At 67.2% G+C, this 55,637-nt stretch carries 53 protein-coding genes (1 of these 53 running past the window's edge); 35 read left to right on the plus strand and 18 right to left on the minus strand.

The genetic code is table 11. From position 1 onward, the window contains the following. Window positions 1-93: 93 nt before the first annotated feature. Window positions 94-2,652: a 6-hydroxymethylpterin diphosphokinase MptE-like protein gene (locus ACPP3B_RS09975; protein WP_424858887.1), complete on the minus strand. Its 2,559-nt coding sequence runs from the start codon at window positions 2,650-2,652 to the stop codon at window positions 94-96. 76 nt (window positions 2,653-2,728) lie between these two features. On the opposite strand from ACPP3B_RS09975, the gene ACPP3B_RS09980 reads away from it, so the two are divergent. Genes ACPP3B_RS09980 through ACPP3B_RS10010 form a run of 7 tightly spaced genes read left to right on the plus strand, consistent with a single transcriptional unit; the run spans window position 2,729 to window position 9,560 of the window. Beyond that, complete coding sequence (locus ACPP3B_RS09980; protein WP_424858888.1) at window positions 2,729-3,742, plus strand: NAD-dependent 4,6-dehydratase LegB; 1,014 nt, start codon at window positions 2,729-2,731, stop codon at window positions 3,740-3,742. Continuing rightward, the gene (locus tag ACPP3B_RS09985; RefSeq protein ID WP_424858889.1) at window positions 3,735-4,895 is read left to right on the plus strand and encodes a LegC family aminotransferase; all 1,161 of its coding nucleotides are present in this window, start codon (window positions 3,735-3,737) and stop codon (window positions 4,893-4,895) included. The genes ACPP3B_RS09980 and ACPP3B_RS09985 overlap by 8 nt, the downstream gene beginning before the upstream one ends. Window position 4,896: 1 nt before the next feature. Then, window positions 4,897-6,075 carry a UDP-N-acetylglucosamine 2-epimerase gene (neuC, locus tag ACPP3B_RS09990; protein WP_424858890.1) on the plus strand — a complete coding sequence of 393 codons (1,179 nt, stop codon included), beginning with the start codon at window positions 4,897-4,899 and terminating at the stop codon, window positions 6,073-6,075. Then, window positions 6,068-7,165, plus strand: coding sequence for an N-acetylneuraminate synthase (gene neuB / locus ACPP3B_RS09995; protein WP_424858891.1), 1,098 nt, complete (start codon window positions 6,068-6,070; stop codon window positions 7,163-7,165). The genes neuC and neuB overlap by 8 nt, the downstream gene beginning before the upstream one ends. Further along, window positions 7,158-7,805 (plus strand): NeuD/PglB/VioB family sugar acetyltransferase, encoded by a 648-nt coding sequence (locus tag ACPP3B_RS10000; RefSeq protein ID WP_424858892.1) that lies wholly within the window; start codon window positions 7,158-7,160, stop codon window positions 7,803-7,805. Before neuB ends, ACPP3B_RS10000 begins: the two co-directional genes overlap by 8 nt. Further along, window positions 7,802-8,863 (plus strand): nucleotidyltransferase family protein, encoded by a 1,062-nt coding sequence (locus ACPP3B_RS10005; RefSeq protein WP_424858893.1) that lies wholly within the window; start codon window positions 7,802-7,804, stop codon window positions 8,861-8,863. The genes ACPP3B_RS10000 and ACPP3B_RS10005 overlap by 4 nt, the downstream gene beginning before the upstream one ends. Further along, complete coding sequence (locus ACPP3B_RS10010; protein ID WP_424858894.1) at window positions 8,856-9,560, plus strand: cytidylyltransferase domain-containing protein; 705 nt, start codon at window positions 8,856-8,858, stop codon at window positions 9,558-9,560. The genes ACPP3B_RS10005 and ACPP3B_RS10010 overlap by 8 nt, the downstream gene beginning before the upstream one ends. Before the next feature lie 33 nt (window positions 9,561-9,593). Here the strand turns inward: ACPP3B_RS10010 and ACPP3B_RS10015 are convergent, their stop codons facing one another. The 3 genes from ACPP3B_RS10015 to ACPP3B_RS10025 form a co-directional block, all read right to left on the minus strand. After that, complete coding sequence (locus tag ACPP3B_RS10015) at window positions 9,594-10,415, minus strand: flagellin (RefSeq protein WP_424858895.1); 822 nt, start codon at window positions 10,413-10,415, stop codon at window positions 9,594-9,596. A 156-nt stretch (window positions 10,416-10,571) separates the two neighbouring features. Then, a complete protein-coding gene (gene fliD / locus ACPP3B_RS10020; RefSeq protein WP_424858896.1) occupies window positions 10,572-11,984 on the minus strand; it encodes a flagellar filament capping protein FliD in 1,413 nt (470 codons plus the stop codon). Window positions 11,985-12,129: 145 nt separating this feature from the next. Continuing rightward, complete coding sequence (locus ACPP3B_RS10025) at window positions 12,130-12,948, minus strand: flagellin (protein WP_424858897.1); 819 nt, start codon at window positions 12,946-12,948, stop codon at window positions 12,130-12,132. A gap of 253 nt (window positions 12,949-13,201) precedes the next feature. Between ACPP3B_RS10025 and ACPP3B_RS10030 the strand changes: the two genes are divergently transcribed. The 6 genes from ACPP3B_RS10030 to ACPP3B_RS10055 are packed head-to-tail and all read left to right on the plus strand — an operon-like array spanning window position 13,202 to window position 18,715. After that, on the plus strand, window positions 13,202-14,482 hold the full coding sequence (locus ACPP3B_RS10030; RefSeq protein ID WP_424858898.1) for an HD-GYP domain-containing protein: 1,281 nt from the start codon (window positions 13,202-13,204) through the stop codon (window positions 14,480-14,482). Between the two features lie 48 nt (window positions 14,483-14,530). After that, complete coding sequence (locus ACPP3B_RS10035; protein ID WP_424858899.1) at window positions 14,531-15,316, plus strand: endonuclease/exonuclease/phosphatase family protein; 786 nt, start codon at window positions 14,531-14,533, stop codon at window positions 15,314-15,316. Then, window positions 15,313-16,566 (plus strand): cardiolipin synthase ClsB, encoded by a 1,254-nt coding sequence (clsB, locus tag ACPP3B_RS10040; RefSeq protein ID WP_424858900.1) that lies wholly within the window; start codon window positions 15,313-15,315, stop codon window positions 16,564-16,566. Before ACPP3B_RS10035 ends, clsB begins: the two co-directional genes overlap by 4 nt. A gap of 41 nt (window positions 16,567-16,607) precedes the next feature. Next, window positions 16,608-17,339, plus strand: a complete 732-nt coding sequence (gene folE / locus ACPP3B_RS10045; RefSeq protein WP_424860179.1) for a GTP cyclohydrolase I — start codon at window positions 16,608-16,610, stop codon at window positions 17,337-17,339. Window positions 17,340-17,351: 12 nt separating this feature from the next. Continuing rightward, window positions 17,352-17,777, plus strand: a complete 426-nt coding sequence (locus ACPP3B_RS10050) for a BLUF domain-containing protein (RefSeq protein WP_424858901.1) — start codon at window positions 17,352-17,354, stop codon at window positions 17,775-17,777. Further along, entirely contained in the window at window positions 17,774-18,715 is a 942-nt protein-coding gene (locus tag ACPP3B_RS10055; RefSeq protein WP_424858902.1) for a DUF429 domain-containing protein, read from the plus strand. Before ACPP3B_RS10050 ends, ACPP3B_RS10055 begins: the two co-directional genes overlap by 4 nt. Here ACPP3B_RS10055 and ACPP3B_RS10060 read toward each other — a convergent pair. The 3 genes from ACPP3B_RS10060 to gpmA form a co-directional block, all read right to left on the minus strand. Further along, window positions 18,660-19,409 carry a HesA/MoeB/ThiF family protein gene (locus tag ACPP3B_RS10060; protein WP_424858903.1) on the minus strand — a complete coding sequence of 250 codons (750 nt, stop codon included), beginning with the start codon at window positions 19,407-19,409 and terminating at the stop codon, window positions 18,660-18,662. The genes ACPP3B_RS10055 and ACPP3B_RS10060 overlap by 56 nt on opposite strands. A 23-nt stretch (window positions 19,410-19,432) precedes the next feature. Continuing rightward, window positions 19,433-20,905, minus strand: a complete 1,473-nt coding sequence (locus tag ACPP3B_RS10065; protein ID WP_424858904.1) for a S41 family peptidase — start codon at window positions 20,903-20,905, stop codon at window positions 19,433-19,435. Between the two features lie 97 nt (window positions 20,906-21,002). Further along, a complete protein-coding gene (gene gpmA, locus ACPP3B_RS10070) occupies window positions 21,003-21,746 on the minus strand; it encodes a 2,3-diphosphoglycerate-dependent phosphoglycerate mutase (protein ID WP_424858905.1) in 744 nt (247 codons plus the stop codon). Window positions 21,747-21,852: 106 nt separating this feature from the next. On the opposite strand from gpmA, the gene ACPP3B_RS10075 reads away from it, so the two are divergent. The 4 genes from ACPP3B_RS10075 (at window position 21,853) to ACPP3B_RS10090 (ending at window position 24,217) form a co-directional block, all read left to right on the plus strand. Continuing rightward, a complete protein-coding gene (locus ACPP3B_RS10075; RefSeq protein WP_299020479.1) occupies window positions 21,853-22,257 on the plus strand; it encodes a rhodanese-like domain-containing protein in 405 nt (134 codons plus the stop codon). A gap of 22 nt (window positions 22,258-22,279) precedes the next feature. Further along, the gene (grxC, locus tag ACPP3B_RS10080; protein ID WP_424858906.1) at window positions 22,280-22,540 is read left to right on the plus strand and encodes a glutaredoxin 3; all 261 of its coding nucleotides are present in this window, start codon (window positions 22,280-22,282) and stop codon (window positions 22,538-22,540) included. Window positions 22,541-22,696: 156 nt separating this feature from the next. Beyond that, window positions 22,697-23,149, plus strand: a complete 453-nt coding sequence (secB, locus tag ACPP3B_RS10085; RefSeq protein ID WP_299020484.1) for a protein-export chaperone SecB — start codon at window positions 22,697-22,699, stop codon at window positions 23,147-23,149. A 45-nt stretch (window positions 23,150-23,194) separates the two neighbouring features. Then, window positions 23,195-24,217, plus strand: a complete 1,023-nt coding sequence (locus ACPP3B_RS10090) for an NAD(P)H-dependent glycerol-3-phosphate dehydrogenase (protein ID WP_299020487.1) — start codon at window positions 23,195-23,197, stop codon at window positions 24,215-24,217. Between the two features lie 21 nt (window positions 24,218-24,238). On the opposite strand, the gene panC is transcribed toward ACPP3B_RS10090, so the two are convergent. Then, window positions 24,239-25,090 carry a pantoate--beta-alanine ligase gene (gene panC, locus ACPP3B_RS10095; protein WP_424858907.1) on the minus strand — a complete coding sequence of 284 codons (852 nt, stop codon included), beginning with the start codon at window positions 25,088-25,090 and terminating at the stop codon, window positions 24,239-24,241. 13 nt (window positions 25,091-25,103) lie between these two features. Further along, a complete protein-coding gene (panB, locus tag ACPP3B_RS10100) occupies window positions 25,104-25,979 on the minus strand; it encodes a 3-methyl-2-oxobutanoate hydroxymethyltransferase (RefSeq protein WP_299020493.1) in 876 nt (291 codons plus the stop codon). Between the two features lie 94 nt (window positions 25,980-26,073). Between panB and nadC the strand changes: the two genes are divergently transcribed. From nadC to aceA, 4 genes are all read left to right on the plus strand, one after another. Continuing rightward, a complete protein-coding gene (gene nadC / locus ACPP3B_RS10105; protein ID WP_424858908.1) occupies window positions 26,074-26,970 on the plus strand; it encodes a carboxylating nicotinate-nucleotide diphosphorylase in 897 nt (298 codons plus the stop codon). Window positions 26,971-26,977: 7 nt separating this feature from the next. Next, complete coding sequence (gene nadA / locus ACPP3B_RS10110; RefSeq protein ID WP_299020498.1) at window positions 26,978-28,075, plus strand: quinolinate synthase NadA; 1,098 nt, start codon at window positions 26,978-26,980, stop codon at window positions 28,073-28,075. A gap of 160 nt (window positions 28,076-28,235) precedes the next feature. Further along, window positions 28,236-28,850, plus strand: coding sequence for a hypothetical protein (locus tag ACPP3B_RS10115; protein ID WP_299020501.1), 615 nt, complete (start codon window positions 28,236-28,238; stop codon window positions 28,848-28,850). 332 nt (window positions 28,851-29,182) lie between these two features. Continuing rightward, window positions 29,183-30,502, plus strand: a complete 1,320-nt coding sequence (gene aceA / locus ACPP3B_RS10120) for an isocitrate lyase (RefSeq protein WP_424858909.1) — start codon at window positions 29,183-29,185, stop codon at window positions 30,500-30,502. A gap of 28 nt (window positions 30,503-30,530) precedes the next feature. Here aceA and ACPP3B_RS10125 read toward each other — a convergent pair whose 3' ends face one another. After that, window positions 30,531-31,109, minus strand: coding sequence for a malonic semialdehyde reductase (locus ACPP3B_RS10125; protein ID WP_299020507.1), 579 nt, complete (start codon window positions 31,107-31,109; stop codon window positions 30,531-30,533). 217 nt (window positions 31,110-31,326) lie between these two features. Here ACPP3B_RS10125 and thrS point away from each other — a divergent pair, with 217 nt between their 5' ends. The 7 genes from thrS (at window position 31,327) to ACPP3B_RS10160 (ending at window position 38,779) form a co-directional block, all read left to right on the plus strand. Continuing rightward, window positions 31,327-33,252 carry a threonine--tRNA ligase gene (gene thrS, locus ACPP3B_RS10130; protein ID WP_299020510.1) on the plus strand — a complete coding sequence of 642 codons (1,926 nt, stop codon included), beginning with the start codon at window positions 31,327-31,329 and terminating at the stop codon, window positions 33,250-33,252. A 15-nt stretch (window positions 33,253-33,267) separates the two neighbouring features. Continuing rightward, window positions 33,268-33,873, plus strand: a complete 606-nt coding sequence (gene infC, locus ACPP3B_RS10135) for a translation initiation factor IF-3 (protein ID WP_299020554.1) — start codon at window positions 33,268-33,270, stop codon at window positions 33,871-33,873. A 223-nt stretch (window positions 33,874-34,096) separates the two neighbouring features. Beyond that, window positions 34,097-34,300: a 50S ribosomal protein L35 gene (rpmI, locus tag ACPP3B_RS10140; protein ID WP_299020512.1), complete on the plus strand. Its 204-nt coding sequence runs from the start codon at window positions 34,097-34,099 to the stop codon at window positions 34,298-34,300. A 35-nt stretch (window positions 34,301-34,335) separates the two neighbouring features. After that, the gene (rplT, locus tag ACPP3B_RS10145) at window positions 34,336-34,716 is read left to right on the plus strand and encodes a 50S ribosomal protein L20 (protein WP_299020516.1); all 381 of its coding nucleotides are present in this window, start codon (window positions 34,336-34,338) and stop codon (window positions 34,714-34,716) included. A gap of 125 nt (window positions 34,717-34,841) precedes the next feature. Continuing rightward, a complete protein-coding gene (gene pheS / locus ACPP3B_RS10150; RefSeq protein ID WP_299020519.1) occupies window positions 34,842-35,912 on the plus strand; it encodes a phenylalanine--tRNA ligase subunit alpha in 1,071 nt (356 codons plus the stop codon). Between the two features lie 21 nt (window positions 35,913-35,933). Continuing rightward, window positions 35,934-38,357, plus strand: a complete 2,424-nt coding sequence (gene pheT, locus ACPP3B_RS10155; RefSeq protein ID WP_424858910.1) for a phenylalanine--tRNA ligase subunit beta — start codon at window positions 35,934-35,936, stop codon at window positions 38,355-38,357. Between the two features lie 62 nt (window positions 38,358-38,419). Then, entirely contained in the window at window positions 38,420-38,779 is a 360-nt protein-coding gene (locus ACPP3B_RS10160) for an integration host factor subunit alpha (RefSeq protein WP_424858911.1), read from the plus strand. Here ACPP3B_RS10160 and ACPP3B_RS10165 read toward each other — a convergent pair. Beyond that, window positions 38,727-39,629 carry a DMT family transporter gene (locus ACPP3B_RS10165; protein ID WP_299020529.1) on the minus strand — a complete coding sequence of 301 codons (903 nt, stop codon included), beginning with the start codon at window positions 39,627-39,629 and terminating at the stop codon, window positions 38,727-38,729. The genes ACPP3B_RS10160 and ACPP3B_RS10165 overlap by 53 nt on opposite strands. 68 nt (window positions 39,630-39,697) lie before the next feature. Between ACPP3B_RS10165 and ACPP3B_RS10170 the strand changes: the two genes are divergently transcribed. From ACPP3B_RS10170 to ACPP3B_RS10180, 3 genes are read left to right on the plus strand one after another with little or no spacing between them, the layout of a single operon-like run. Then, window positions 39,698-41,110, plus strand: coding sequence for a phosphomannomutase/phosphoglucomutase (locus ACPP3B_RS10170; RefSeq protein ID WP_299020531.1), 1,413 nt, complete (start codon window positions 39,698-39,700; stop codon window positions 41,108-41,110). Between the two features lie 14 nt (window positions 41,111-41,124). Next, window positions 41,125-42,213, plus strand: coding sequence for a glycosyltransferase family 4 protein (locus ACPP3B_RS10175; protein WP_424858912.1), 1,089 nt, complete (start codon window positions 41,125-41,127; stop codon window positions 42,211-42,213). 55 nt (window positions 42,214-42,268) lie between these two features. Next, window positions 42,269-43,600 carry a 3-deoxy-D-manno-octulosonic acid transferase gene (locus ACPP3B_RS10180; RefSeq protein ID WP_424858913.1) on the plus strand — a complete coding sequence of 444 codons (1,332 nt, stop codon included), beginning with the start codon at window positions 42,269-42,271 and terminating at the stop codon, window positions 43,598-43,600. Here ACPP3B_RS10180 and ACPP3B_RS10185 read toward each other — a convergent pair. The 5 genes from ACPP3B_RS10185 to ACPP3B_RS10205 all read right to left on the minus strand — a co-directional run bounded on the left by ACPP3B_RS10185 (window position 43,575) and on the right by ACPP3B_RS10205 (window position 49,705). Further along, entirely contained in the window at window positions 43,575-44,942 is a 1,368-nt protein-coding gene (locus ACPP3B_RS10185; RefSeq protein WP_424858914.1) for a TolC family outer membrane protein, read from the minus strand. The two genes, ACPP3B_RS10180 and ACPP3B_RS10185, sit on opposite strands and share 26 nt — an antisense overlap. 71 nt (window positions 44,943-45,013) lie before the next feature. Continuing rightward, entirely contained in the window at window positions 45,014-45,364 is a 351-nt protein-coding gene (locus ACPP3B_RS10190) for a rhodanese-like domain-containing protein (protein WP_299020539.1), read from the minus strand. 15 nt (window positions 45,365-45,379) lie between these two features. After that, complete coding sequence (locus tag ACPP3B_RS10195; protein WP_299020541.1) at window positions 45,380-46,072, minus strand: protein-L-isoaspartate O-methyltransferase family protein; 693 nt, start codon at window positions 46,070-46,072, stop codon at window positions 45,380-45,382. A gap of 91 nt (window positions 46,073-46,163) precedes the next feature. After that, window positions 46,164-48,848, minus strand: a complete 2,685-nt coding sequence (gene mutS, locus ACPP3B_RS10200; RefSeq protein ID WP_424860180.1) for a DNA mismatch repair protein MutS — start codon at window positions 48,846-48,848, stop codon at window positions 46,164-46,166. Window positions 48,849-48,850: 2 nt separating this feature from the next. Beyond that, entirely contained in the window at window positions 48,851-49,705 is an 855-nt protein-coding gene (locus ACPP3B_RS10205; protein WP_299020543.1) for an inositol monophosphatase family protein, read from the minus strand. 98 nt (window positions 49,706-49,803) lie between these two features. Between ACPP3B_RS10205 and ACPP3B_RS10210 the strand changes: the two genes are divergently transcribed. Next, window positions 49,804-50,562 carry an RNA methyltransferase gene (locus ACPP3B_RS10210; RefSeq protein ID WP_424860181.1) on the plus strand — a complete coding sequence of 253 codons (759 nt, stop codon included), beginning with the start codon at window positions 49,804-49,806 and terminating at the stop codon, window positions 50,560-50,562. A gap of 53 nt (window positions 50,563-50,615) precedes the next feature. Continuing rightward, a complete protein-coding gene (cysE, locus tag ACPP3B_RS10215) occupies window positions 50,616-51,386 on the plus strand; it encodes a serine O-acetyltransferase (protein WP_299020573.1) in 771 nt (256 codons plus the stop codon). A 42-nt stretch (window positions 51,387-51,428) separates the two neighbouring features. On the opposite strand, the gene mog is transcribed toward cysE, so the two are convergent. Then, window positions 51,429-52,025, minus strand: coding sequence for a molybdopterin adenylyltransferase (mog, locus tag ACPP3B_RS10220; protein WP_424858915.1), 597 nt, complete (start codon window positions 52,023-52,025; stop codon window positions 51,429-51,431). Then, window positions 52,022-52,660, minus strand: coding sequence for a ribosome biogenesis factor YjgA (yjgA, locus tag ACPP3B_RS10225; RefSeq protein WP_424858916.1), 639 nt, complete (start codon window positions 52,658-52,660; stop codon window positions 52,022-52,024). The genes mog and yjgA overlap by 4 nt, the downstream gene beginning before the upstream one ends. A gap of 22 nt (window positions 52,661-52,682) precedes the next feature. Here yjgA and pmbA point away from each other — a divergent pair, with 22 nt between their 5' ends. Continuing rightward, window positions 52,683-54,104, plus strand: a complete 1,422-nt coding sequence (gene pmbA, locus ACPP3B_RS10230; RefSeq protein WP_299020575.1) for a metalloprotease PmbA — start codon at window positions 52,683-52,685, stop codon at window positions 54,102-54,104. 62 nt (window positions 54,105-54,166) lie between these two features. After that, window positions 54,167-55,637, plus strand: partial view of an AAA family ATPase gene (locus tag ACPP3B_RS10235; protein ID WP_424858917.1) — the 5' portion only. The gene runs 86 nt beyond the window's last position; the window shows 1,471 of its 1,557 coding nt (coding positions 1-1,471); it begins with the start codon at window positions 54,167-54,169; its stop codon lies beyond the right edge, outside the window.

The following is a 55,637-nucleotide window of genomic DNA, read 5'->3' on the forward strand; positions in this document are numbered from 1 at the left end:
GATGTTCGATGACTTTTGTATCGTCCACGCCGAGTGCTTCTTGAGACCGACGATGCCCGCCGCAAGCCCCGATATACCCCCGCCCGATGGACGCTATTCGGGGTTAATTGCGGACTTTGGACTGTCGATCAAGTCGTGAAGGTTTCGCCGTCCCACCACCCCAGGCGCCACGCGTTCGATGTGCTCGATCATCACGCGAGCGGCGTCACTGTGACCGGCGTGGGCCATCGAGCGCGCCAAGCGCGCCATCGCGTGGATGTCGTCTGGGTGATCGGTGAGGTATTTTTCGTACTCTCCGATGGCCCCTGACAAATCCCCGATGGCTGCGAGCACGTCGGCATATGGCAAAAGGTACCGGGGCGTCAGACTGGCCAAGCACTCCAGTGCCTGGCGCGCGTGTTCGGTGTGTTGGTGGCGCAACGCCCAGTTGGCCACGCGAAGCAGCGCCAGTGGCCAAAGCGAACGCTGTTCGCTCTGCAGCACCGCGTCGTAGTGCGCCAAGGCGTCGTCCTCGCGTTCTTCCAGCTCCGCCAGCAGCCCCTGCGCGAGCGCTTGGTAGCTGCGGGCCGCATCGGCGTCTTGGGCTTGTTCCAGACCCGCGATCAGGTCACGCAGCGCTTTGGCATCGCGGCGCGAGAAGAGCTCTTCCATGCGCACGCGCGCCGCGCGCAAGTCGGCATGAGTGCGCGCACGCGCGAGATGGGCTCCACCGGTAGACTGCAGATCGGCCTGACACGCGTCTTGCAACGTCTGCAGTGCTCGTTGCTCGTCGGGTGACAGGGGTAGGTCGGACGCGTTGCGGCGATTCGTCCAGCGGCGCCAGCGCCCAGGCTCGCGGTACGTCAGCCAGCGCGGTGCCAGCGCCGACAGCGGGGTATTTTGCGCGTACTCTTGAGCGCGCAGCCGCGCGCGATCCAGGCCGCGCTCGATTTGCGTGCGCAGGCGTTCGGCGCCTTCCAGGTAGGTATCGTAGTATGCGGCCAGGGCTTGCTGAACGCCGGCGGCGTCCAGGCTATCCACATCGCGGGTGGTCCTCATGGCGCGCAAAAAGGCATGTGTGCTGCACTGGCGGATCAGGTTGGCCGTTTCCCTGTGCTGCACATCGATGCTGGCCTCCAGTTTGTCCAGGCGCTTGCGCAGATTTCGGTTTTGTATCGACCCGTCGGCTTGAAAGAGCTTGTCCACGACGCGGCGCGCGTGGCGCAGTTCGCCCTCCAGGGCCTTGATTTCATCCAACTTACGCTGCATGGCGCGCACCACCCGCTGCGCATGGAGGAGCCGGGTTTCATCAGTGTCCTGCACGGAAGGGGAGGGCGCCAACGGCCTCGCCAGTGCCGCTCCTTCCAACGCGATTTGTTCCAAAGGCAGGTGCATGACGCCTTCCATGCGCGCAGCCCCGGTTGCTGGGTTGTAGATTTCCAGCCCCTGACTGCGCCAGTACAGCGCCTGTTGGCTGAGCGTTTGCGCAGCGGCCGCAAAGTCGGCCGTGGTGCAGGCCCGCTGGCCCGCGTTGGTGTCGACCGTCAGTGGCGTCAGGTCGAAACGCGGGCCCACCGCTCGTTCATTGCTGCCTCGGGCATGGGTGTATCCTTCGGGCGTGAAGCACAGGTCGACACCGGCAAGAATCACCCGCGCCAACCCTAGCGCACCCGCGAAAGCCAGTGCCGTGTTGGTGACCGTGGGGCCTACCCCCAAGAGCGGCTCTGAGGGATTGAGCTTCGACGTCCACGGCAGCACGTTGCCCAGGTAATAGCTGCGGTGCGGCCATTGCGCGAGCAAGCGCGGGTTGACGTGGTACTGGTGGATGAAGGCGACCGACTCCCCGAACCGCAGCATGTCGCGGCTGATTTCATAGCTCATCTCGGTGGGGTCGACCGAGAACAAAAAATCGGGTTCCAGCCCCACGTCCAACAAGCGCCGACTGATGCGCGAGACGGCCAGCACGACGAGCCGCTCGCGGTGGGCCTTGACCCAATCGAGGGCATCGTCAAGCGAGGGGCCTCCGGCCAACAGCACACCGGTTCGTCCAGCCAGGGCGCCGCGCCAGACGCCCGCTGGAACCACGTTGTCTGCTGCATTGTCCAACTGGCAGGTGATGAACGCTTCACTGCCCCGCACCGCCACCGTCCGCCAGCGCAGGCTCGCCGCCGCTTCACGTAGCTCCCACGCCAGGCTGACGTAATCGGGGATATCCGGTGACTGGGCGGCTAGCGAGGCAACCACCTCCACACCGTCGATGTAGAGGTAGTCGGACAAGGATAGGGCTTGGGCAGCTTCGGCCCAGGTATCGGCTGGCGCGCATCGGATGTGGGGCGGCAAGTCCTCGAACAGACCGGCGGCGCGCAAGGTGTCGTGGACGGAGGGGAGGTCGACGAACAGGTACCGTGTGCCTGCGGGCGGGGCTTGGCGCTTGACGTGTTCGAGCAAGTGCCCGGAGTCACTGCCCGCGATCAGGTAGAGCGTGTCCTCCCGAAGCAGCTGGTCACGAAACACCTCCTCCAGCGTCAGACGGGCGCCCAAGCGGTCGAATGCCTCGCCATTGACGGCGTCGAGCACGCGATCGCCGAAGCGGTTAACCCGCCACGTCGGTGGCGGGCGGTGCGCCTCATCGTCGGCGATGATGGGCGGGATTGGGGAGTGTTGTGCGTCCATCTCAGGCTTCTGGCAGTGATTCGATGCGCTAGCATGATAGGGCGTAAGACTCCTCACCATCTACTCGATCAAGCCGATGGAAACCCCGCAAACGCTTGCTTCCGGTTCCGCACCGCTGTGTCTGGTCACGGGTGCCGATGGGTTCATCGGTTCGCATTTGGTGGAGCTCTTGGTGGCGCGCGGCTACCGGGTGCGCGCACTGGCGCAGTACAACAGCTTCAACCACTGGGGCTGGCTGGAGGGACTGCCGTGCCTACCCGAGGTCGAGGTGCTCACCGGCGACATCCGGGATCCCCATTTCTGCCGGCACATGGTCAAAGGGGTCGACGTGGTGTTTCACTTGGCCGCGCTGATTGCGATTCCCTATTCGTATATCGCGCCAGACAGTTACGTCGACACCAATGTACGCGGCACGCTCAACGTCTGTCAGGCCGCGCTGGAGGCCGGCGTGCGGCGTGTCGTCCACACCTCCACCAGCGAGGTGTATGGTACCGCCCGCTACGTGCCCATCGACGAGGCCCATCCGCTGCAACCGCAGTCGCCGTACAGTGCCTCCAAGATCGGTGCTGATGCGATCGCGCAAAGTTTTTACAGCAGTTTTGGCCTCCCTCTTACGGTGGCGCGGCCGTTCAACACCTACGGTCCCCGCCAATCGGCGCGCGCGGTCATTCCCACCATCATCAGCCAAATCGCGGCCGGCAAGCGCCGTATCGAGCTAGGTGACCTCACGCCCACGCGCGATTTCAACTACGTCGAAGACACCTGTCGCGGCTTTCTCGCGTTGGCCGAGTGCGCCGCGGCGGTCGGCGAGGTGGTCAATATCGGCTCCAACTCGGAGATCTCGATCGGCGATACGGTGCGCTTGATTCGCGAGCTCATGGGCAGCGACATCGAGGTGGCGCAGGACGAGCAGCGGCTGCGGCCACCCCAGTCCGAGGTATTTCGCTTGTGGTGCGACAACCGCAAGATCGAGCGATTGACGGGCTTTCGGCCCCAGGTCTGCCTGCGCGAGGGTCTGCAACGGACCATCGATTGGTTTACCAACCCCGACAACCTGCGCCGCTACAAGGTCGATCGCTACAATGTTTGACGTTGCCCCCTTCATCGGCTTCGTGCGGGAGCTGTACGGACGGCCCGATGGGCCGATACCGTTGCACGCCCCGATCATGGGCGAGCGAGAGAAAGCACTGGTGGCCGAGGCGATCGATTCGACCTATGTGTCCAGCGTCGGGGCCTTCGTGACGGCGTTCGAAGCCAGCGTGGCGGCTTTCGTGGGCGCCCGGCACGCCGTGGCGACGGTCAACGGCACGGCGGCGCTGCACGTGGCGCTGCGGGTTGCAGGAGTGCAACCCGGCGACTTGGTGCTGACGCAGGCGCTGACGTTCGTGGCCACGTGCAACGCCATCCACTACTGCGGGGCACAGCCCGTCTTCGTCGATGTGGAGGAGACGACGCTCGGGATGGACCCGGACGTACTCCGCGAGTGGTTGTCAGACCATGCCACCATGCAGGCCGGGGTCTGCGTTGAGCGGGCATCGGGGCGACCGATCCGTGCCTGCGTGCCGATGCACACCCTGGGTCATCCCGCCCGGGTCGACGAGATCGCGGATGTGTGCGAGCGCTGGGGCTTGCTGCTGGTGGAGGACGCCGCCGAGTCGCTGGGCAGCACCCGTGGCGGGTGCCACACGGGAACCTTCGGCAAGCTGGGGGTATTCAGCTTCAATGGCAACAAGATCGTCACGACCGGCGGCGGTGGCATGATCGTGACCGATGACGAGGCGCTGGCGCGCCGCGCCCGGCATTTGATAACGACGGCCAAGCTGCCCCATGTGTGGCGGTTCGACCATGACGAAGTGGGATATAACTATCGTATGCCCAACCTGAACGCCGCGTTTGGCTTGGCACAGATGGAACGCTTGCCCGAGCTCTTGGCCAGTAAACGCAAGGTCGCAGCGGCTTATCAGGCAGCGGCGCAGCGTCTTGGGTGGACATTCGTTTGCGAGCCAGCGGGCGCGTACAGTAACTACTGGCTCAATGCGCTGCGCTTGTCCAATGCGCAGGAGAGAGATGCATTTTTGCAAGCCACCAACGACGCCGGTGTGATGACGCGGCCACTGTGGACGCCGATGCATCGGCTGCCGATGTACGGCGGCTGCCTGTGCGCACCGCTGCCAGTGACCGAACGGCTGGCGGATACCGTCGTCAATGTCCCCAGCTCGCCCTTGTCAGGAGGCGCGGTCTAAGATGGCACCGCGCCGCATCGCCGTCGTGACCGGCTCGCGGGCCGATTATGGGTTGTTGTATTGGTTGATACACGACTTGCATCGTGCGCCGGATTTCGAGTTGCAATTGGTCGTCTCCGGCATGCACCTGATGCCGCAGTTTGGCCGTACCATCGAGGTTGTCGAGCGCGATGGTTTTCCCATCGCTGCCACAGTGGACTTGGAAATCGATGCTGACACGCCGCATGCCTTGGCGCGCGCCATCGGCACCGGGACGGCCGGCTTCGCCGATGCGTTTGCGCAGCTGGATCCCGAGCTGGTGGTCATACTCGGCGATCGGTTCGAGGCCTTGGCGGCAGCCACCGCGGCGTTTGCGCAGCGCAGGCCGATCGCCCATTTACATGGTGGCGAAGTCACGGAAGGAGCGCTCGACGATGGCTTTCGGCACGCGATTACCAAGTTGTCGTCTCTGCACTTCACGGCAGCGGAGCCGTACCGCCGCCGCGTCATCCAGATGGGCGAACCGCCGGATCGAGTCTACAACGTGGGGGCTCCTGGGCTGGAGCATTTGACGCGCACGCCACTGTTGTCGCGCTCCGAAGTGGAGCGCGCAATCGACTTCGCGCTGGGTGATCAAGCGTTTCTGGTCACGTTCCATCCGGCGACGCTCGACGCTGACGACCCGGCAGACCAGTGCCGTGAACTGCTGGCTGCGCTGGACGCGTTTCCCCAGGCGCGCATCATCATGACCTTGCCCAATGCGGATCCGGGAGGGCAGGGCATCATCGCGTTGCTGCAAGCGTACGCGCAGCGTCATGCGCAGCGCTGCCGGCTATTCGCGTCACTCGGACAGCAGCGTTACTTGTCCCTGCTGCGCTGGGTGGATGTCGTCGTCGGCAACTCATCGAGCGGGCTGATCGAGGCGCCCAGTGCCAAATGTGCGACGGTCAACATCGGCGAGCGTCAACGGGGTCGGCTGCGCGCGGCCAGCGTGATTGATTGCCCGCCTCGCAAAGCGGAGATCGAGGCTGCGTTGCGGCGCGCGCTGGACCCAGATTTTCGGGCTCGTTTGAGCGACGTCCAAAATCCCTACGGTGACGGCGCCGTTGCGCAGCGTATTCTGACCGTCTTGCGGCGGGTCGATCCGCTTGCGCTGGTGCACAAACGGTTTTACGACGTGATGGTGCCGACCCATGCTTGACCGCCCCTATCGCAGCGGCGTTGTGGTGATCGCCGAAGCCGGTGTCAATCACAACGGGCAGCCGGAGATGGCCTTCGCGTTGGTCGAGGCGGCTGCTCGCGCGGGGGCTGACATCGTCAAATTTCAAACCTTCCAAGCCGCCAGCCTGGTCACGCCCGATGCGCCCAAGGCCGCCTACCAGCAGCGCGCCACCGGGGCGCAAGAGTCGCAACTCGCCATGCTGCAACGGCTGGAGTTGCCTGCCGCCCTGCACCGTGAACTCATGGCCCACGCGCAGCGGCAAGGTTTGCGGTTTCTCTCTACCGCGTTCGATGAAGCCAGCCTGCACTTGTTGGTCGACGAGCTGGGGCTGTCCTTGCTCAAAATCCCGTCGGGCGAGCTCACGAATGCCCCGTTTCTGCTGCAGCACGCGCGCACCGGGGCCGAGCTGATCGTCTCCACCGGTATGGCGACGTTGAGCGAGGTCGAGCTCGCCCTGGGCGTGATTGCCTTTGGTCGCGTCGCGGGCGCGCAGGAGCGCCCTGGGTTGGCGGCGTTTCAGGATGCCTATGCCTCGCCCGAAGGACAGGCCGCCTTGCGCCAGGGCGTCACGCTGTTGCACTGCACGAGCGACTACCCGGCTGCTCCTGAGCAGGTCAATCTGCGCGCCATGGACACGCTACGGGCGGCATTCGGTTTGCCGGTGGGCTATTCGGATCATACGCTGGGCATAGAAGTGACGCTGGCTGCGGTGGCGCGCGGCGCCTGCCTTATCGAGAAGCACCTGACACTCGACCGAACCCTGCCGGGTCCAGACAACGCGGCATCACTGGAGCCCGATGAGATGGCCGCGCTCGTGCGCGGCGTGCGCACGATCGAGGCGTGCCTGGGCGATGGCATCAAGCGGCCGCAGCCGGGCGAGGCTGCCACCGCGGGCGTGGCCCGCAAGAGCTTGGTGGCGCGTGTGCCGATCGCCGCGGGGCAGCGGTTGGGCCCCGAACAGGTGGCGGTGATGCGCCCCGGTACGGGCATGCCCCCCGTGCGGTACTGGGACGTGATGGGACGTGCCGCCTCGCGTGACTACCAACCGGGCGAATTGCTGGATGAATGAGCCGGTCGTGATTCTGGGCAGTGGCGGCCACGCCCGCGTGGTGCTGGATGTGCTGCAGTGCATGGGCCGCACGGTGGCGGGCGTGCTGACGCCCGAACAGCCCGTCGGGGCCGAATGGGATGGCGTGCCGGTGTTGGGCGACGACGCCTGGCTCGCATCGGCGCAAGCAGCGGGGTATGCCTACGCGGTTGGCATCGGGGCGGTCCCGGGCCGCATGGGGCTGCGTCAGGCGATGTGCGCACGCTTGCGCCAATTGGGGCTGCCCGTCCCGGCGCTGGTGCACCCGTCGGCCGTTGTGTCCCGCCGGGCTGCCGTGGCGGATGGCGTGCAGGTGATGGCCGGGGCAATCGTGCAGCCTGGGGTGTCGTTGGGCATGCACGCACTGATCAACACCGGGGCGCGCATCGACCACGATACCGTCATCGGTGAGGGTGCCCACATCGCGCCCAGTGCCGTCCTGTGCGGCGATGTGCGTGTTGGCGCGGGTGCCTTCGTGGGGGCGGGCGCGGTCGTGTTGCCGCGCGTGGTCATCGGCGACGGCGCCGAGGTGGCCGCTGGCGCCACGGTCACATGCGACGTTCCGCCGCGGCACCGCTATATTCCAGGGCACCCCTTCAAGCGGCTGGGAGATCCGACATGACGAGCGACTGGCAAAACCTATGTCTGCGCAGCCATGACACCCTTCGCCACGCCATCGAGGTGATCGACCGCGGGGCCAAGCGCATCGCGCTGGTGACGGACGACGCCGGGCGGCTGATCGGCACGGTGACCGATGGCGACATCCGTCGCGGCATTCTGCGCCATTTGAGCCTGGATGCGCCAGTGGCCGAGGTGATGAACGCCCAGCCCCGTGTGTTGCCGCCACAGTATCGGCGCGAGGAGGCGCTGCAACTGTTGGGCAGTGCCCAAGTGCTGCAGGTGCCGATCGTGGACGACAGCGGCGTGCTCGTCGGGCTGGAGACGTTGACGGACTTGCTCAAGCGCCCCCGGCTGGAAAACCCGGTATTTTTGATGGCGGGGGGGTTTGGGACTCGCCTGCGCCCTTTGACCGATCGCTGCCCCAAGCCGATGCTGCCGGTGGGTGGTAAACCCATGCTCGAGCATATTCTGCAAGATCTCATCGACTATGGGTTCTACCGGTTCTATATTTCGGTGCACTATCTGCGCGAGCAGATCATCCAGCACTTTCAGGACGGCAGCCGCTGGGGCGTGACCGTCCAGTACATTCACGAGGACGAGCCGCTGGGGACGGCGGGGGCGCTAGGGCTGCTGCCCAAGGAAGCCGTGCAGCGCCCAGTGATCGTGGTCAATGGCGACATCATGACGCGCGTCGATTACGAGGCGCTGCTCCAAGACCACGACCGCCACACGCCCGCGGCCACCGTCTGCACGCGCCAGTACGATTTTCAGGTGCCGTACGGCGTCATCGCGCACGAAGGACAGCGTATCACTGACATTACCGAGAAGCCGGTGCATCACTTCTTCGTGAGCGCGGGCATCTACGTACTGGCGCCGCAAGTCGTGCATGCCATCGAGCCGCGTGTGCGCCTGGACATGCCCGATTTGCTCAAGCGCCAGATCGTAGCCGGGCACGAGGTACGCATGTTCCCCGTGCACGAGTATTGGCTCGACATTGGGCGCATGGGCGATTTCGAGGCCGCCCAGCGCGATATTTTGCAAGTGATCGGCCGTGGCTGAGCGCGGCTCGCGTGTCCTTGCCTTGATCCCCGCCCGCGGGGGTAGCAAGGGTGTGCCCGGTAAAAATATCCGGGACGTAGCGGGCAAACCTCTGATCGCGTGGAGCATCGAGGCGGCCCGTCAAGCCCGCAGTATCGATCGCGTGGTCGTGTCCTCCGACGACCAGGCGATTTTGGCCGTTGCCCGTGCGTGGGGGGCTGAGGTTCCCTTCGTGCGTCCGCCCGAGCTGGCCCGAGACGAGACTCCGGGCATCGACGTCGTGCTGCACGCCCTGGCGTGCCTGCCGGATGCCGAATGGGTGGTGCTGCTGCAGCCGACGTCTCCGCTGCGGTCGGCACGGGACATCGATGCTGCCGTGGAACAGTGCCTGGCGACGGGTGCGCCAGCCTGCGTCAGCGTGACCGAGGCGCACATGCCGCCGTGGTGGCTGTTTCGACTCTCGGCCCAAGGGCGTTTGCAATCCTTCTTGCCGGATGGGGAACGGCCGCAGCGGCGCCAAGACGCGCCAGCCTTGTACGCCCTTAATGGCGCGGTGTATGTCGCCCAGACCCACTGGCTGCGCCGCACGCGCTCGTTTGTGACCGACGAGACCGTCGCCTACGTGATGCCGCCAGAGCGTTCTGTGGACATCGACACCCCGCTCGATCTGGCGATGGCAGACTGTTTGCTGCGCTGGCACAGTGGCGAAAGCGGCTGAGTGCCGCTTTCGCTGTGGCATTTGGCTGAGACGTCAGCCCTGCAGCAAACGCAGCACGTTTTGTGGTAGCTGGTTGGCCTGGGCGATCATGGCGGTGCCGGCTTGCTGCAAGATCTGGGTGCGGCTGAGGTTGGCCGTCTCGGCGGCGAAGTCGGCGTCCATGATGCGGCCACGGGCGGCAGACTGCTTCTCCGCTGCGATGCGAATGTTGCTCATGATATTTTCGAAGCGGCTCATAATCGCCCCGAGATTGGCGCGGCGCGTGACGACACTTTGTAGCGCTGTGTTGATCGTTGCCAGCATGGCGCTAGCGCCCCCGGCAGTAGAGATTGTTAGGGCGTTGAGCGCAGTGGATATGGAACCGATACTCGTGATATTTACCGTAACAACCTGTCCTTGGCTCGCCCCCACCTGAAAAGAGTAAGCGCTAGCGTTCGCCCCCAGGATCTGTCGGTTGTTGAAGCTGGTTTGGGCACGAATTCGGCCGACTTCCTGGCGTAGCTGCAGAAATTCAGTGTGCAGATTGGCACGGGCGGTATCGTCGTTAGTTCCGTTGCGCGCACGGATCGCTAATTCGCGAATTCGCTGTAACACGTCGGAAAGGGAGGACAAGGCACCATCCGCCACTTCTGCCAGCGAAATCCCATCGCCAGCGTTGATGAGGGCCATACCCAAGCCGCGCACTTGAGATTGCATCCGCTCGGCGATGGCCAGCCCTGCCGCGTCGTCCTTGGCGGTGTTGACGCGCAGGCCCGACGACAGGCGGGCCATCGTCGTTTGCAGCGACTGCATGTTGTTGACGGTGTTGCGCTGGGCGTTCAGCGACATCACGTTGGTGTTGATGGTCAGCGCCATGGTTCGACTCCTTCACATCGGCAAGAGGTGTATCTACGAAGGCGCGGCGCTTGCGGGGTGTACACGTGCCGACTGCCCATGGCCATATTTTCGGCAAGGTCAAAAACATTAAAGCCCCGAAAAGCGGGGCTTTGCCAGTCCAAATCGAAGGAATGCTTACTTGGGCTTAGACCAGCTCCCAAGCTGCTGTGTGATGTAGTTACTCAGGCTGTTGTACTGGGCCATCTTGGTGTCCAGTGCCGTGTACTGGGCGCGCAGGCGTTGCTCGTTACGGGCTGCTCGCTCTTCGATGCGACGCATTTCTTCGCTTTTTCGGTTCACCGTATCCTTGAGTGACTTCTCGCGCAAAGCGGCAGACCCTTCGGTTGCGAGTGCATCGCGAGTGAAGTCGCGGATACCCCGGGCCACACCCGCCGGAGTATCAGCGAATACTCTCTGCACTGCTTCGGGGGCAGCGAGCGCTGCCTCTAACGCGGAGGTGTTCAAGGACAAAGATCCATCGCGCTCAAATGAAAGTCCTAAGTCGCTTAGTCGTGCGAGCGGACCACCAGCCACTTCCGCACCAGCGTAATTCCGCAGCATGGTCAGGATACCGATCGCGGCCTGGTCGCCGCGCAGCGGCCCGTTGCCCTGGCCAGTGGGGTCGGCCCGCGTCAGGTCCTTGATGGTTTTGCTCAGTTCGTTGAATGCCGTCTGAAACGCCTTGACGGCTTCGGCCATGGCGGCGGTATCGCTGCGCACATTGACCGTGGCGGGGGAGGGCGTGATGCTCTTGGCTTCCAGCGTCAAGCCAGCAATCGTATCGCTAAAGGTGTTGGACGCCGATGTGACAGCGATACCGTCGATCTCGAGCACGGCGTCTTGTGCGGCGGCGCTCAGCGTCAACCCGACGATACCCCCACCGTTGTTGAAATACGACAACGCCCCCAAGCCTGTGGTGCCGTCGGTGATCAGGTCATCGTTGGCGTCATAGGCTCGGATCTCGAAGCCCTGGGACGCCCCTGTCTGGCTGCTTTTGAAGACCAGATTCTCCTGGCCTCCGCTGCGCACCACCACCGCCGTGACCCCGGCATTGGCTTGGTTGACTTTGGTGGCAATGTCGCTCAGGGTGTCCGTCGCGGTGACAGTGACGCTGACCGGGGTGCCACCGGCGCTGAAGCTGCCACCGCTCCAGGTGCCGCGCGTGAACTCCAGCCGGCCTTCCAATCCCAAAGGGGTTCCAGCTGCAAAGCCAGTGGCCGTTCGCGCCGACTGGGCTTGTGCCAGCGCCTGTACGCTGACCTGGTAGCTGCCGGCCATGGCCCCGCCACTGGTGCGGACTGATAACGAGTTTTCGTTGCTGGAGGTCGCCGTATTGCGTTGCCACAGCGACGTGTCGAGCAGCTTCGCAGCCGCATCCTGCAACTTGGCCAGGCCAGACTTGATTTGGCCCCACGCCGAGATGCTGCTCTGCAGACCGCCGATCTGGGACTGGATCTGCTGGATCGGCTTGCGCTCGAGGGCGACAAGCTGAGAGATGATACCGTTGACGTCGAGTCCGCTGCCGACGCCGGGGGCTGAGATGGCCATGGTCTACTCCTGCGACAGTGGCGTGTTATACGTCGACAGGCGTCTGGGCGCAAGGAGAAAAAGCGGGCGATACCCTTACTGTCCAGCGACCGAGCCTGACGCCGGCAGGCGTCAGGCCGTTGGTTGCGTGGCGTTGGCGCCGTGATCAGCGCAGCAGGGCCAAGACGTTTTGCGGCAGCTGATTGGCCTGGGCGATCATGGCGGTGCCGGCTTGCTGCAAGATCTGGGTGCGGCTGAGGTTGGCCGTCTCGGCGGCGAAGTCGGCGTCCATGATGCGGCCGCGGGCGGCAGACTGCTTCTCCGCTGCGATGCGAATGTTGCTCATGATGTTCTCAAATCGACTCATCACGGCGCCGAGGCGTGCCCGGTTCGTCACCACGCTTTGGATGGCCGTGTTGATAGTGGCCAACATGGCGCTGGCGCCCGCTACTGTGGATATTGTCCCAGCACCCAACGCGGTAGAGATTGATCCAATGCTGCGCATCGATACGGTTACTGTCTGCCCTTGACTGGCTCCTACCTGGAAGGCATACGATGTGGCTCCACCACCAAGAATTTGCCGATTGTTAAAGCTCGTTTGTGATCGGATGCGACCGATTTCGGCGCGGAGCTGGGTGAATTCTGTCTGCAGGTTCGCCCGCGATGTGTCGTCGTTCGAGCCGTTCCGCGAACGAATAGCAAGCTCCCGAATACGCTGTAAAACGTCGGTGACGGATCCCAAAGCCCCGTCGGCAACCTCTACCATGGAAAGACCGTCGCCGGCATTGATAAGCGCCATGCCGAGCCCACGTACCTGAGATTGCATCCGCTCTGCAATCGCTAAGCCAGCGGCGTCGTCCTTGGCGGTGTTGACGCGCAGTCCCGACGACAAGCGGGCCATCGTCGTTTGCAGTGACTGCATGTTGTTGACGGTGTTGCGCTGGGCGTTCAGCGAAATCGGGTTGGTGTTGATGGACAGGCTCATGACGGTCGCTCCTGTGGGTAAGCCCGGTGGATGCACCGCATTGGGCCCCGTGCCCGCTGCTGGTGGTCCGTTGAACTACCGGTTGCCTGCTATATCGGCCCTGTCGGCCCGAACTTGAGGGTTTCTTCCGGTGCGTATCGTTGGCGCTGGCTGCGGCGTCAGGACAGTGCTGCGGGTCCCAGAGGCCAGTCGGGGCCACTAGAATCGACAGCCTGCCCGAGCACGCCGTGATTGCGTCCAAGCCGTCTCCACCATGACTACCCCCGACCGGCTCCAGCCCGTTCCGCTGCCCATGGAGCAGCTACGGGTGGGCTTGACGCTGCCGTTTACCCTGCTGGACGAGACCGGGCAGGTGCTGCTGGCCAAGGGTCTGCGCATCGAGGACGAGGCGCAGCTGGAGGGCATCCGTGCGCGGCGGCGGGTGTTCGTGCCGTTCGAGGAATCGGAACTGGCGGTCAAGGTGCTGATGCAGGGGCTGCTGCGCGCGGAGATCCACAAGGCCGCCATCAAAGATCTGGACCGCTACGTGTCGCTGGAGGACGAGGCAGCCGGCCGAGAGCCACTGCGGGGGACGTTCCCCGAGCAGTGTGCCGAGGTGACGGCGCGCCTGCGGCGCTTGCTGGCCAACATCGCGCAGGGCGCCTGGGGGCCGAACGAGACACGCCAGCGCCTGGCGGCGCTGTGGGCCGATATTCAGCAGTGGGAGCGCACGCCGGGGGCGATGGAGTCGGCGACACTGGTGTTGACGTACCGCGCCTGCAGCAGCCCCAGCGACTACAGCGTGCTGCACGCGCTGCAGTGCGCGGTGCTGGCGCGCCGGCTGGCACCGCGCCTGGGGCTGGATGAGGCGCGCACCCGTACCCTGGTGCTGGCCACCGCGACCATGAACGTGGCGATGCTGCAGTTGCAGGATGCGCTGGCGACGCAGGCCGCGCCGCCGTCGCCGGCGCAGCGGGCGCAGATCGATGCCCACGCGCAGGAGGGCGCGCGCCTGCTGCGGCAGGCGGGGGTGGACGACCCCGTCTGGCTGCAGGCGGTGACGCTGCACCACAGCGCGCTGGCGCCAGGGGTGCCGCTGGCGGCGCGCCCGCCCGGCGAGGCGCTGGCACACATCATCCAGGTGCTGGACCGCTACACTGCGTCCATGAGTCCGCGCGCCAGCCGCCCCGGCCGGGGCGCGCGCGAATCCGCGCGGCTGGCGGTGTTTTTCCGCACCGGGGGGCAACAAGACGAGGTGGGTGCGGCCCTGGTGCAGCTGCTGGGGCTGTATCCGCCCGGCACGTTCGTGCGGCTGCAGTCGGGCGAGCTGGCGCTGGTGTTGCGGCCCGGGCCGAAGGCGGCGACCCCGGTGGCGGCGGTCGTGGTCAACCGCGCGGGTGAGCCGTTGGGCTCGCCCAAGTTGGTGGATACCAGCCGCACGGAGCTGGCGGTGGCCGAGTCCGTGCCGGGATCGGTGGTGCGTGCCCGCATCAACCTTGATGAGATGGTGAAGCTGCTATTGTTTTCTCGCACGCCAGCGGCGGGGCTGCGCTGATCGCTCCAACGCCAAACGGCCGTTGGCGATGGCCACCGAGACAGACCCATGACGAGACGTCAGCGAACCGTGCGCTTGGCAACCTACAACATCCACAAGGGTGTGCAGGGCGTGGGGCCGCTGAAGCGGCTGGAGATCCACAACCTGGCGCGCGCGGTGGCCGAGCTGCGCGCCGATGTCGTTTGCCTGCAAGAGGTGCGAGCGTATCACCACCGGTTGCAGCGGCGCTTTGCCCACTGGCCAGCGGGGGATCAGGCGGGCTTTCTGGCACCCCCCGGCTACCACGTGCTGTACCGCACCAATGCGCGCACGCGCCATGGTGAGCATGGCAATGCGCTGTTGAGCCGCTTTCCCATCGTGGCGCACGGGCATTGCGATGTGTCCGACCACCGCTTCGAGCAACGCGGCCTGTTGCATGCGGTGCTGGCGCTGCCAGAGGATGTCGGCGACACGCCCTACCCCCGCTCGCGCGCGGGGGATAGCGCCCTGCACGTGATCGTGGTGCACCTGGGGCTGATCCACGCCAGCCGCGAACGGCAGGTGCGCGCGCTGGGCAACTATGTGGCGCAGCACGTGCCGCCGCAGGCGCCGCTGTTGGTGGCGGGCGATTTCAACGACTGGGGCGAGCAGCTGCACGCGCCGCTGGCGGCCCTGGGGCTGCATACCGCTGCGCAAGCGCGCGTGCCGACGTATCCGTCGCGCTGGCCGCTGCTGCCGTTGGACCGCATCTACGCGCGGGGGGCGCAGGTGCAATCCGTGGCCGTGCCGCCGCGCGGGGAGTGGGCGCGCTGGTCCGACCACCTGCCGCTGGTGGCGGAGGTCGAGTTGGCATGACCGCTACCCTGCAACCAGGGCATCACCTGCGCCTGCTGGAGGGAGGGCGCGCCTTGTTCCCAGCCATGGTGCAAGCCATGGAGCGCGCGCGCCGCCTGATCCACGTCGAGACGTACATCTTCGTGTTCGCCAACGCATCACTGGCCGTCGCCGAGGCGTTGGTGCGCGCCGCCCAGCGCGGCGTGGAGGTGCGGCTGGTGGTCGATGCGGTGGGCACGCCCGAGATTCCGCCCGAGTGGCAGCGCCGCTTTGCCGACGCCGGTGTGCAGTGGCGCACCTATGCCCCGCTGGGGCGGCTGGGGCTGCTCATCCCCAGCCGCTGGCGTCGGCTGCACCGCAAGCTGTGCGTCGTCGATGGCGTGGTGGGGTTTTGCGGCGGGATCAACCTGATCGATGACCTGGACGACGTGGTGCTGGGGCGGCTGGCGCAGCCACGGCTGGACTATGCGATGGAGGTGAGTGGCCCGCTGGTGGCGGAGATGCTGGCGACGATGGAGCGGCTGTGGTGGCGGCTGCAGGCGGTGGGGCAGATGCGCGAGCACGCTTTTCGCGCGGCGTGGCGCAATGCCTGGCGGTCGTCGTCCGGCGCGGTGATGGGACTGCCGCGCCGTTGGCGCCGCTGGCTGCGTCACAGGCAAGCCACCGCAGCGGACGAGGCGGCTGCGGTCGTGCAGGGCGCGCGTGCCGCGATTCTCTGGCGCGACAACGTGCGTCACCGGCACGACATCGAGCGCGCGTACCTGAGTGCGATCGAAGGCGCGCGCCGGGAGGTGATCATCGCCAATGCTTATTTCATCCCGGGTCGGCGGCTGCGGCATGCGCTGGCGCAAGCGGCGGCGCGTGGCGTGCGCGTGCGGCTGCTGGTGCAGGGCAAGTACGAGCGGTTTTTGCAGTACCACGCGCCGCGCCCGGTGCACGCCTGGCTGCTGCGCCGGGGCGTCCAGATCCATGAATACGCGCCCAGCGCGCTGCACGCCAAGGTGGCGCTGGTCGATACCCACTGGGCGACGGTGGGCTCGACCAATCTGGACCCCATTAGCTTGCTGCTGGCGCGCGAGGCCAACGTGGTGACGACGGACGCGCGCTTCGTGCGCCAGTTGCGCGCGCGCCTGGACCACCTGCTGCACACCGCGGGCGTGGCGCTGGAGTTGAGCGCCCTGCAGCGCCGCCCGTGGCACGAGCGCGCGCGCGACTGGGTGGCGTTTGCCGTGATGCGCGCGGTGCTGTTCATCACCGGGCACCGGTATTGATGGCGGGGTTCACGGTCTGGTGTTAGGATGGACGCATGCTGATGAAAGCCCCCGAGACCATGACCGACGCCACCACCGCCGATGAAGGCGTGCCCGTTTCCGTGCGCATCCGCGAGCGCATCAAAGCGGCGCGCAAGCGCTATCACGCCAATGACAACATCGCCGACTTCATCCAGCCCGGCGAGCTGGAGCAGCTGCTCGACGAGGTGGCTGAGAAGATGCAGGCGGTGCTGGATGCGATGGTCATCGACACCGCCAACGACCACAATACGGAAGACACCGCGCGTCGAGTGGCCAAGATGTACCTCAAAGAGGTGTTCGCGGGCCGCTATGTCAAGGCGCCGACGATCACCGAGTTCCCCAACGCCGAGCACTTGAACGAGCTGATGATCGTGGGGCCCATCACCGTGCGCAGCGCGTGCAGCCACCACTTCTGCCCGGTCATCGGCAAGGTGTGGATCGGCGTCATGCCCAACGAGCACACCAACGTAATCGGCCTGAGCAAGTACGCCCGCCTGGCCGAATGGATCATGGGCCGGCCCCAGATCCAGGAAGAGGCGGTGGTGCAGCTGGCCGACTTGATCCAGGAAAAAACCCAGCCCGACGGACTGGCCATCGTGATGGAGGCGACACACTACTGCATGGCGTGGCGTGGCGTCAAGGACATGGACAGCCGCATGATCAACTCCGTCATGCGCGGGGTGTTTTTGAAGGATGCCAACCTGCGGCGCGAATTTTTGTCGCTGATCCCGCGCCAAGACGGCGCCCGTTGAGGGGGGAAAGCCATGCTGGTGAGGCTTTTGTACGTCAGCCGGGCGCGGCCGGAGCATACCGCGCAGGACATCGAGGACATTCTGCACGCCGCGCGCCACCATAACTTGCACAATGGCATCACGGGCATTCTGTGTTACGGCGGCGGTATCTATCTGCAAGCCATCGAGGGCGGGCGCGATGCGGTCAACCGGCTGTACCGCCAGATCATCGAAGACCCGCGCCACCACGACGTGGAGCTGTTGCTGTACGAAGAAATTACCGAGCGGCGCTTCGGCGGCTGGACGATGGGGCAGGTCAACCTGACCAAGCTCAACACGTCCATCGTGCTGAAATACTCCGAGCGGCCGGAGTTCGACCCCTACAGCGTCTCGGGCAAGGTGTCGCTGGCGCTGCTGGAGGAGCTCATGGCCACCGCCAGCATCATCGGCCGGGTGTGAGCGCCGAGGGCAGCGCAGGCGAGCCCGCCGCACAGACGACGCGACCGCGGCTGCTGGGGTGCGACTTCACCAGTGCGCCCACGCGGCGCAAGCCGATCGTGCATGCGGTGGGCCGCTTGCTGGGGCCGATGGGTGCGCCGCAGCAGGTGGTGCTCGACGCGTTGCGGCCGTACGACAGCCTGTCGGTCTGGAGCCAGGCGTTGCGCGAGGACGGCCCGTGGGTCGGGGGTTTCGATTTTCCCTTCGGGCTGCCGCGCGCGCTGGTGCAGGCGTTGGGTTGGCCGCTGCAATGGTGTGACTGTATAACGCACTACGCCGCGCTGGAGCGTGCCCAGATCCGCGCCACCTTCGCCGCTTTTTGTGCCGCACGGCCAGCAGGGCACAAGCTTGCCCACCGGGCCACGGATGGGTCGGCAGGGTCGAGCCCGAGCATGAAATGGGTCAACCCGCCCGTGGCCTTTATGTTGCACGCGGGGGTGCCGCGCTTGTTGGCGGCGGGGGTGGCGCTGCCCGGGCTGCATGAGCCCGAGCAGGACAGCGACCGCGTCGCGCTCGAGGCCTACCCCGGGCTGCTGGCGCGCAGCGTATTGGGCCGTCGTCCGTATAAAAGCGACGACCGCCGGCGCCAGAGTGTGCCGCACCGGCTCGCCCGGGCAGACCTGCTGCGCGCGCTGGAGCAGGGCAGCGCGCCCCTGCTGGCGAGCAGCGGTCTGCGCCTGTGCGTGAGCCCGGCGTTGGCCGAGGCACTGGTGGCCGATGCCAGCGGCGATGCGCTGGACGCTGTGCTGTGCCTGCTGCAGGCCGCGTGGGGTCTGCAGCAGCACGAGGCCGGTCACCCCTGCTGGGGGTTGCCGCCGTTCGCCCCCCTGGAGGGCTGGATCGTCACCGCTGGCTGCACACCGGACAGTCCGGCTGACGCGCAAACGCCACCTCGCTAAAAGCGAGCCCGCGGCCGTCGAGCATCAACAACCGGCCCACCAAGCGTGAGCCCATGCCCACGATGAGCTTGAGCGCCTCGGCCGCCTGTAGCGTGCCGATGATGCCGACCAGCGGTGCGAATACCCCCATCGTCGCGCAGCGGGTTTCCTCCAGCGCGTCGGTGTCGGGGAACAGGCAGGCATAGCATGGTGACGCAGGCTGGCGGGGGTCGTAGACCGACAGCTGGCCGTCGAAGCGGATGGCCGCACCGGACACCAGCGGCACGCCAAGGCGCACGCTGGCGCGGTTGATGAGGTGCCGGGTGCGGAAGTTGTCGGTGCAGTCCAGCAGCACGTCGGCGCCGGGCAGCACGCGGTCGAGCAGGGCGTCATCGGCGCGTTGCTGGAGCGCGTCGATGCGCACCTCGGGGTTGATGGCGTGCATGGCCACTTGCGCCGACTGCACCTTGGGCAGGCCCACGCGCGACAGGTCGTGCGCGATTTGCCGCTGTAGGTTGGTGGCGTCCACCGTGTCGGGGTCGATGAGGGTGATGCGGCCAACGCCAGCACTGGCCAGGTACAGGGCCACAGGTGAGCCCAGCCCCCCCGCGCCCACCACCACCGCGTGCGCGGCGAGCAGCCGTTCTTGGCCTTCGATGCCGATGTCGTCGAGCAGGATGTGGCGCGAGTAGCGCAGCAGTTGCTCGTCGGTCATGGGCGGGCAGGGCGTTGGGTTGGTCAGTTGGCCGCGCCGTCGTTTTTGGCTGGGCGCTCGCTGGCGGTCTTGCTGACCGCCACCGGCAGACCCTTGAGCTGGTTGAGCGCTTGCTGCAGCTGGAAGTCCTTGTCCGAGCCAAACTCGGGCAGCAGGCGGGCGTCCGGGTTTTTGCGCCGTTCTTCTTCCAGTCGTTGGCGGGCCGCCTCGCGCTCGCGCTCGCGCTGGCGTGCGGCTTCGCGTTCGGCTTCGTTCATGGGGCGCTCGTCGGGGCCGGCCAAGTGCTTTTCCAGATCCGCCTCGCGCGTGCGCAGCGCGGCAAACAGGTTGCCTTCGGGCGTTTCGTCCACCCACACGTCGGGCACGATGCCCTTGGCCTGGATGGAGCGGCCGCTGGGTGTGTAGTAACGCGCGGTGGTGAGTTTCAGTGCCGTATCGGGCCCCAGCGGGCGCACGGTTTGAACCGAGCCCTTGCCGAAGGTCTGGCTGCCCATGATGGTCGCGCGCTTGTGGTCTTGCAGCGCACCGGCGACGATTTCGCTGGCCGAGGCTGACCCTTCATTGACCAGCACCACGAGCGGGATGCGCTTGAGTAAGCCGTTGGTCTGCTCGGTCAGGCGGGCGATCGGGTCGTTGCCGGCGCGGCGCAGGTAGTCACGCGGGCGGGCCCGGTAGGTGGCTTTGCTTTCTTCGAGCTGGCCGTCGGTCTTGACCACCACAGCGTCGTCCGGCAAAAACGCCGCCGACAGTCCGATGGCCGCGTCCAGCAGGCCGCCAGGGTCGTTGCGCAGGTCGAGCACCAAGCCCTTGAGCTGCGGTTCCGCGCGCACGATCTCTTCGACCTTGCGTGCAAAGTCCTCTAGCGTGCGTTCTTGGAACTGCGATACGCGCACCCAGGCGTAACCGGGCTCGACCACCTTGGCGCGCACGCTCACCGTCTTGATTTCTTGCCGCGTGATCGTGACCGGGAAGGTGCGGTTTTCGTCGCGGCGAAAGATGGTCAGCGTGACCCGGGTGTTGGGCTCACCGCGCATGCGCTTGACCGCGTCGTTGATGGTCAGGCCTTTGACGGGCGTATCGTCGATCTTGGTGATCAGGTCGCCCGCCTTGAGACCGGCGCGGAAGGCGGGCGAGTCCTCGATCGGCGAGACGACTTTGACGAGGCCGTCCTCCATCGTGATCTCGATGCCGACACCCACGAAGCGGCCCGACGTGCCCTCGCGAAATTCCTTGAAGCTCTTTTTGTCGAAATACTGCGAGTGGGGGTCGAGCGCCGACACCATGCCCGAGATGGCATCGGTGATGAGCTTTTTGTCATCGACCGGCTCGACGTAGTCGGTCTTGATCATGCCGAAGACCGCTGCGAGCTGCTGCAGTTCTTCCAACGGCAATGGCGCCAGCGACGCGCGCGCCGTGGCTTGTAGTTGCACGGTCGTCAATGCGCCCGCCAGCGCCCCCAGCGCGATCCAACCGGCAATCTTCAATTTGTGCCCCATGACAGTCCCGTTCGTCAATCGACGCCTCAATATACCTCTTGGAGCGCCGCTGCGCTCGCCCGGTTCCGGACGGGCCTGGCGATATTGGGCGCTTTCGTCAGGCCTTGGCTTGGTGGGCCACGGCGGCGGCTGCTGCCTCGGCCGCGGCCGCATCACCCAGATAGTAGCGGCGCAGCGGACGCAGGTCATCGTCGAACTCGACCACCAGCGGAATGCCGTTGGGGATGTTGAGCCCGACGATGTCAGCGTCCGAGATACCATCCAGGTGCTTGATGAGCGCGCGGATCGAATTGCCGTGCGCCGAGATGAGCACGCGCTCGCCGCGCCGGATGGCGGGCGCGATGGTGTCGTTCCAGTAGGGCACGACGCGCGCCACCGTGTCCTTGAGGCACTCGGTCAGCGGAATCCGCTCAGGAGGCAGGTGCGCATAGCGGCGGTCGTGGCGTTCGCTGCGCGGGTCGTTGGGATCCAGCGGGGGCGGCGGCACGTCGTAGCTGCGGCGCCACACGAGCACCTGTTCCTCACCGTACTGCCGCGCCATGTCGGCCTTGTTGAGGCCCTGCAGCGCGCCATAGTGGCGCTCGTTGAGCCGCCAGTCTTTGATGACGGGCAGCCAGGCGCGGTCCATCTCGTCCAGCGCGTACCACAGGGTGTGGATGGCGCGCTTGAGCACGCTGGTAAAGCACAGGTCGAAGTCCCAGCCCTCAGCCTTGAGCAGGCGCCCTGCCGACATCGCCTGCGACACGCCGGTGGGCGTGAGGTCGACGTCGGTCCAGCCGGTGAATCGGTTTTCCAGGTTCCAGGTGGATTCGCCGTGGCGGATGAGGACGAGCTTGTGCATGGTGGCAGGGGTATGGAGCGGCGGCGGGCGCCAGACAAAGCGACATTCTAGAATACCACCCGTGTTGGGCCGCGGGCCCTCAACCCAATGATGGAAGGCAAACGGCGTGGATTTCATTGCGCAGAACTGGATCTTGGTGGCCGTGGCCGTGGGCTCGGCCGTGTTGCTGTTGTGGCCGGCGGCGGGTGGCGCTGCGGGCGGGGTGACGCCCACGCAAGCGGTGCAGCTCATCAACCGAGAAAAAGCGGTGGTGATCGACGTCTGTTCGCCGTCAGAGTATGCAGGAGGGCACATCGCGGGGGCGCGCAACATTCCGTTGGACGCGCTGGAGCAGCAGTTGCCCCAGGCGGTCAAGAACAAGGCCACGCCGCTGGTGTTGGTGTGTGCCTCGGGCATGCGCTCGCGGCGCGCGGTGGCCATCGCCAAGAAATTGGGCTACGAGCGCGCGGTGTCGCTGGCAGGGGGCATGGCCGCCTGGCGCAGTGCAGGCCTGCCGGTGCAAAAGGCCTGATGCCGTATCTGGAGACACCCCGATGGCGCACGTACAGATCTACAGCAGTGACTATTGCCCCTATTGCCACCGTGCCAAGGCGCTGCTGCGCGCGCGCGGCGTGACCGAGTGGGAGGAAATCAACGTCGACGGTCGGCCCGACGTGCGCGAGGCGATGGCGCGACGGGTTGGGCGCACGAGCGTGCCGCAGATCTTCATTGACGGGCGCCACATCGGCGGCTGCGACGACCTGCACGCGCTGGACGCGGCGGGCGGTCTGACGCCCTTGCTGCAGGGGCGCTGACGGTCGGTCGATGATGGTAGGCGCGCCCGGGGCGAGGGCTGCGGTCTCATCCTCCGGCATAATCGGGCGCAGTCACGGGTGACGATCGCGTCGCCCGTGAGTTTTCGACCCGCGGGGCCACATGCCGTGGCGTCCCCGCCCAACCTGCCTGTCACCATGTCCGACGATCAAACCCCGGTTTTTCAAATCCAGCGCGTCTACCTGAAGGAGTCGTCGCTCGAGCAACCCAACTCGCCCGCCATCTTTCTGGAGCAGCAGCAGCCCAGCGTCGACATCCAGCTCGGCGTCGAGGCGCAGGCGTTGGCCGACGGTGTGTATGAGGTGGGGGTGACGGCCACCGTGCACACCAAGATCGGCGAGCGCACCGTCTTTCTGGTCGAGTGCAAGCAGGCGGGCATTTTCGAGATCCGTAATCTGCCGCAGGAGCAGATGGGTCCCATCCTGGGCATTGCCTGCCCGCAGATCATCTACCCCTATCTGCGCGCCAACGTGGCCGACCTGATCACCCGCGCGGGCTTTCCGCCCGTGCACATGGCCGAGATCAACTTCCAGGCCATGTACGAGCAGCAGCAGGCCCAGCAGGCCAACGGCGCGACCGCCAACGCCTAAAGGCGCACACCGACCGTCGAGGACCGCGCGTCACGCGATCGCGCCATGCACATCACGGTGATCGGTGCCGGTGCCTGGGGCACGGCACTGGCCTTGGCCGCCAGCGTCACCCACCAGGTGCACTTGTGGGTGCGCGACCCGGCGCAGGCCGAACGCCTGCGCGCCGAGCGGGTCAACGCCCGCTATTTGCCCGGGGTGCCGCTGCCGCCCGGGTTGGTGTGCGCAGGCGGCGACCCCGAGGGGCTGCTGCCGTGGCTGACGCAGACCGACTTGGTCGTCGTCGCCACCCCCATGGCCGGGCTGCGCCAGTGGCTGCAGTGGCTGGCCCGGATGTTGCCCGAGGCGGGGCGCGCGGCGGTGCCCGTGACCTGGCTGTGCAAGGGCTTCGAGCGGCCGCCCGAGGGCAGCGCCGAAGGGCTGCTCGGACACGAGATCGCTGCCCGTGTCGCGCCGGCGCTGCGCGTGGGTGTGCTCAGTGGCCCCAGCTTTGCGCAGGAGGTCGCGGCCGGCCTGCCCACGGCGTTGGTGGCCGCCAGTGCCGATGCGGGGGTGCGCGCCACGCTGGTGCAGGCGTTTCATGGCGGCCACCTGCGCGTTTATGCCAACGACGACCTGGTGGGGGTCGAGGTGGGCGGGGCAGTGAAAAACGTGATGGCGATCGCCACCGGCCTGTGCGACGGGCTGCGCCTGGGGCACAATGCGCGCGCCGCGCTCATCACCCGGGGGCTGGCCGAAATCACGCGCCTGGGCACGGCGCTGGGGGCACGGGCCGAGACCTTCATGGGACTGTCGGGCTTGGGCGATCTGGTGCTCACCGCCACTGGTGACCTCAGCCGCAACCGCCAGGTCGGCCTGCTGCTGGCGCAGGGCATGAGCCTGGCGCAGGCGGTGGCGTCGCTGGGGCACGTGGCCGAGGGCGTCTACAGCGCGCGCACCGTGGCGCAACGTGCACACGCGCTGGGCGTGCGCATGCCCATCACCGGCGCCGTGGTGGCGCTGCTCGATGGGACTTTGCAGCCCCGCGATGCGGTCACGCGCCTGATGGCGCGCGATTCGGTGGCCGAATGAGCGCTCCGGCGGGGCCGGGCGTCAAAATTCCCAGTTGTCGATCAAGCGCGTGCGCCCCAAGCGCGCAGCCCCCAGGGCCACCAGCCGACCGGGTTGCAGGTCGTGCTGGGTGGGGGGCTGCAGGTCTTCGCGGCGGCGCACCGTCAGGTAGTCGGGCTGCCAGCCGCGCGCGGCCAAGGTCTGCATGGCATGGTGTTCGAGCGCGGCCAGGTTGTGCTCGCCCGCCAGCACGCCCGCGGCCAGCGTGCGCAGCGCCAGCAGCAATTGCGGCGCCTCGGCGCGTTCCTGTGGCGACAGGTAGCCGTTGCGAGAGCTCAGTGCCAATCCATCCGGGGCACGCTCGATCTCGCCACCGTGGATGGTGATGGGCAGCGCGAACTGCTGCACCATCTGCCGGATGATCATGAGCTGCTGGTAGTCCTTCTTGCCAAAGACGGCGTGGCGCTCGCCTTTGGCTTGGGCAAACACACACTGGAACAGCTTCATCACCACCGTGCACACACCGGTGAAAAAGCCCGGGCGGAAGTGCCCTTCCAGCAGGTCGGCCAGCGCCGCAGGCGGCTGCACCTTGAAGGTCTGCGGCTGCGGGTAGAGCTCGGACTCGGCGGGCGCAAAGACGATGTCGCAGCCGACCTCGGCCAGCCGGGCACAGTCGGCGTCCAGCGTGCGTGGGTAGGTGTCGAAGTCTTCGTGTGGCAAAAATTGCAGCCGGTTGACGAAGATGCTGACGACGCTGACATCGCCCAGGGTGCGCGCACGCCGCACCAGGGCCAGGTGGCCGTCGTGCAAATTGCCCATGGTGGGCACGAAGGCGGGGCTGTCGTAGCGGGCCAGGGCTTGCCGCAGTTCGGCGATGGTGTGGATGACTTGCATGAGGCAGCGGCGTTTACCACGCGTGCAGGGTGTTGTCGGGGAAGGTGCCGTTCTTGACGGCGGCGACGTAGGCGGCCATGGCGTCGTGCACGCTGGCCGCCCCGTCCATGAAGTTGCGCACGAATTTTGGCGTTTTGCCCAAGTGCACGCCCAGCATGTCGTGCATGACCAGCACCTGGCCCGCGGTGCCCGAGCCTGAGCCAATGCCGATCGTGTGACAGCGCGGCAGCTGCTGCGTGATCTCGGCGGCCAGCGCCGCGGGCACCATCTCCAACACCAGCATGGCCGCGCCCGCGTCCTGCAGCGCCAGCGCGTCGCGGCGCAGTTGCTGTGCCTCGGCGTCGCTGCGGCCTTGCACCCGATAGCCGCCGATGGCGTGCACGGTCTGCGGGGTCAGGCCCAGGTGGGCGCACACGGGGATGCCGCGCTCGACCAAAAAGCGCACGGTCTCCACCGTCCAGCCGCCACCCTCGAGCTTGACCATGTGCGCGCCGGCTTGCATGAGGGCGGCGGCGCTGCGCATGGCCTGCTCGCGTGATTCTTGGTAGCTACCAAACGGCAGGTCGGCGATGATCCACACCGTGCCCTGCACGCGACGCACGCCGCGCACCACGCACTCGGTGTGGTAGACCATCTCGGACAGGGATACGCCCACGGTACTGGGTCGCCCCTGGCACACCATGCCCAGCGAGTCGCCAATCAGCAAGCAATCCACGCCCGCGTGGTCGGCCACCGCGGCGAACGTCGCGTCATACGCGGTGAGCATGGCGATTTTTTCGCCGCGCTCGCGCATCTCGTGCAGGCGCGGCAGGCTGATGGGCTTGCGCGGCGGCAGTGGCGACGCCGAGGGCAGGGTGCCGTAGGGGGTGCGGGCGGTGGGATCGGTCATGGTCAGCTTCTCGACGAGACGCGCAAGTCTATTCCATACAGGGCCCTTGCCAATGCCGCTATGCTAGCGGCTGGCGTTTTCGTAGCACTTCACGATGGCTTCTTCCGCTCGTCCCGATCCGCTGTCCCTGCAGCCCCCCTTGCCCGACATCGCTGCCCAGGCGGCCGCCGACGTGGCGCGCGCGCTGGCCGAAGACGTGGGCACCGGTGACGCGACGGCCGCGCTGGTCGATGCCCACTTGCGCATGGGGGCGCGGGTGATCGCGCGCGAGCCGGCGGTGGTGTGCGGCGAGCCGTGGGTGCGCGCCGCCGTGCAGGCGCTCGACCCCAGCGCGCAGTGGCGCTGGCACGTGCGCGATGGCGAGCGCGTCGCGGCCGGGGCGGTGGTGTTCGAGGTGCAGGCGCAGGCGCGCGCGCTGCTGTCGGCCGAGCGCACGGCGCTCAATTTTTTGCAAACCCTGTCGGCGGTGGCGACGCAGACGGCGCAGTTCGTGGCAGCGGTACAGGGCACGCGCGCGCGCATCTGCGACACGCGCAAGACGCTGCCGGGTCTGCGTGTGGCGCAGAAATACGCGGTGCGTGTGGGGGGCGGTCTGAACCACCGCATGGGCCTGCACGACGCCGTGCTCATCAAGGAAAACCACATCGCCGCTGCGGGCGGTGTGCGCGCGGCGCTCGAGCGCGTGCAGGCGCTCGCGCCGCAGGCGCTGTTCGTGCAGATCGAGGTCGAGACGCTGGCGCAGTTGCGCGAGGCGCTCGATGCGGGCGCGCGCGTCGTCTTGCTCGACAATATGGATTTGGCCACGCTGCGCGAGGCGGTGCGCATCAACGACGCCCATCCCGACGGCGGCGCCGTGCTGGAGATTTCCGGAGGCGTCAACCTGCAGACCGTGCGCGCGCTGGCCGAGACGGGCGTCGACCGCATCTCGGTTGGTGCCCTGACCAAGGACATTCGCGCCATCGACCTGTCGATGCGGCTATACCCCATTTGATGTCACCATGGCTACCCTGATCGAAGTCGATGTCGAACAGCCCGCCTGCACCACGCGCCACGCGTGGGCGCGCGTGCCCGAGGAGCCCTCGCCAGCCGAGCGCGAGGCGCTCAAAGCGCGCATCCGCACGCTGCTGCGCGAGCGCAACGCCGTCATGGTGTCGCACTACTATGTGCACCCGGACTTGCAGGATCTGGCCGAGGAGACCGGCGGGATCGTGAGCGACAGCCTGGAGATGGCGCGCTTTGGCCGCGACCATCCGGCGCGCACGCTCGTCGTCTCGGGCGTGCGCTTCATGGGCGAGACGGCCAAGATCCTGTCGCCCGAAAAGACGGTGCTCATGCCCGATCTGGACGCGACCTGCTCGCTCGACTTGGGTTGTCCGGCGGACGATTTTGCGGCGTTTCGTGCCCAGCACCCGGACCGCACCGTGGTCGTCTACGCCAACACGAGCGCGGCGGTCAAAGCGCAAGCGGACTGGTTGGTCACCTCCAGCTGCGCGCTCGACATCGTGCGCGCGCTGCGCGATGCGGGCCACAAAATCCTGTGGGCGCCTGACAAACACCTGGGCGCTTACATCCAGCGCGAAACCGGTGCCGACATGGTGCTGTGGCGCGGCTCGTGTGTGGTGCACGACGAGTTCAAGGCCTTCGAGCTGGAGCAGCTGCGCCGCGACCACCCGGGCGCCAAGGTGCTGGTGCACCCCGAAAGCCCAGCCGAGGTGGTGGCGCAAGCCGACGTGGTGGGCTCGACGTCGCAGATCCTCAAGGCCGCGGCCGAGCTCGACGCCGAGGTGTTCATCGTCGCCACCGACAACGGCATGATGCACAAGCTGCGCGCCCTCAACCCGGGCAAGCGCTTCATCGAGGCGCCCACGGCGGGCAACAGCGCCACCTGCAAGAGCTGCGCCCACTGTCCCTGGATGGCCATGAACAGCCTGCGGGGCGTGCTGGAGGTGCTCGAAACGGGCCTCAACGAAATCCATGTCGATCCCGCGCTGATTCCCCGCGCGCGGCAGCCGATCGAGCGCATGCTGGCCTTCACCGCCGCGCTGCGGCGCGGGGAGCCGGCCGGGGCGCTGGTGCCGGGCATCGGCGCCGCTTGACCCTGGCCCGACAACCCCATCCCTGGCGTGGCTTTTGGCCACCCTCGAGACCTGGCGAAAAGTGCCGCCCACAATGGGTTAGGTCGATGAGGCTCGGGGAATGGCGATGCGTGATGGCAAAGGTTGGGTAACCAGGTGCGCGGTCGGGTTGGCCACGCTCATGGCAGCGTTGGCGGCGCCCGCACGTCCGCTCGAACTCGACGACGTGGCGCGCGAGGGTGAGCTGCGCTTTTTGGCCGAGCGACCTGACGCGGGCGCGTACCGCTATGACTCGCGCGTCGAGATCGAAGAGTCCAGCCTGCGCGATGGGGTGGTGCGCGTGCAGACCTGCCACCGGCAACTCGACCCCAACCCGCGCATCGTCGTGCTGTTCAACCGCGATCGCGTGCAACACATCGAGATCGTGCGCGCGGAAGGGGTGGAGCGCGCCTGGGTGGACGGGCACCGGGTCGAGCTAGCCGGGGTGCAGCGCGGCGGCACGGTGTGCATCGACCTGCGCTCGCGCGCGCTCGATGCGCTGGAAGATGGGCGCTGGCGGCTGCACGTCGGGCCGCTGATGCGCCGCTATCTGGATGGCTACCTGCCGATGGAGGCCGACCTGCAGGTGCGCTGGCCGACGGGGCTGCTGCAAGTGGCGGCGGTGGAGCCGGTGCCGCAGCCGGGCGTGCGCCTCAGTACCCAGGCCGATGGCGCCCACCTACACATCATATTCGCGGGTCGGTTGGCGGCGCGCTGGGAGTTGCAGCGCTCGTCTGCGGCGCCGACCGCGCGGTGATGGGGTTCTGGCGCGGGCCCATCGCCGGTCAAAGGCGATGGCGCCCCAGACATCGCCCTACTTTCATATGGTGAAACTCTGCTGCGCCATCGTGAAAGCAAGGAGGCGCGCCGCATTTGCAAGTTTTCGTATCACGGAAATAAGGTTTCGTATTGTGGCATAGCGTCGCTACGTCTTTGATTCTAAAAGATCAAAAAATGTCTTGTATAAGACACAAGACCAGTGATGTGTCTTATATAAGACTTATACTGTAGGCAACAGGTCAGGGTATCCATCAGCCCACTGGCAATGGTCCCGAGCGGTTTCATCCCATCCACCACAGGAGTGTCGACATGTCACAAAACCTCACCCGCGAGCAACAGATTGCCGCCCTCGAAAAAGACTGGGCCGAAAACCCGCGCTGGAAGGGCATCAAGCGCAACTACACCGCGGCCGACGTCGTGCGGCTGCGTGGTTCGGTGCAAATCGAGCACACGCTGGCCAAGCGCGGTGCCGACAAGCTCTGGCGCCTGATCAACGGCGAAGCCAAGAAGGGCTACGTCAACGCCTTTGGCGCCGTGACCGCCGGTCAGGCGATGCAACAGGCCAAGGCGGGTCTGGAGGCGGTGTATCTGTCGGGCTGGCAGGTGGCGGCCGATGCCAACACTTCCGAGACGATGTACCCCGACCAGTCGCTCTACGCCTACGACTCGGTGCCGACGATGGTGCGCCGCATTAACAACACCTTCAAGCGCGCCGACGAAATCCAGTGGAGCCGTGGCATCGGCCCTGGTGACGCGGGCTATGTGGATTACTTCCTGCCCATCGTGGCTGACGCCGAGGCTGGCTTCGGCGGCGTGCTCAACGCGTTCGAGCTGATGAAGAACATGATCGCCGCGGGCGCGGCGGGCGTGCACTTCGAGGACCAGCTGGCGGCGGTCAAGAAGTGCGGCCACATGGGCGGCAAGGTGCTGGTGCCGACGCAAGAGGCGATCGAGAAGCTGGTGGCGGCGCGTTTTGCGGCCGACATCATGGGCGTGCCGACCATCGTGCTGGCGCGCACCGACGCCGAGGCGGCCAACCTGCTGACCAGCGACCACGATGCCAACGACCGGCCGTTCCTGACCGGCGAACGCACGCAAGAAGGCTTTTTCCGCGTCAAGAATGGCCTGGAGCAGGCCATCAGCCGCGGTGTGGCCTATGCGCCGTACGCCGATCTGGTGTGGTGTGAGACCGGCACGCCCGATCTGGGCTTTGCGCGCGAGTTTGCGCAGGCGGTGCATGCCAAGTGCCCGGGCAAGCTGCTGGCCTACAACTGCTCGCCCAGCTTCAACTGGAAGAAGAACCTGGATGACAAGACGATCGCCGAGTTCCAGGACAAGCTCTCCGAGATGGGCTACAAGTACCAGTTCATCACGCTGGCGGGCATCCACATCAACTGGTACAACACGTTCATGTTCGCCTACCACTACGCGCGCGGCCAGGGCATGAAGCACTATGTGGACATGGTGCAAGAGCCCGAGTTCAAGGCGCGCGAGCTGGGCTATACCTTCGTGTCGCACCAGCAGGAAGTGGGCGCGGGCTACTTCGACGACGTGACCACCGTCATCCAGGGCGGCTCCTCCAGCGTCAAGGCGCTAGCCGGGTCGACCGAAGAAGAGCAGTTCCACTGACCCCCGGGGGTGCCCCGGCTGCCGCCGATCACTCGATGCGGCAAGCCTCATCGAAGGGCAGCCGGGGCCCGCGTGGGAACAGTTGGCTGGCGTCGCCGTAGCCCAGGTTGCACAAGAAATTGGTGCGTACCGTGGTGCCGCCCCAAAAGGCGGCATCCACCGCGGCGGCGTCGAAGCCGCTCATGGGTCCGCAATCCAGACCCAATGCGCGCGCCGCCAGAATGAAATAGCCGCCTTGCAGGCTGCCGTTGCGCAGGGCGGTCGTCTGGATCAGCTCGGGGTTGCCCTCGAACCAGCGGCGTGCCTCGGGGTTGTGGGGAAAGAGCTGGGGCAGTTTTTCGTAGAAAGCCATGTCCATGCCGAGGATGGCGGTGACCGGCGCCGCTTCGGTCTTGGCACGGTTGCCCTCCATCAAGCACGGCAGCAGTCTTGCCTTGGCAGCCGGCGACGTGACGAACACGATACGCGTCGGGCTGCAATTGGCCGACGTTGGCCCCCATTTCATCAGGTCGTACAGCCGCTGCAGCAGCGCGTCGGGGACCTCCCGCGGCAACCAAGCGTTGTGGGTGCGGGCGTGGTCGAACAGTTGTTCCGTGGTGATCTGCATACGATGGAAATGCCGGATGGGTGGATCCTGAGGGACCACCGCCGCTCGTGGCGGCCCCGTGGCCCCGACCATGGCGGGGATGATAGCGTGCCCGCTTTTTTGCCGCTGCGACGGCGGACGATGACCGCTGGGGCGGGCACGCTGTGCGAAAATGGAGGGTTATGCGCTGGTCTGCGCCGAGGCGGGGCCCGACCAGTTCTTGCCAGTGAGCCCATACATGATTCAAATTACCCTTCCCGACGGTTCCCAACGCTCTTTCGACGCCCCGCTGACCGTGGGCGATGTTGCCGCTGCCATCGGCCCAGGCCTGGCCAAGGCCGCGATCGCGGGCAAGGTGCAGTTCGAGGGTGAGGCGCAGCCGCGCCTGGTGGACTTGTCGTACCGGCTGGAGCGAGATGCCCGCGTTTGGATTCTCACGGCCAAGGATCCGGAAGGGCTGGAGATCATTCGCCATTCGACTGCACACTTGTTGGCTTACGCGGTCAAAGAGCTGTACCCCGACGCCCAAGTCACCATCGGGCCGGTGGTCGACAACGGCTTTTACTACGACTTTTCGTACAAACGCCCGTTCACGCCCGATGATCTGGTGGCGATCGAGCAGAAGATGTCCGAGCTGGCCGCCCGCGATGAGCCGGTGGTGCGCCGCGTGCTGCCGCGGGATGAGGCGGTCGCCTACTTCAAAGGGCTGGGCGAACATTACAAGGCGGAGATCATCGAGAGCATCCCGCCCGGTGAAGAGGTGAGTTTGTACCGCGAGGGCGCTTTCGAGGATTTGTGTCGGGGGCCACACGTGCCCTCCACCGGCAAGCTCAAGCACTTCAAGCTGATGAAGGTGGCCGGCGCCTACTGGCGTGGCGACCACCGCAACGAGATGCTGCAGCGCATCTACGGCACCGCTTGGGCCAGCAAGGAAGATCTGCAAAAATACCTGACCATGTTGGAGGAGGCCGAGCGGCGCGACCACCGCAAGCTCGGTCGCGAGCTCGACCTGTTCCATATCGACGACCACGCGCCGGGGTTGGTGTTCTGGCACCCCAAGGGTTGGACGCTGTGGCAGCAGGTCGAGCAGTACATGCGCCAGGTGTATCGCGACAATGGCTACCTTGAGGTCAAGGGGCCGCAGATCCTGGACAAGGCGCTGTGGGAGAAGACCGGGCACTGGGACAAGTACCGCGAAAACATGTTCGTGACCGAGTCGGAAAAGCGCGACTACGCGCTCAAGCCGATGAACTGCCCGGGCCACATCCTGATTTTCAAGCAGGGTATCAAGAGCTACCGCGACTTGCCGCTGCGCTACGGTGAGTTCGGCCAATGCCACCGCAACGAACCCTCCGGTGGTCTGCACGGCATCATGCGTGTGCGCGGCTTCACGCAAGACGACGGCCACATCTTTTGCACCGAAGATCAGATCCTGCCCGAGTGTGACGCGTTCACGCGGCTGCTCAAGAAGGTGTACGCCGATTTTGGCTTTACCGAGATCCTGTACAAGGTCTCGACCCGCCCGGCGGCGCGCATCGGCTCGGACGCGCTGTGGGACAAGGCCGAGCAGGCGCTCATGGATAGCCTGCGCCACGCCGGCTGCGACTTCGTCATCTCCGAGGGCGACGGCGCTTTCTACGGCCCCAAAATCGAATACACCCTGAAGGACGCTATTGGCCGCGAGTGGCAGTGCGGCACCATCCAGGTCGACCTCAACCTGGCCGAGCGGCTCGATGCCGAGTACGTGGCCGAAGACGGCAGCCGCCAGCGCCCCGTCATCCTGCACCGCGCCATCGTGGGCAGTCTCGAGCGCTTCATTGGCATTTTGATCGAGCAGCACGCGGGGGCGCTGCCGGTGTGGCTGTCGCCCGTGCAGGTGGCGGTGCTCAATATCACCGACGCCCAGGCCGAATACTGTGGCGAAATTGCCAAGACGCTGCAGGATCAAGGCTTTAGGGTAGTCCTGGATCTTGGCAACGACAAGATCACCTATAAAATCCGGCAACAGGCCTTGCAGAAGGTGCCTTACATCCTGGTCGTTGGTGACAAGGAAAAGGCGGCCGGCACGGTGGCCGTGCGAGCGCGCGGTAATCAGGACCTCGGTGTCCTGCCCGTGGCCGACTTCGTGCAACGCCTGCGTTCGGACATCGCGTCCAGACATTGAAAGAGGAAACCCACCATCGCTACCACCCGTCCCAGTTCGTTTCGTGATCGTCGCCAGCGCGAGGAGCGCCAGCACCGCCTGAACCGCGAGATCACTGCCCCCGAAGTCCGCCTCACCGGCCCCGATGGCCAGCAGATCGGCGTCGTACCGATCCAGGAGGCCCTGCGCATGGCAGGCGAGCTCGACGTCGATCTGGTCGAGATCGCGCCGATGGCCACGCCCCCCGTGTGTCGCCTGATCGACTACGGCAAGTTCAAATACGCCGAGCAAAAGAAGGCGGCCGAGGCCAAGGCCAAGCAAAAGGTTATCGAGGTCAAGGAAGTCAAGTTCCGTCCCGCGACTGACGAGGGGGACTATCAGGTCAAGATGCGCAACATCCGGCGCTTCCTGGATGAAGGCGACAAATGCAAGGTCACGCTGCGCTTTCGTGGGCGCGAGATCACGCACCAGGAGCTGGGTCTGGCGCTGCTGGAGCGTATCCGCCAGGAACTGGGCGACAGCATCGTCGTCGAGCAGTTCCCCAAGCTCGAGGGACGGCAGATGATCATGATGATCGCGCCCTCGCGCAAAAAGGGTGGGTCGGCGAGTAAGGCCGACGCCCCGGCAGCGCCGGCAGCCTGATTTCAGCGCAGCGCCGGGCGGCGCGCCGGGGGCGTGCAGCGCCTGCTATAATGAGCGGCTTCGCGTGGTCGGGCTCGTGCCTTCAAACGGTGTCGGCTCGGCGAGCGAAGCCGCTTCCGTGCACGGGTGCGGGGGCCAACCACAAGTGGCTCGGGGCCAACAAGTCCCTGGCGGGTGTGCCGGGGCGCCTCACGAGCACAAATCTCAACGACAAGGACTCATCATGCCCAAGATGAAGACCAAGAGCAGCGCGAAGAAGCGCTTTCGCGTTCGTCCCGGCGGCACCGTCAAACGCGGTCAGGCGTACAAGCGCCACATCCTGACCAAAAAGACGACCAAGAACAAGCGCCAGCTGCGCGGCCCGGCCAACGTCCATGAGACGAACATGGGCCACATCGCGCAGATGATGCCGTTTGCCGGCCTGTGACAGGCGGCGCCCCGTAACGAACCAGGAGTCCATCCATGCCTCGCGTCAAACGTGGTGTAACCGCACGCGCCCGCCACAAGAAGGTGCTCGCCCTGGCCAAGGGTTTCCGTGGCCGCCGCAAGAATGTGTTTCGCGTCGCCAAGCAGGCGGTGATGAAGGCGGGTCAGTACGCCTACCGTGACCGCCGTGCCCGCAAGCGCGTCTTCCGCCAGCTCTGGATCGCCCGCATCAACGCCGCGGCGCGCGAGTTGGGCTTGACCTACAGCCAGTTTGCCAACGGGCTGCGCAAGGCGTCGATCGAGATCGACCGCAAGGTGTTGGCCGACATGGCCGTCCACGACAAGGCGGCGTTCGGCGCCATCGTCGAGCGCGTCAAGGCCCAGCTGCAAGGTTCGGCGGCAGCGACGGCTGCCTGACGCAGCTGGCCGCCCGTGTGGGTGGCCGATCCGTCCGACCACGGGCCAGTCGCCGCGCGCGCTGGCCCGTTCGTCTTTGTGGGGTTTCTCTCTTCCCCTCTTCCCGCCCTGTCTTGGAATACCGCATGAACGACCTCGAATCCCTGGTGCAGTTGGCGTGCGAGCAGTTTGCGCAAGCGCACACCCCCAGCGAACTCGAAAACGCCAAGGCGCGTTTTCTGGGCAAGAGCGGCGCGCTCACCGAGCGCATGAAGGGATTGGCGGCGCTCGCGCCCGATGAGCGCAAGGCCGCCGGTGCAGCGATCAACCAGGCCAAGCAGGCGATCGAGGCGGCGCTACAAGCGCGCCGCGCGGCGCTGGCCGAGGCCGAGCTGCAGCGCCAGCTGCAAGCCGAGGCGCTGGACGTGACGCTGCCGGGCCGCCAGCGCGGCGCGGGCGGGCTGCATCCAGTGAGCCTGACGTTGGAGCGCATCGAGGCCATCTTTGCCTCCATGGGGTTCGAGGTGGCGGACGGCCCCGAGATCGAGTCCGACTGGTTCAACTTCACCGCGCTCAACACGCCCGCCGACCATCCGGCGCGCTCGATGCATGACACCTTCTACGTCGAAGGCGGCAGCGAATCCGCGCCGTATTTGCTGCGCACGCACACCAGCCCGATGCAGATCCGGCATGCGGTGCAGCACGTCAAGCGCGCGCGCGCGGCGGCAGGCGTGACGGGTGAGGGCCTGTTCGCTGGCGACATGCCCGAGATCCGCGTGATTGCGCCGGGGCGCACGTACCGGGTGGACAGCGATGCGACGCACTCGCCCATGTTTCACCAGTGCGAGGGGCTGTGGATCGGGCGGCGCGTGAGCTTCAAGGATCTCAAGGTCGTCTTCACCGCGTTTTGTCGGGCATTTTTCGAGAGCGACGATCTGAAGCTGCGCTTTCGGCCGAGTTTCTTTCCGTTTACCGAACCCAGCGCCGAGATCGACATTCAGTTTGCCAGTGGCCCGCTGGCCGGGCGTTGGCTGGAGGTGGCCGGCTCGGGCCAGGTGCACCCCAACGTGGTGCGCAACATGGGGCTGGACCCGGAGCACTACATGGGGTTTGCGTTTGGCATGGGGCCGGATCGGCTGACGATGTTGCGCTACGGTGTCAACGACCTGCGCCTGTTTTTCGAAGGCGACTTGCGCTTCCTGTCGCAGTTCCGTTGAGGTGGAAAGAAAGGCTTCCCGATGCAATTTCCCGAATCTTGGCTGCGTGCCTTTTGCAACCCGGCACTCGACAGCGACCGCCTGGCCGACGTGTTGACGATGGCGGGCTTGGAGGTGGAGTCGCTTGCGCCGGTGGCCCCGCCCTTCAGCGGTGTCGTGGTGGGCGAGATTCTGAGCGCCGAGCCGCACCCCAACGCCGACCGGCTGCGTGTGTGCCGGGTGGACGTGGGGCAGGGCGCGCCGTTGGCCATCGTGTGTGGCGCGCCCAACGCGCGCGCCGGCATTCGCGTGCCCTGTGCGCGGGTGGGTGCGGTGCTGCCGCCGGGCGATGATGGGCGGCCGTTCCAGATCCGCGTGGGCAAGCTGCGCGGGGTGGAGAGCCACGGCATGCTGTGCTCGGCGCGCGAACTGGGCCTGTCCGACGACCATGGCGGTCTGCTGGAACTCGCGCCCGATGCACCGGTGGGGCGCGACATTCGCGAGGTGCTGGCACTCGACGACCGGATTTTTACCCTCAAGCTCACGCCCAACCTGGCGCATTGCTTGAGCGTCTATGGCGTGGCGCGCGAGGTGGCGGCGCTGACGGGCACGCCGCTGCAAACGCCCACGTTCGCGCCCGTGGCGCCACGCCTGGGCGACGTGTTGCCGGTGCGCGTGCAAGCCCCCGATCTGTGCGGGCGTTTCACGGGACGGGTCATCCGCGGCATCGACCCCACGGCGCGCACGCCCGAGTGGATGGTGCAGCGGCTGGCGCGCTGTGGCCAGCGCAGCATTTCGGCGCTGGTGGACATTTCCAACTATGTGATGTTCGAGCTGGGGCGGCCGTCGCACATCTTCGACCTCGACCGCATTCACGGCGGCCTGCAGGTGCGCTGGGCGCGTGCGGGGGAGACACTCACGCTGCTCAACGGCCAGACGGTGACGCTGGACGAGACGGTGGGGGTGATCGCGGACGACCAAGGCGTCGAATCGCTGGCGGGCATCATGGGCGGCGCGGCGACCGCGGTGTCGAACGCCACGCGCAACGTGTATGTTGAGGCGGCGTTCTGGTGGCCGCGTGCGATCGCGGGGCGCGCGCGACGCTTTCACTTCAGCACCGACGCCGCCCACCGCTTCGAACGCGGGGTGGACCCCAGCACGACGCGCGAGCACGTGGAGCGCATCACGCAGCTCATCCTGGACATTTGCGGCGGCGAGGCCGGGCCGATCGACGATCACGTGATCAACGTGCCGCAACCGCAGCCGGTGACGCTGCGCGTGGCGCGCGCGGCACAGGTCATCGGCATGCCGCTGACGCAGGCCGAGTGTGCCGAGCCGCTGCGTCGGCTGGGACTGTCGGTGACCGAAGGCGAAGGCACGCTGACCGTCACTCCACCGCCGTACCGGTTCGATGTGCAGCTCGAGGAAGACCTGATCGAGGAAGTGGCGCGCGTGATCGGCTACGACCGTCTGCCCGACACGCCGCCTCTGGCACCCGTCGAGCCGCGCGTGCGGCCCGAGTCGCAGCGCTCCATCCACGCGCTGCGGCGCCAACTCGCGCAACTGGGCTATCAGGAAACGATCAACTTCAGCTTCGTCGAGGAGCGCTGGGAGCGCGACTACGCGGGCAACCCCGACCCGATCCGGCTGCTCAACCCGATCGCCAGCCACTTGAGCGTGATGCGCTCCAGCCTGTTGGGCAGCTTGCTGGCCGTGCTGAAGCACAACACCGACCGCAAGGTGCCGCGCGTGCGGCTGTTCGAAGTCGGCCGCGTGTTCCGGCGCGACCCGTCGGTGCCGGACAGCGACACCACGGTCGCCGGCATCGACCAGCCGCGCCGCGTGGCGGGGCTGGCGTGGGGCGACGAGTCGGCGCTGCAATGGGGGGTGCCCGCACGGCCGGTCGATTTCTACGACGTCAAGGGCGATGTGGAGGCGCTGCTGGCCCCGCGCCGCGCCGTCTTCGAGCCGGCCCAGCATCCGGCCATGCACCCCGGGCGTTGCGCGCGCGTGCGCCTCGACGGCCGTGATATCGGGTTCGTGGGTGAGTTGCATCCGCGTTGGCGCCAGGCCGAGGGTTGGTTGCAGGCCCCGGTGCTGTTCGAGCTGGATTTGGACGCCGTCTTGCAGCGCCCGTTGCCGTCGGCGCAGCCCGTTGGCCGCCACCACCCGGTGCAGCGCGACATCGCCGTCGTCGTGCGCGAGGCGGTCACGCACGCCGAGCTGATGGCCGCTATCGGCGAGGTGGCCGCGCAGCAGCCGTGGTTGCGCGACGCCGTGCTGTTCGACGTTTACCGACCCAAGGTGGCCGGTGCCGGGGGGCTGGCCGAGGGCGAAAAGAGCCTGGCCGTGCGCCTGACCCTGGAGCGGCACGATGCCAACCTGACCGACGACGAGATCGACGCCGTGGTGCAGTCGGTGTTGCAGGCCCTGCAGCAGCGCATCGGCGCGCGCCTGCGCGCCTGACAGTGGTCGCATCGAGGGGCGCGGTTGGCCCTGGCCGCGCCGGTCCTGCTACGATTGCGGCCATGGCGACGCGCAACTCCCGACCGCACACCGCAGACGCCGACGACGGCGTCACCCTGACCAAAGCCGAGTTGGCCGAACGCTTGTTCGACCGCATTGGCTTCAACAAACGCGAGTCGAAAGACATCGTCGATGCGTTTTTCGACCTCATCGCCGAGCGCCTGATCGCGGGGGAGGACGTGCGCATCGCCGGCTTCGGCCAGTTTCAGGTGCGCGACAAGCCACCGCGCCCGGGGCGCAACCCGCGCACGGGTGAGCTGGTGCCGATCGAGGCGCGGCGCGTGGTGACCTTCCACGCCTCGCCCAAGCTCAAGGAAGCGCTGCAGGTCGGCGCGCCAGACGCCAGCGACGCGGATCGATGAGTCCGCTGGAGAGCGCCACGCCGATCAAGATCACGGCGCCGCAGCCCACCATCCACGGGGTGATCGTCTCGCCCAGCAGCAGCGCGCCATAGGCCACGGCGAACACCGGGATCAAAAACGTCACTGTCAGCGTGCGCGCGGGGCCAGCGGCTTCGATCAGCCGGAAGTAGAGCAGATAGGCCAGTGCCGTGCACAACACACCGGCGGCCCCCACGGCCAGCCAGGCATCGGCCCCAGCCGGCTGCGTGGGCCATGTCCACACCGTAGGCAGCAGCAGCCCCAGCGTGGCGCCGAACTGGCTACCGGCCGCCGTGGCCATCGGGGGGATGCCCATCAGGTATTTCTTGGTGTAGCTGGCCGCGATCGCGTACAGCACCGTCGCCCCCAGGCAGGCCAGCACGGCCCAGCCGGTGCCGCCCGTGCCAAAGTGCGCCTTGTTCCACGACAACAAGGCCACGCCCGCAAACCCCAGCGCCAGGCCCAGCGCGCGCCAGCGCCCCGGACGGTCGCCCAGCCACAGCCAGGCCACCAGCGCGCCAAACAGCGGCACGGTGGCGTTGAGGATGGCCGTCAGCCCCGTGCTGATGGACAGCACTGCGTAGGCGAACAGGCCAAAGGGAATGCCGGCGTTGAGTAGGCCAACGAACAAAATGCGCCCCGCGTGCGCCCGAAATGCGCGCCAATGCCCACTGAGTACCAGCACCGGCAACAACACCGCCCCAGCGATGGCCACGCGCAGCCCAGCCGTGGCCACGGGCCCGAAGGCCAGCGCCGCCTGGCGCATGAACAGAAAGGACGCGCCCCACAGGGCTGCCAACAAGACGAATTCGGCCGCGAGACGGGGCGACATAGGTGCGCATGATAACCGCACCTACAATCGGAGCCCTGTCACACACCCGACCGCCAAGCCCGCTTGCCATGACCCTTGCCGCTGCCGCCCGCCCGACCTTGCCCGCCCATGCCTTCAAGGCCTACGACATCCGCGGTACCGTGCCGGAGGTCATCGATGCCGGATTTGCCCGCGCGCTCGGGCGGGCGTTCGGAGCCCGCGCGCGCGCCATGGGTGAAGCGGTGGTGGCGGTCGGGCGTGACGGCCGCCTGAGCAGCCCGGAGTTGGCCGCGGCCCTGATCGACGGCTTGGCGTCCGCCGGGGTCGATGTGCTCGACATCGGTCTGGCGACGACCCCGATGCTGTACTACGCGGCGGCGGTTCATTGCCGCAGTGGCATCCAGGTTACGGGCAGTCATAACCCGAAACACCACAACGGCTTCAAGATGGTGCTGGCAGGCCGCGCCATCTACGGCGACGACATCCAAGCCCTGCGCACGGCGATGGAGGCGGGCGAGCCCACCGGTTCTGCGGCCGCGCTGGGCCAGGTGCGGCGTCTGGACATCCTGGACGAGTACCTCGCGCGCATCGTGCGCGACGTGCGGCTGGCACGGCCCATGCGGGTGGTGGTCGATTGCGGCAATGGCGTCACCGGTGCCTCGGCGCCGGCGCTGCTGCGGGCGCTCGGCTGCGAGGTGACGGTGCTCTATGGCGAAGTAGACGGCACGTTTCCCAATCACCATCCCGACCCGTCCAAGCCCGAGAATCTGCGTGACCTCATCGAGGCGGTGCAGCGCACCGGGGCCGAGCTGGGCCTGGCGTTCGACGGCGACGGTGACCGCCTGGGTGTGGTCACGCCCAGTGGCCAGAATATCTACCCGGATCGCCAGCTCATGCTCTTGGCTGCCGACGTGCTGTCGCGGGTGCCCGGGGGCACCATCGTGTACGACGTCAAATGCAGCCAGCGGCTCGCCCCCGCCATCCGCGCCGCGGGTGGGGTGCCGCTGATGTACCGCACCGGTCACTCCCTCGTCAAGGCCAAGATGCGCGAGGTCGGCTCGCCCTTGGGGGGGGAGATGAGCGGCCACCTCTTTTTTCAGGAGCGCTGGTATGGCTTTGACGACGGCAGCTATGCGGCGGCCCGGTTGCTGGAAATCCTGAGCCGCCACCCCGATGCGGGCGCGGTGCTCGAGGCGCTGCCCAATAGCCACTCGACGCCCGAGCTCAACGTGGCGTGCGCCGAGGGCGAGCCGCACCGCGTGGTGGCCGAGCTGCAGCGCGTGGCGCGCTTCGAGGCGCCGGCGGAGGTGAGCACCGTGGACGGCCTGCGCGTGGACTGGCCCGACGGGTTTGGGCTGATCCGCGCCTCCAACACCACGCCGGTGCTGGTGCTGCGCTTCGAGGGGCACACGCCCGAGGCACTGGCGCGCATCCAGGCCGACATGCTGCAGTGGCTGCGCCGCGTCAAGCCCGACGCCGTGCTGGGTGACGCCGCCCATTGACCGTCCGCCACGCCATGACCGCAGCGCCCGTGCACCAGATCGCGTTGTCCCCGGACCCGGATCCCGAGGTCATCGTCTTCAACCTCAAGCGCCGCTACACCGGGGTGTCGGCCACGGTCAACGCCTTGGTGCCATTGCAGGCGCGCCAGTGGCGGCTGGCGTACTGTGGCACTCCCTTGCCGCACGGCATGCCCGGCATGACGCTGCGGCAGGCGATCGCCCTGTCCCGGCGGGCGCCGGTGGGGCGGCCGTTTCGCATCTGGCATGTGCGGCGCGACCACGAAATGGCCGCCGGCCTGTGGGCGCGCGACGTGCTGCAGCTGCCCATCCGGCTCGTGTTCACCTCGGCCGCGCAGCACCGCCACGGGTGGTTTCCGCGTTGGCTCATCAGCCGCATGGACGCGGTCATCGCCACCACGCCCAAGGCTGCGAGCTTCGTGCCCAACACCACGGCGGTGGTGCCACACGGCGTCGACCTGCAGCGCTTCAGCCCCCCGCCCGACAAGGCCAGCGCCTGGGCTGACAGCGGCCTGCCCGGACGCTACGGGATCGGTGTCTTTGGCCGCGTGCGGCCCGACAAGGGCACGGATGTGTTCGTGGACGCGATGATCGCTGCCCTGCCGCACCTGCCGGAAGTGACGGCGGTAATCGCCGGGCGTGCCATGCCGCAGCACGAGGCGTACCAGCGCTCGCTGCAGGCACGCATCGATGCCGCGGGCTTGCGCGAGCGCATCTGCTTTCTGGGTGAAGTACCGGCGGCCGAGGTGCACCGCTGGTACCAGCGCTGTCTGGTGTGCGTGGCCTGCCCGCGCTACGAGCCGTTTGGGCTGACGCCATTCGAGGCCGCGGCCTGCGGCTGCGCCCTCGTGTGTTCGCGCACCGGCGCGTTCGAGGAGCTGGTGCAGCCGGGGGTGCAGGGCGAGCTGGTCGATACCGGCGACGCAGCCGGCTTGGCGGCGGCCGTGCGCCGGGTGCTGGCCGACCCCGCAGCCGCGCAGCACATGGGGCAGGCGGCGCGGGCGCGCGTGGCGGAGCGGTTTTCGCTCGCGCACGAGGCCGCGGGTATCGGCGCGGTGTACGAACGGTTGTTTCGCGGTGGTTGAGGGCGAGACACGATCCCCCCCCGAGTGGTGGGCGCTGGCACTCTACGGTGGGGTCATGGGCGCGCTGTCGCCGATCCTGCGGCGCAAACTCGCGCACCGTGCCCGGCGCGAGCCCGGCTACGCCGAAGCCGTCGAGGAACGGTTTGGCCACTATGCGGGGCCGCCCTCGTCCGGGTGGCTGTGGGTGCATGCGGTATCGCTGGGCGAGACGCGCGCTGCCGCCCTGTGGTTGCGCGCGCTGCGTGCCGAGCGCCCCGACATTCGCGTGCTGTGGACGCATGGTACTGCCACCGGCCGTGCCGAGGGGCGCCGCCACCTGCAACCGGGTGATGCGCAGGCGTGGCTGCCCTGGGATGCGCCGGGGCCGGTGCAGCGGTTTCTCGCGCATTTTCGGCCGCGCCTGGGAGTGTTGATGGAGACCGAGGTCTGGCCACAGCTGGTCGCGGGGTGTCGCGCCGCGCAGGTGCCGCTGTTGCTCGCCAACGCCCGCCTCAACGAACGGTCGTGGCGGCGTGCGCGGCGCCTGCCCTGGCTGGCTGGACCGGCGTACCGGGGGCTGTCGGGGGTGTTGGCACAAACGGCGGCCGATGCGCAGCGCTTGCGCGACCTGGGCGCGCCGGTCGATCCGCCACGGGGCCAGATCATCGGCAACGTCAAGTTCGACGTGCCGTGGCACCCGGATCCGTGGTCGCTGGGGCAGCGCTGGCGCACCGCCTGGCAGGCCGCCACCCGCTCCGCCGACTGGCCGCAGGGCCGACCGATGCTGATGCTGGCGAGCAGCCGGGAGGGGGAGGAGGCCCTGTGGTGCGACGCCTGGCGCGCCCGGCGTGGTCTCGGTCGAGGCGCAGCGCCGCTGTGGCTCGTGGTGCCGCGTCACCCCCAGCGCGTCGATGCGGTGGAGGCGCTGTTGCAGCGCGCGGGGCTGGTCGTGGTGCGCCGCAGCGCGTTGGGCGCCTTGGATACCGAGACGCCCGCCTGGCCAGCGGCTTACCAGCAGGCCGATGTGCTGCTGGGTGACAGCCTGGGCGAGATGCCGTGGTACTACGCGCTGGCGCAAGTGGCGCTGCTGGGCGGGAGCTTTGCGCCGCTCGGGGGGCAAAACCTGATCGAGGCCGCAGCGTGCGAATGCCCCGTGTTGATGGGGCCGCACACCTTCAATTTCGCTCAAGCGGCCAGCGCGGCGATCGAGGCCGGCGCCGCGTGGCGCGTCGAGGACATGGGCGCGGCCGTCGAGCGGGCGCTGGCGTTGCTCGTCGATCCCGCCGCGCTGCAGCAGGCCCATGCGGGCTGCCGCGCTTTGCTGTCGCAACACGCGGGCGCGGCGCAGCGCTGCGCGCACGCCGTGCTGCGCTGGTGGGATCTCAGCGCGGCTGCAGCAGCGCGTTGAGGGGCTGCAGGTCCTCGGTCTTGAGCACGCCGGCCGCCTGCCGCAGCCGCAGGCTGCCGACCAGCACGTCGTAGCGCGCCTTGGCCAGGCGGGCCTTGGTTTCGAACAGTTGGCTTTGGGCGTTGAGCACGTCGATGTTGATGCGCACGCCCACTTGATAGCCGAGCTGGTTGGCCTCCAGCGCGCTCTGGCTCGACGCCTCAGCCGCCTCCAGCGCGCGCACCTGGCCCAAGCCCGACTGCACGCCAAAGAACGCGGCGCGGGTGGCTTGGCTGACCGCACGCAGCGCCCCTTCGACGTCGTTGCGGGCCTTGTCTTCCAGGGCCACTGCCTCCTTGATGCGGTTGTCCAGTGCGCCACCGGTGTAGAGCGGCAGGTTGAACTGCACGCCGATGCTGGCCGTCTGGTTACGCACGTAGGGGAAGGGCGGCGTCTGCCCAGGAGCGCGTGCCCACTGGTACTGGGCCACGGCGTCCAGCGTCGGGCCTTTGGCGGCCTGGGCTTTGCGCACCTCGAGCCGGGCGATGTCGAGAGCCGCCTGCGCCGCGCGCACGTTGGGGTGCTCGGCCGTGGCCCGCTGCACCCACGCGGCCACGTCGTCGGGGGTGGGTTGGGGCAGCGCCACCGCTGCGGGCAGCCGCCATGGCTGGGTGTCGCTGCGTCCGACCAATTGGTCCAGCGCCAGCCGCTTGACGCGAAGGTCGTTCTCGGCGGCGATTTCCTGCGCCAGCACCAGGTCGTAGCGCGCTTGCGCCTCGCGCGTGTCGGTGATGGTGGCGGTACCAACCTCGAAGTTGCGCTTGGCGGCGGCGAGTTGCTGCTCGACGGCGGCCTTTTGGGCGCGCACGAACGCCAAGGTGTCTTCGGCGCCGAGCACGTCGAAGTACGCCTGCGACAGACGCACGATCAGGTCTTGCTCGGCGGCTTGCAGTTGTGCCTGGGCAGCTTGCAGCGAGCGCTCGGCCTGTTCGACCTCGAGGTGGTTGCCGGGGCGGTACAGCGGATGGCTGGCGGCAATTTTGGCCGACTGGTTGTTGAACGTGTCGTCCAGCGCGCTGACCGAGCTGTCACGGCGATTGACGAATGCCTCGGCCGACAACCCCACGGTTGGCAGCACGCGCGCACGCGCCTGCTCCGCGCGGGCGCGGCTGGCGTCGAATTGCGCCTTGGCGGCCAGGTAGGCGGCATCGTACGCCTGGGCAGCGTCGAGCAGGGTCTGCAGATTTTGCGCGTGTGCGCCTGCGGCGGCACTGGCCAACAAGGCGGCGGCGAAGGCGGGGCGCAGGACCCGTGCGGCGAGCGAGCGAGCGGATGTGACCGGGGGATGGGCGAGCGGCAGCATGGCAAACGGTCCCTATCAAAATCTATACGGTCGGGAGTATACGAAGAACGGCCATCGCCTGCACGCGCGCGTCAGTACTGCGGGACCGAGGGGTCCAGTTCGTGTGCCCAGGCGTGGATGCCCCCAGCAATGTTGACCACGTCGTCGAAACCCTGCCGGTGCAGGAAATGCGCGACTTGGGCGCTGCGGCCACCGTGATGACATAGGCAGGCGATGGGCCGGTCTTTGGGTAGCTCAGCCAAGCGCATGGGAATGCTGGCCATCGGCATGTGGCGCAGCTCGAAGCCATCGGCGCGCACGCTGGCGGTCTGCACCTCCCACGGTTCACGCACGTCGAGCACGATGGGCAGGGCCGTCGCATCCTGCGCGCGGCACTGTTGCAGCCACTGGGGCAACTGGGCGGGGCGAATGTGGGGCACCATGGTGGAGGGTGGGTTTCAGAAGCGGAACCGCGCGGGTTCAGGGAAATTGCGCAGCCGCGGAATCACGATGTCCCACGGTTCTTCGCTGTGGTAGCCGGTTTCGCTGCCGCGCACGACCAGGGTGGCGCGCATGATGGGGTCTTCACCCACGACGGCGAACAGCCGTCCGCCCACGCGCAACAGTTCCAGCAAATCGGTGGGCACCTCGGCCACCGAGCCGCTGAGTACGATGGCGTCATACGGGGCCTGATCGACGCAAGGGGCGAAGCGCCCCGCGGCGGCGTCGGCCGTTTTGACCCGCACGTTGTCGATGCCGGCGCGGGCCAGGTTGGTGCGCGCCATGTCGGCCAGCGTCGGGTTGATCTCCAACGTCAGCACTTGGCGCGCCATGCGGCCCATGAGCGCCGCCATGTAGCCCGACCCGGCTCCGATCTCGAGCACGTTGTCGGTGGGCTTGAGTGCCAGATCCTGCAGGATGCGGGCCTCGACCTTGGGTGCCAGCATGCACTCGCCCTCGACGGGTGGCTGCGACAGTGGAATTTCCAGATCCGACAGCGCCAGCGCTTGATAAGCGGGTGGCACGAAGGCTTCGCGCTTGATTTGGCCGAGCAACGACAGCACCGTCGCGTCCAGCACTTCCCACGGACGGATTTGCTGCTCGATCATGTTGAAGCGGGCTTTTTCGAAGTCGAACGTCGCGGCGCTCATGCCATACTCCTGCAGGTATCTTCAGCGGGCCAATGCCGTCATTCTACCGAACTGGGGCACGCGCGCCCCAGATCCTATCGATGCGACGCCATCACGCGCCAGCCGGGCGATCCAGTTGCGCGCGCAGGCGATACAGGGCATCGAGCGCGTCACGCGGGCTCATCGCGTCGGGGTCGAGTTCGGCCAGCGCTTGCAACACGGGGTGTTCGGGGCTGGGTGTGGCCTGCGGCTCGGGCGCGCTGGCAAACAGGTCGATTTGGCGCTGCGCCTGCGCGCTGTGCGCCTCGAGCTGGGCCAGTGTGTGGCGCGCTTGCTGAATGACGGCCGCGGGTATCCCGGCCAGACGCGCGACCTGCACGCCGTAGCTGCGGCTGGCGGGCCCGGGCTCGATCTGGTGCAAAAAGACGATGTCGCGCCCTTTGCCCTCGACGGCGCTGACGTGCACGTTGACCGCCCCGGGGTGGCGCGCGGGGAATTCGGTGAGCTCGAAGTAGTGCGTCGCAAAGAGCGTGAACGCGCGCACCCGGTCGTGCAGATGGGTGGCGATGGCGCCCGCGAGTGCCAGGCCGTCGTAGGTGGAGGTGCCGCGGCCGATTTCGTCCATCAACACCAGGCTGTGTTCGGTGGCTTGGTGCAGGATTTGGGCGGCTTCGGTCATCTCCAGCATGAAGGTGGACTGGGCGTTGGCCAGGTCGTCCGCCGCGCCGATGCGGGTGTGGATGGCATCGATCGGCCCCAGGCGACACTGTTGCGCTGGCACGTAGCTGCCGACGCTGGCCAGCAGCACGATCAGCGCGACCTGCCGCATGTAGGTGGATTTGCCCCCCATATTGGGGCCGGTGATGATCTGCATGCGCGTGCGTGCATCCAGCGCCGTGTCGTTGGGCACGAAGGGGCCGGCACCGGTTTCCATCAGGCGCGCTTCCACCACCGGATGGCGCCCCTGGCGAATGTCGATGCGGGGCTCAGGCACGAAAGTGGGAGCGTGCCAGTCCAGTGTGAGCGAGCGTTCGGCCAGTGTCGCCAGCACGTCCAGCGTGGCCAGCGCCCGCGCCAGCGTGCCAAGGGCCACCACGTGGGGCTGCAGCTCGTCGAGCAAGCGGTCGTAGAGCCATTTTTCGCGCGCGAGCGCGCGCTCTTGCGCGCTGAGCGCTCGGTCCTCGAAGGCCTTGAGCTCGGGGGTGATGAAGCGCTCGGCGTTTTTCAGCGTTTGGCGTCGGCGATAGTCGTCGGGTACTTTGTCGAGCTGGCCCTGGGTGACTTCGATGTAGAAGCCGTGCACCTTGTTGTACTGCACGCGCAGGTTGGAAATGCCGGTGCGCTCGCGCTCGCGCGCTTCCAGGTCGAGCAAAAACGCGTCGGCATTGGACTGCAACGCGCGCAGCTCGTCGAGCTCGGCGTCATAGCCGTGGGCAATGACGCCGCCGTCGCGCAGCAGGGCGGCGGGCTCGGGCAGCAGGGCGCGCGTCAGCAGCTCGGCCACGGCCATGGGCGGCTGCAGGTGCTGCGCCAGCTCGACCAGCAGCGGGGCGGGGTGTTGGTCGGCCAGCGCCGCCACCGCCTGCGCCAGTTGCGCGCTGCGCTGCAGCGTCTGCGCCAGTCCCGCGAGCTCGCGCGGGCGCGCCTGGCGCAGTGCGATGCGCGCGGCCAAGCGTTCCACGTCACTCATGCCGCGCAGCCGCGGGCGCAGCGCCTCGGGGCCGTGCGCGCGCAGCGCGTCCACCACGGCTAGCCGGGCGCGGGCGATGGCGCGGTCGCGCGGGGGTTCGAGCAGCCAGCGACGCAGCAGGCGGCTGCCCATGCCGGTGGCGCAGGTGTCCAGCAGCGACAGCAGGGTGGGGGCGGGTTCGCCGCGCAGGGTGTGCGTGAGTTCCAGGTTGCGGCGCGTGGTGGCGGGCAGGTCGATGAGCGCATCGGGCCGCACCACGCGCAGCGCATGCACGTGGCCCAGTGCCCGGCCCTGGGTGTGCTCGGCATAGTCCAGCAGAGCGGAGGCGGCCGCGTGCGCGTCGGCCACGTCCTGCGCGCCCCAGCCCGCCAAACTCGCCACCTGCAGCTGGGCGCACAGCTTGCGTTGGCCCAGCGCGGCGTCGAAGGCCCAGGCGGGCCGCACGGTCAGCGCCGGGTGCGAGGGGGTGCCGACCTGCTCCAACCAGCCGCGAAGCTCGGCTTCGGCGGCGGGGGGGATCTCAGCGCTGAGCAGCAGCTCCTGCGCAGCGATGCGGGTCAGCCAGGCGCGCAGTTGCGGCCAGTCGCATTCGGCCAGGTGGATGGTGCCCTCGGTCACGGCCATCCAGGCCAGCCCACAGCGGCGACGCGCGCCCACGTGGACGGCCAGCAACACGGCGTCGGCCTTGTCGGCTAGCAGCTCGCTGTCGGTGAGGGTGCCCGGGGTGACGATGCGCACCACCTGCCGCTCCACGGGCCCCTTGGTTTGCCCGACGTCGCCCACTTGCTCGCAGATGGCCACCGACTCGCCCAGCCGGATGAGGCGGGCCAGATAGGTCTCGACCGAATGCACGGGCACCCCCGCCATCACCACCGGCGCGCCGGCAGACTGCCCGCGCGTGGTGAGCGTGATGTCGAGCAGTCGCGCGGCCTTGTGCGCGTCGTCGTAGAACAGCTCGTAAAAATCCCCCATGCGGTAAAACACCAGCGTGCGGGGGTGCTGCGCCTTGATGCGCAGATACTGCTGCATCATGGGCGTGTGGGCTTCCAGCGGCGCAGCGGGGGCGCCGCCGCAGGCGAGGGCGTCCGCGGCGTCGGGCGTCGTCATCGTCACGGGGTCGGGTCGTCGGGGCGCGTCGGCTCCGCGGGAGCGCAGGCCAAGCGGCTGTAGGGGCTGAGCACGCTCACCAGCTGTCCGTAGATGCGCGGGTTGGCCGCCAGGCATTCCTTGGTTTCCAGGAAATCGGCCTCACCGGTAAAGTTGCCGACCAAGCCGCCGGCTTCGGTGACCAACAGTGCCCCCGCCGCCACGTCCCACGGGCTCAATCCCATTTCGAAAAACCCATCGCTGAAGCCCGCTGCGACATAGGCCAGGTCGAGCGCGGCCGAGCCGGGCCGGCGCACGCCCGCGACACGCGGCATGACGTCGCCCAGCATGCGCAGGTAGGTCTGAAATGCGTCGCCCGGCCGGAACGGAAAGCCCGTGCTCAGCAGGCAGTCGCGCAGCTGGGTGCGCTTGGCCACGCGAATGCGCCGGTCGTTGAGGTACGCGCCACGGCCCTTGCTGGCGGTGAACAGGTCGTTGCGCGTGGGGTCGTAGATGACGGCCTGATCGAGGCGGCCATCCACCATGAGCGCGATGCTGACGCAATAGACCGGAAAGCCATGGATGAAGTTGGTCGTGCCGTCCAGCGGGTCGATGATCCAGGTGTAGGCGCGGCCTTTGCCCTTGCCCTCGCGGCGGCCGGACTCTTCGGCCCAGATGCCGTGCTCGGGGTAGGCCCCCAACAGCGTTTCGATGATCGCGGCTTCGGCGGCGTGATCGACTTCGGTCACGAAGTCGTTGGTCTGCTTGGCCCCGACCCGCAGCGTGTCGAGATCGAGCGAAGCCCGGTTGATGAGGGCACCAGCGGCGCGTGCGGCCTTGATGGCCACGTTGAGCATGGGGTGGAGGTGAGCAGACATGGATGGTGGGCAAGAACGCAAGAGGGACTGCCCGATGGCAGCGGCGATAATGGCATTGTACCGGTACCCCCGGGGTTGACCCAAGCGCGCCTGTCGTGATTGCCACCCGTTTCGTCCTGATCGAGCCCAGCCACGCCGGCAACGTGGGCGCCGCGGCGCGCGCGCTCAAGGTGATGGGCTTCGACGACTGGGTGCTGGTGCGCCCGCGCTGGCCCGATGTGCTCGAGCGGCCCGAGGCGATCGAGCGCGCCAGTGGCGCGGCCGATCTGCTGCAACGCGCGCGCATCGTTGCCACGCTGGATGACGCCCTGCAGGGCATGAGCCACCTGTGTGCGACGGCCATGACCCCGCGCGATTTCGGCCCCCCGACTGCCGAGCCGCGCGGGTATTTGCCAGCGCTGGCACCGCGCGCGCTGGCCGGGCAGACGGGAGGCGTGGCCTTCGTGTTCGGGCCCGAGCGCTACGGGCTGGCCAACGAGGACGTCTACCGCTGCCACGTGTGCCTGCGCATCCCCACTGCGCCCGACTATGGTTCGCTGAATCTGGCCGCTGCGGTCCAGCTCATCGCCTACGAATGGCGGCTGGCCTTGGGTGGATTTGCCAGCGAGCATCAGGTGCTGACGGCGCGCAGCCCTGCGCCCGACCCGCCCGCGGACGCGCCCGCGCTCTCCGGGCTGCTGGCCCACTGGCAGGAGGCGCTCACCGCGGTCGGCTTCCTCGACCCGGCGGCGCCCAAGAAGCTGATGCCGCGCCTGCGCCGCCTGCTGCTGCGCGCTGCCCCGACGGTGTCGGAAGTCCACATCCTGCGCGGGGTGGCGCGCGCCATGATCGACGCCGCGCGCGGCGGCAGGCGCTAGACTGTGGGGCCCATGGGCGCTCGCCAGGCCCGCCACATTGCACCATGTCCCCCATGTTTCAGCGCCTCAAAGCCGACATCGACGCCATCCTCGAGCGCGACCCCGCCGCGCGCTCGCGCTGGGAGGTGTTGACCTGCTATCCCGGCTTGCACGCCATCTGGCTGCACCGTGTGGCGCATGCGTGCTGGCGTCGGGGTTGGAAGTGGCTGGGGCGCTGGATTTCGCACTGGAACCGCTGGCTGACGGGTATCGAAATCCACCCCGGCGCGCGCATCGGGCAGCGCGTCTTTATCGACCACGGCATGGGCGTGGTCATCGGCGAGACGGCCGAGGTGGGCGACGACTGCACCATCTACCACGGTGTGACGCTGGGTGGCACGTCGCTGTACAAGGGCACCAAGCGCCACCCGACGCTCGGGCGCGGCGTCATCATCGGCGCGGGCGCCAAGGTACTGGGCGGCTTTACCGTGGGGGATGGTGCCAAGATCGGCAGCAACGCGGTCGTGACCAAGCCCGTGCCGGCCGGTGCCACCGCAGTGGGCAACCCAGCGCGCATCATCGTGGCTGACGCAGACGAAAAGCGCGAGGCCGCGGCCGCCAGGATGGGGTTTTCGGCTTACGGCGTGACGCAAAACGACGACCCGCTGAGCCTGGCGATGCGCGGACTGATCGACAACGCGGCCAACCACGAGCACCAGATCGCGCTGCTGTGGCAGGCCATCGAAAAGCTGGCCTGCGCCCAGCGCGGCGAATGCCTGCCCTCGGACGCCGCCAAGACCGAGCACTTCGAGGCCGAGCGCCTCAACCAACTGATCGGCAAGTGAAGCAGCGGCCTGCGTTGTTGACGCTGTGGCCGCTCTGGCCGCTCAGGCACGAGGAGCACGAATGGCGGACTTGGGCCGAAACGCCGCACACACCGCGTCGTTCGTCTCCAGGTAGGGGCCGCCGATGAGGTCGATGCAGTAGGGCACGGCGGCAAAAATGCCATGCACCACGGGTTTGCCGTCGGCGTCGCGCATGCCCTCCAGCGTCTCGGCGATCGATTTGGGCTGCCCGGGCAGGTTGATGATGAGGCTGCGGCCACGGATGACCGCCACCTGGCGCGACAGGATGGCCGTGGGCACGAAGCGCAGGCTGATCTGGCGCATCTGCTCGCCAAAGCCCGGCATCTCCCGGTCGGCGACGGCCAGCGTTGCTTCCGGCGTGACGTCGCGCGGCGCGGGCCCGGTGCCGCCGGTGGTCAGCACCAGCGAGCAGCCGCAGGTATCGACCAGCTCGACCAGGGTGGCGCTGATGCGCTCGCGCTCATCGGGGATGAGCCGTTCGACGAAGGTGACCGGGTTTTTGAGCGCGCGGTTCAGCCAGTCGCGCAGCGCGGGTAGGCCCTTGTCCTCGTAGACGCCGCTGCTGGCGCGGTCGCTGACGGAGACGATGCCGATGGTGACGGGGTCGTGGGTGTTCATGGGCGGGCAACGGTGGATGGACTCTCGTGCGCGTCGAGGACGGCGCGCACGTGTTGAAACAGCTCCCGCCAGGCGCGGCCCTTGCGCTGGGCCTGGCCGGGTGCGGGATCGGGATGAACCTGCGCGTCTTTACGCGCCTGTCGGATGAGGGCGCGCAGGCGCTGCCAGTCGGCGTCGGGCTCCAGCTCGCGCCAGGCGTCGAGGGCGGCATCGTCGGCCACCAGCCGCTCGCGCCACTGCTCGGCTGCATGCAGGCGCTCGGTCTGCGCGGCGCTGCCCCGGTGTTGTTCGGCCAGCGTCGCCTCGATGGTGGCCACCAACGCATCGTCGAGCTGGCGCATGAGCTTGCCCACGTACTGCAGCTGGCGCCGCCGGCCCTCGAAGTCATCGATGCGCTTGGCCTCGGCCAGCGCTTCCCGCAGCGATGGCGGCAGGTCCAGGCCCTGCAGCAGCGACGGTTTCAGCGTGAGCAGCTGCTCACCCACCGCCTGCAGATGGGCGCTGCGTTTTTTCAAGTCGGTCTTGCTGAGGTCTGCGTCCCATTTGGCGGCGCGTTTGAGTTCGGTGTCCTCTTCGCTGCCATAGGCGACGAAGTGGCCCCGAACCCAGTACCCCTTGGTCGGTTTGCGTGGCATGACCGGTATCATAGCCAGCGACATGAAGAAAAAAACCCGCCCCTCCCCCGCGCCCGCCGCCGAATCCGGCCCCTTGGCGGGATTTCAGTTTTCGCAAGACCAGTTTCGCGAGTTGGCCGACTTGGCCCTCAAACACGCGCGCCAGCTGGGCGTGGCCGACGCCGGTGTCGAGGTCTCCGAGGGCAGCGGCCTGAGCGTGTCGGTGCGCTGTGGCGCGCTCGAAAACGTCGAGCGCAACCGGGACAAGTCGCTTGGCATCACCGTCTATCTCGGCCAGCGGCGCGGCAACGCGTCCACGTCGGATTTTTCGCCCGACGCCATCCGACGCACCGTGCAGGCGGCGTACGACATCGCCCGCTTCACCGCCGAGGATCCGGCTGCTGGCTTGCCGGACGAGATCGACATCGCCAACGACTATCCCGACCTGGAGCTGTTCTATCCTTGGCCAATCACGGCCGAACTGGCGGTCGAGCTGGCGCTGCGCTGCGAGGCGGCGGCGTTTGCGGTCAGTCCGCGCATCACCAACAGCGAAGGCGCCTCGGTGTCGGCGCAGCAGTCGCACTTCTGGGCCGAGCACATGCGCGGTGGCGAGCGCGGCCGCCAGGGGATATTCGCCGGTGGCTACCCCAGCTCGCGCCACAGCCTATCGGTCTCCCCCATCGCTGGCAAAGGCAACGGCATGCAGCGCGACTATTGGTACAGCTCGCAGCGCAACCCGGCCGAGCTGGCCAGCCCGGAGGCGGTGGGTCGCTACGCGGCCGAGCGGGCCCTGGCGCGCCTGAGGCCACGCAAGATCGCCACCACCGAATGCCCGGTGTTGTTCGATGCCCCGCTGGCTGCCGGGCTGCTGGGGGCCTTCGTGCAGGCCATCAGCGGCGGCGCGCTGTACCGGCGCACCACCTTTTTGCCCGACAGCTTGGGGCGGCAGGTGTTCCCGTCCCATATCGACATTTGGGAAGATCCGCACCTGATCGGCGCCAAGGGCAGCGCGCCGTTCGACGACGAAGGCGTGCGCACGGTGGCGCGCCCCGTGGTCGGCGCGGGATGCATCAAGGGGTATTTTTTGAGCACGTATTCGGCGCGCAAGCTGGGCATGCGCACCACGGGCAACGCGGGTGGCTCGCACAACCTGCTCATGACCAGCCGCCTGACCGAACCCGGTGACGACCTACCCGCCATGCTGCGCAAGCTCGGCCGCGGCCTGTTCGTCACCGAACTCATGGGGCAGGGCGTCAATCCGGTGACGGGCGACTACTCGCGCGGCGCTGCGGGCTTTTGGGTCGAGGATGGCGTCATCGCCTACCCGGTGCAAGAGATCACCGTCGCCGGCAACCTCAAGGAGATGTTTCGCGGCATACAGGCGATCGGGGCGGATGTGTATAACCTGGGGGCCAAGAACGTGGGATCGGTGCTGATCGACCGCATGAAGGTGGCGGGCAGCTGAGTGTCCCAGGCGTGGGGAGGTCCCCCCGCGCCCAAGGCGTGCAGCGGCGCATAATCAGACCCATGATGCGCAAGAAGCTGCCCATCGGCATCCAGACCTTCGCCAAGATTCGCGGCGACGATTACTACTACGTCGACAAGACGCCGTACGCGCTTCGGCTGATCGAATCGGGCTCGCACTACTTCCTGTCACGCCCGCGACGCTTTGGCAAAAGCCTGTTTCTGGACACGCTGGCTGAGCTCTTCGCCGGCAACGAGCCGCTCTTTCGGGGGCTCTATTGCCACGACAAGTGGGATTGGGGGAAGAAACATCCCGTCATTCGGATCAGCTTCGGCGGGGGGAGGGTACAGAGTCGGGCAGAACTCGATCAGCGCACCCGTTGGAACCTGGAGCAAAACCGCGAACGGCTGGGCATCACATGCCCCAATGTGGACGACATCGCCGGCTGCTTTGCCAACCTCATCCAGGCCGGGGAAAAGCGGTTCGACCAGCGCGCCGTCGTTCTGGTCGATGAATACGACAAACCCATCCTGGACAACCTAACCGAGCCGGAGGTGGCGCGCGCCATGCGCGAGGGCTTGCGCAACCTGTACTCCGTCATCAAGGATCAGGACGCCCACATCCGGTTCGCGTTTCTGACCGGGGTTTCCAAGTTCAGCAAGGTCTCGATCTTCTCGGGGCTCAACAACCTGCGCGACATCACCGTCTCGGCGGAATACTCGGCCATCTGTGGCTATACGGAAGCGGATGTCGATACCGTCTTCGCGCCGGAACTGGAAGGACTCGACCGCCAGGCGATCCGCGACTGGTACAACGGCTACAACTGGTTGGGGGATTCGGTCTACAACCCCTTCGATCTGTTGCTGCTTTTTCAGGAACGTGTCTTTCGCCCCTACTGGTTCGAGACGGGCACGCCGACGTTCCTCATCGACGTGTTGACGCAGCGCGGCTGCTTCACCCCGGAGCTGGCGTCGCTGCGGGCGGATGACGAGCTGCTCAACAGCTTCGATGTCGAGGGCATGACCACCGAGGCGCTGCTGTGGCAGACCGGCTATCTGACGTTTCGCAGCCAGCGCCGCATCGGTGCGCGCATCGAATACACCTTGGGCTACCCCAACCTGGAGGTCGAAAGCGCCCTCAACGACGCGCTGGTCAAGGCGCTGGTGGGTGCGCCGTCGGCGGCGGGACGGGCGATCAGTCGGCTCTACGACGTGCTGCACGCGGGTGACCTATCGGGCCTCAGAACCCATATCGACAGCCTCTACGCCGCCATCCCGCACGACTGGTACCGCAACAACCCGATCGCGCAGTACGAGGGCTACTGGGCCAGCGTCTTCTACAGCCACATCGCGGCGCTGGGGCTGGATTTGATCGCCGAAGACGTGACGAGCCAAGGCCGTATCGACCTCACGGTCAAACTGCCTGAGCGGATCTACCTGTTCGAGTTCAAAGTGGTCGAGCTGGAGCCGGAAGGGAAGGCCTTGGCGCAACTCAAGGCCCGCGACTACGCCGCCAAATACCGCATGGCGGGCG

This window comes from Tepidimonas sp. HKU77 (assembly GCF_049728535.1).
Taxonomy (GTDB): Bacteria; Pseudomonadota; Gammaproteobacteria; order Burkholderiales; family Burkholderiaceae_C; genus Tepidimonas.

Excerpts from the sequence above, each read along its gene's own strand:
- clsB (WP_424858900.1), top strand. The coding sequence starts at position 15,313 with ATGACCGCTACCCTGCAACCAGGGCATCACCTGCGCCTGCTGGAGGGA.
- folE (WP_424860179.1), top strand. The coding sequence starts at position 16,608 with ATGAAAGCCCCCGAGACCATGACCGACGCCACCACCGCCGATGAAGGC.
- panC (WP_424858907.1), bottom strand. The coding sequence starts at position 25,090 with ATGCAAGTCATCCACACCATCGCCGAACTGCGGCAAGCCCTGGCCCGC.
- neuB (WP_424858891.1), top strand. The coding sequence starts at position 6,068 with ATGCTTGACCGCCCCTATCGCAGCGGCGTTGTGGTGATCGCCGAAGCC.
- rpmI (WP_299020512.1), top strand. The coding sequence starts at position 34,097 with ATGCCCAAGATGAAGACCAAGAGCAGCGCGAAGAAGCGCTTTCGCGTT.
- nadA (WP_299020498.1), top strand. The coding sequence starts at position 26,978 with ATGGCTACCCTGATCGAAGTCGATGTCGAACAGCCCGCCTGCACCACG.
- ACPP3B_RS10000 (WP_424858892.1), top strand. The coding sequence starts at position 7,158 with ATGAATGAGCCGGTCGTGATTCTGGGCAGTGGCGGCCACGCCCGCGTG.
- ACPP3B_RS10050 (WP_424858901.1), top strand. The coding sequence starts at position 17,352 with ATGCTGGTGAGGCTTTTGTACGTCAGCCGGGCGCGGCCGGAGCATACC.
- ACPP3B_RS10030 (WP_424858898.1), top strand. The coding sequence starts at position 13,202 with ATGACTACCCCCGACCGGCTCCAGCCCGTTCCGCTGCCCATGGAGCAG.
- ACPP3B_RS10195 (WP_299020541.1), bottom strand. The coding sequence starts at position 46,072 with ATGAGCGCCGCGACGTTCGACTTCGAAAAAGCCCGCTTCAACATGATC.
- ACPP3B_RS10090 (WP_299020487.1), top strand. The coding sequence starts at position 23,195 with ATGCACATCACGGTGATCGGTGCCGGTGCCTGGGGCACGGCACTGGCC.
- fliD (WP_424858896.1), bottom strand. The coding sequence starts at position 11,984 with ATGGCCATCTCAGCCCCCGGCGTCGGCAGCGGACTCGACGTCAACGGT.
- nadC (WP_424858908.1), top strand. The coding sequence starts at position 26,074 with ATGGCTTCTTCCGCTCGTCCCGATCCGCTGTCCCTGCAGCCCCCCTTG.
- ACPP3B_RS10115 (WP_299020501.1), top strand. The coding sequence starts at position 28,236 with ATGGCAGCGTTGGCGGCGCCCGCACGTCCGCTCGAACTCGACGACGTG.
- ACPP3B_RS10125 (WP_299020507.1), bottom strand. The coding sequence starts at position 31,109 with ATGCAGATCACCACGGAACAACTGTTCGACCACGCCCGCACCCACAAC.
- ACPP3B_RS10015 (WP_424858895.1), bottom strand. The coding sequence starts at position 10,415 with ATGGCGCTGACCATCAACACCAACGTGATGTCGCTGAACGCCCAGCGC.
- pheT (WP_424858910.1), top strand. The coding sequence starts at position 35,934 with ATGCAATTTCCCGAATCTTGGCTGCGTGCCTTTTGCAACCCGGCACTC.
- rplT (WP_299020516.1), top strand. The coding sequence starts at position 34,336 with ATGCCTCGCGTCAAACGTGGTGTAACCGCACGCGCCCGCCACAAGAAG.
- thrS (WP_299020510.1), top strand. The coding sequence starts at position 31,327 with ATGATTCAAATTACCCTTCCCGACGGTTCCCAACGCTCTTTCGACGCC.
- ACPP3B_RS10190 (WP_299020539.1), bottom strand. The coding sequence starts at position 45,364 with ATGGTGCCCCACATTCGCCCCGCCCAGTTGCCCCAGTGGCTGCAACAG.
- ACPP3B_RS10160 (WP_424858911.1), top strand. The coding sequence starts at position 38,420 with ATGGCGACGCGCAACTCCCGACCGCACACCGCAGACGCCGACGACGGC.
- gpmA (WP_424858905.1), bottom strand. The coding sequence starts at position 21,746 with ATGCACAAGCTCGTCCTCATCCGCCACGGCGAATCCACCTGGAACCTG.
- ACPP3B_RS10170 (WP_299020531.1), top strand. The coding sequence starts at position 39,698 with ATGACCCTTGCCGCTGCCGCCCGCCCGACCTTGCCCGCCCATGCCTTC.
- ACPP3B_RS10025 (WP_424858897.1), bottom strand. The coding sequence starts at position 12,948 with ATGAGCCTGTCCATCAACACCAACCCGATTTCGCTGAACGCCCAGCGC.
- mutS (WP_424860180.1), bottom strand. The coding sequence starts at position 48,848 with ATGACGACGCCCGACGCCGCGGACGCCCTCGCCTGCGGCGGCGCCCCC.
- ACPP3B_RS09980 (WP_424858888.1), top strand. The coding sequence starts at position 2,729 with ATGGAAACCCCGCAAACGCTTGCTTCCGGTTCCGCACCGCTGTGTCTG.
- mog (WP_424858915.1), bottom strand. The coding sequence starts at position 52,025 with ATGAACACCCACGACCCCGTCACCATCGGCATCGTCTCCGTCAGCGAC.
- pheS (WP_299020519.1), top strand. The coding sequence starts at position 34,842 with ATGAACGACCTCGAATCCCTGGTGCAGTTGGCGTGCGAGCAGTTTGCG.
- neuC (WP_424858890.1), top strand. The coding sequence starts at position 4,897 with ATGGCACCGCGCCGCATCGCCGTCGTGACCGGCTCGCGGGCCGATTAT.
- ACPP3B_RS09975 (WP_424858887.1), bottom strand. The coding sequence starts at position 2,652 with ATGGACGCACAACACTCCCCAATCCCGCCCATCATCGCCGACGATGAG.
- ACPP3B_RS10205 (WP_299020543.1), bottom strand. The coding sequence starts at position 49,705 with ATGTCTGCTCACCTCCACCCCATGCTCAACGTGGCCATCAAGGCCGCA.
- ACPP3B_RS10035 (WP_424858899.1), top strand. The coding sequence starts at position 14,531 with ATGACGAGACGTCAGCGAACCGTGCGCTTGGCAACCTACAACATCCAC.
- panB (WP_299020493.1), bottom strand. The coding sequence starts at position 25,979 with ATGACCGATCCCACCGCCCGCACCCCCTACGGCACCCTGCCCTCGGCG.
- yjgA (WP_424858916.1), bottom strand. The coding sequence starts at position 52,660 with ATGCCACGCAAACCGACCAAGGGGTACTGGGTTCGGGGCCACTTCGTC.
- ACPP3B_RS10175 (WP_424858912.1), top strand. The coding sequence starts at position 41,125 with ATGACCGCAGCGCCCGTGCACCAGATCGCGTTGTCCCCGGACCCGGAT.
- ACPP3B_RS10180 (WP_424858913.1), top strand. The coding sequence starts at position 42,269 with ATGGGCGCGCTGTCGCCGATCCTGCGGCGCAAACTCGCGCACCGTGCC.
- aceA (WP_424858909.1), top strand. The coding sequence starts at position 29,183 with ATGTCACAAAACCTCACCCGCGAGCAACAGATTGCCGCCCTCGAAAAA.
- ACPP3B_RS10065 (WP_424858904.1), bottom strand. The coding sequence starts at position 20,905 with ATGGGGCACAAATTGAAGATTGCCGGTTGGATCGCGCTGGGGGCGCTG.
- ACPP3B_RS10005 (WP_424858893.1), top strand. The coding sequence starts at position 7,802 with ATGACGAGCGACTGGCAAAACCTATGTCTGCGCAGCCATGACACCCTT.
- ACPP3B_RS09985 (WP_424858889.1), top strand. The coding sequence starts at position 3,735 with ATGTTTGACGTTGCCCCCTTCATCGGCTTCGTGCGGGAGCTGTACGGA.
- secB (WP_299020484.1), top strand. The coding sequence starts at position 22,697 with ATGTCCGACGATCAAACCCCGGTTTTTCAAATCCAGCGCGTCTACCTG.
- ACPP3B_RS10185 (WP_424858914.1), bottom strand. The coding sequence starts at position 44,942 with ATGCTGCCGCTCGCCCATCCCCCGGTCACATCCGCTCGCTCGCTCGCC.
- ACPP3B_RS10165 (WP_299020529.1), bottom strand. The coding sequence starts at position 39,629 with ATGTCGCCCCGTCTCGCGGCCGAATTCGTCTTGTTGGCAGCCCTGTGG.
- grxC (WP_424858906.1), top strand. The coding sequence starts at position 22,280 with ATGGCGCACGTACAGATCTACAGCAGTGACTATTGCCCCTATTGCCAC.
- ACPP3B_RS10060 (WP_424858903.1), bottom strand. The coding sequence starts at position 19,409 with ATGACCGACGAGCAACTGCTGCGCTACTCGCGCCACATCCTGCTCGAC.
- pmbA (WP_299020575.1), top strand. The coding sequence starts at position 52,683 with ATGAAGAAAAAAACCCGCCCCTCCCCCGCGCCCGCCGCCGAATCCGGC.
- cysE (WP_299020573.1), top strand. The coding sequence starts at position 50,616 with ATGTTTCAGCGCCTCAAAGCCGACATCGACGCCATCCTCGAGCGCGAC.